Source organism: Mycobacterium sp., from assembly GCF_035640695.1.
Classification (GTDB): domain Bacteria; phylum Actinomycetota; class Actinomycetes; order Mycobacteriales; family Mycobacteriaceae; genus Mycobacterium.
In genome coordinates, this window is record NZ_DASQVQ010000192.1 from 1 (window position 1) to 56719 (window position 56719).

At 68.1% G+C, this 56719-nt stretch carries 57 protein-coding genes, 1 tRNA gene and 1 pseudogene (1 of these 59 cut by a window edge); 42 read left to right on the forward strand and 17 right to left on the reverse strand.

From position 1 onward, the window contains the following. Positions 1–710, reverse strand: a 710-nt coding sequence (locus tag VE759_RS22380) for an exonuclease domain-containing protein (protein ID WP_324936547.1), incomplete at its 3' end; no start/stop codon positions are given. Positions 711–780: 70 nt separating this feature from the next. Between VE759_RS22380 and VE759_RS22385 the strand changes: the two genes are divergently transcribed. From VE759_RS22385 to VE759_RS22400, 4 genes are all read left to right on the forward strand, one after another. After that, the gene (locus tag VE759_RS22385) at positions 781–987 is read left to right on the forward strand and encodes a hypothetical protein (RefSeq protein ID WP_324936692.1); all 207 of its coding nucleotides are present in this window, start codon (positions 781–783) and stop codon (positions 985–987) included. A 141-nt stretch (positions 988–1128) separates the two neighbouring features. Further along, complete coding sequence (ripC, locus tag VE759_RS22390) at positions 1129–2325, forward strand: peptidoglycan hydrolase RipC (RefSeq protein ID WP_324936549.1); 1197 nt, start codon at positions 1129–1131, stop codon at positions 2323–2325. A gap of 67 nt (positions 2326–2392) precedes the next feature. Continuing rightward, the gene (locus VE759_RS22395; protein ID WP_324936551.1) at positions 2393–3178 is read left to right on the forward strand and encodes a hypothetical protein; all 786 of its coding nucleotides are present in this window, start codon (positions 2393–2395) and stop codon (positions 3176–3178) included. Beyond that, positions 3175–4308 carry a glycosyltransferase family 4 protein gene (locus tag VE759_RS22400; protein WP_324936553.1) on the forward strand — a complete coding sequence of 378 codons (1134 nt, stop codon included), beginning with the start codon at positions 3175–3177 and terminating at the stop codon, positions 4306–4308. The genes VE759_RS22395 and VE759_RS22400 overlap by 4 nt, the downstream gene beginning before the upstream one ends. Here the strand turns inward: VE759_RS22400 and VE759_RS22405 are convergent. Continuing rightward, a complete protein-coding gene (locus VE759_RS22405) occupies positions 4297–6105 on the reverse strand; it encodes a long-chain fatty acid--CoA ligase (protein ID WP_324936556.1) in 1809 nt (602 codons plus the stop codon). The genes VE759_RS22400 and VE759_RS22405 overlap by 12 nt on opposite strands. 92 nt (positions 6106–6197) lie before the next feature. Between VE759_RS22405 and VE759_RS22410 the strand changes: the two genes are divergently transcribed. The 5 genes from VE759_RS22410 (at position 6198) to VE759_RS22430 (ending at position 9513) form a co-directional block, all read left to right on the forward strand. Beyond that, complete coding sequence (locus VE759_RS22410; RefSeq protein ID WP_324936557.1) at positions 6198–6587, forward strand: polyketide cyclase / dehydrase and lipid transport; 390 nt, start codon at positions 6198–6200, stop codon at positions 6585–6587. A gap of 41 nt (positions 6588–6628) precedes the next feature. Beyond that, entirely contained in the window at positions 6629–7066 is a 438-nt protein-coding gene (locus VE759_RS22415; protein ID WP_324936559.1) for an SRPBCC family protein, read from the forward strand. Further along, positions 7059–8321: an ArsA family ATPase gene (locus VE759_RS22420; RefSeq protein WP_324936693.1), complete on the forward strand. Its 1263-nt coding sequence runs from the start codon at positions 7059–7061 to the stop codon at positions 8319–8321. The genes VE759_RS22415 and VE759_RS22420 overlap by 8 nt, the downstream gene beginning before the upstream one ends. Continuing rightward, positions 8318–8683, forward strand: coding sequence for a hypothetical protein (locus VE759_RS22425; protein ID WP_324936561.1), 366 nt, complete (start codon positions 8318–8320; stop codon positions 8681–8683). Before VE759_RS22420 ends, VE759_RS22425 begins: the two co-directional genes overlap by 4 nt. 104 nt (positions 8684–8787) lie before the next feature. Further along, a complete protein-coding gene (locus VE759_RS22430; RefSeq protein ID WP_324936563.1) occupies positions 8788–9513 on the forward strand; it encodes a lysophospholipid acyltransferase family protein in 726 nt (241 codons plus the stop codon). Here the strand turns inward: VE759_RS22430 and VE759_RS22435 are convergent. Next, positions 9510–10829: a glycosyltransferase 87 family protein gene (locus tag VE759_RS22435; protein WP_324936565.1), complete on the reverse strand. Its 1320-nt coding sequence runs from the start codon at positions 10827–10829 to the stop codon at positions 9510–9512. The genes VE759_RS22430 and VE759_RS22435 overlap by 4 nt on opposite strands. A gap of 85 nt (positions 10830–10914) precedes the next feature. Here VE759_RS22435 and VE759_RS22440 point away from each other — a divergent pair, with 85 nt between their 5' ends. Genes VE759_RS22440 through VE759_RS22450 form a run of 3 tightly spaced genes read left to right on the forward strand, consistent with a single transcriptional unit; the run spans position 10915 to position 13768 of the window. Then, entirely contained in the window at positions 10915–11799 is an 885-nt protein-coding gene (locus VE759_RS22440; protein WP_324936567.1) for a hypothetical protein, read from the forward strand. Positions 11800–11813: 14 nt separating this feature from the next. Then, on the forward strand, positions 11814–12320 hold the full coding sequence (locus VE759_RS22445; RefSeq protein ID WP_324936569.1) for a polyadenylate-specific 3'-exoribonuclease AS: 507 nt from the start codon (positions 11814–11816) through the stop codon (positions 12318–12320). A gap of 59 nt (positions 12321–12379) precedes the next feature. Beyond that, the gene (locus VE759_RS22450) at positions 12380–13768 is read left to right on the forward strand and encodes a class II 3-deoxy-7-phosphoheptulonate synthase (protein WP_324936571.1); all 1389 of its coding nucleotides are present in this window, start codon (positions 12380–12382) and stop codon (positions 13766–13768) included. On the opposite strand, the gene VE759_RS22455 is transcribed toward VE759_RS22450, so the two are convergent. Both VE759_RS22455 and VE759_RS22460 read right to left on the reverse strand, forming a co-directional pair. Beyond that, positions 13684–15447 carry an FAD-dependent monooxygenase gene (locus VE759_RS22455; protein ID WP_324936573.1) on the reverse strand — a complete coding sequence of 588 codons (1764 nt, stop codon included), beginning with the start codon at positions 15445–15447 and terminating at the stop codon, positions 13684–13686. The two genes, VE759_RS22450 and VE759_RS22455, sit on opposite strands and share 85 nt — an antisense overlap. 117 nt (positions 15448–15564) lie before the next feature. After that, positions 15565–16761, reverse strand: coding sequence for a protein kinase domain-containing protein (locus VE759_RS22460; protein WP_324936575.1), 1197 nt, complete (start codon positions 16759–16761; stop codon positions 15565–15567). A gap of 36 nt (positions 16762–16797) precedes the next feature. Between VE759_RS22460 and VE759_RS22465 the strand changes: the two genes are divergently transcribed. The 3 genes from VE759_RS22465 (at position 16798) to VE759_RS22475 (ending at position 18619) form a co-directional block, all read left to right on the forward strand. Next, entirely contained in the window at positions 16798–17199 is a 402-nt protein-coding gene (locus tag VE759_RS22465) for an Rv2175c family DNA-binding protein (RefSeq protein ID WP_324936577.1), read from the forward strand. Between the two features lie 79 nt (positions 17200–17278). Beyond that, positions 17279–18106 (forward strand): TetR/AcrR family transcriptional regulator, encoded by an 828-nt coding sequence (locus VE759_RS22470; protein WP_324936579.1) that lies wholly within the window; start codon positions 17279–17281, stop codon positions 18104–18106. Between the two features lie 6 nt (positions 18107–18112). After that, positions 18113–18619, forward strand: a complete 507-nt coding sequence (locus VE759_RS22475) for an isoprenylcysteine carboxylmethyltransferase family protein (protein ID WP_324936581.1) — start codon at positions 18113–18115, stop codon at positions 18617–18619. On the opposite strand, the gene VE759_RS22480 is transcribed toward VE759_RS22475, so the two are convergent. Next, a complete protein-coding gene (locus tag VE759_RS22480; protein ID WP_324936583.1) occupies positions 18606–20153 on the reverse strand; it encodes an alpha-(1->6)-mannopyranosyltransferase A in 1548 nt (515 codons plus the stop codon). The genes VE759_RS22475 and VE759_RS22480 overlap by 14 nt on opposite strands. 5 nt (positions 20154–20158) lie before the next feature. Continuing rightward, positions 20159–21220 (reverse strand): bifunctional (2E,6E)-farnesyl/geranyl diphosphate synthase, encoded by a 1062-nt coding sequence (idsA2, locus tag VE759_RS22485; protein WP_324936585.1) that lies wholly within the window; start codon positions 21218–21220, stop codon positions 20159–20161. Between the two features lie 247 nt (positions 21221–21467). Between idsA2 and metF the strand changes: the two genes are divergently transcribed. Beyond that, entirely contained in the window at positions 21468–22373 is a 906-nt protein-coding gene (metF, locus tag VE759_RS22490) for a methylenetetrahydrofolate reductase [NAD(P)H] (RefSeq protein ID WP_324936695.1), read from the forward strand. Here the strand turns inward: metF and VE759_RS22495 are convergent. Continuing rightward, a complete protein-coding gene (locus VE759_RS22495; protein ID WP_414687979.1) occupies positions 22370–23050 on the reverse strand; it encodes an LppM family (lipo)protein in 681 nt (226 codons plus the stop codon). The two genes, metF and VE759_RS22495, sit on opposite strands and share 4 nt — an antisense overlap. A 4-nt stretch (positions 23051–23054) precedes the next feature. Beyond that, positions 23055–23693, reverse strand: coding sequence for a GNAT family N-acetyltransferase (locus tag VE759_RS22500; protein ID WP_324936586.1), 639 nt, complete (start codon positions 23691–23693; stop codon positions 23055–23057). 221 nt (positions 23694–23914) lie between these two features. Between VE759_RS22500 and VE759_RS22505 the strand changes: the two genes are divergently transcribed. The 20 genes from VE759_RS22505 (at position 23915) to VE759_RS22600 (ending at position 45398) form a co-directional block, all read left to right on the forward strand. Beyond that, positions 23915–24319, forward strand: a complete 405-nt coding sequence (locus tag VE759_RS22505; protein ID WP_324936587.1) for a DUF3040 domain-containing protein — start codon at positions 23915–23917, stop codon at positions 24317–24319. Positions 24320–24578: 259 nt separating this feature from the next. Then, positions 24579–25010: a division/cell wall cluster transcriptional repressor MraZ gene (gene mraZ / locus VE759_RS22510; RefSeq protein ID WP_324936588.1), complete on the forward strand. Its 432-nt coding sequence runs from the start codon at positions 24579–24581 to the stop codon at positions 25008–25010. Then, positions 24985–26154, forward strand: coding sequence for a 16S rRNA (cytosine(1402)-N(4))-methyltransferase RsmH (gene rsmH, locus VE759_RS22515; RefSeq protein WP_324936589.1), 1170 nt, complete (start codon positions 24985–24987; stop codon positions 26152–26154). The genes mraZ and rsmH overlap by 26 nt, the downstream gene beginning before the upstream one ends. Beyond that, positions 26154–27134: a hypothetical protein gene (locus VE759_RS22520; protein ID WP_324936591.1), complete on the forward strand. Its 981-nt coding sequence runs from the start codon at positions 26154–26156 to the stop codon at positions 27132–27134. Before rsmH ends, VE759_RS22520 begins: the two co-directional genes overlap by 1 nt. Further along, a complete protein-coding gene (locus tag VE759_RS22525) occupies positions 27131–29059 on the forward strand; it encodes a peptidoglycan D,D-transpeptidase FtsI family protein (protein WP_414687980.1) in 1929 nt (642 codons plus the stop codon). Before VE759_RS22520 ends, VE759_RS22525 begins: the two co-directional genes overlap by 4 nt. Before the next feature lie 172 nt (positions 29060–29231). Continuing rightward, the gene (locus VE759_RS22530; protein ID WP_414687981.1) at positions 29232–30728 is read left to right on the forward strand and encodes a UDP-N-acetylmuramoyl-L-alanyl-D-glutamate--2,6-diaminopimelate ligase; all 1497 of its coding nucleotides are present in this window, start codon (positions 29232–29234) and stop codon (positions 30726–30728) included. Continuing rightward, positions 30725–32239: a UDP-N-acetylmuramoyl-tripeptide--D-alanyl-D-alanine ligase gene (locus VE759_RS22535; RefSeq protein WP_324936592.1), complete on the forward strand. Its 1515-nt coding sequence runs from the start codon at positions 30725–30727 to the stop codon at positions 32237–32239. Before VE759_RS22530 ends, VE759_RS22535 begins: the two co-directional genes overlap by 4 nt. Continuing rightward, the gene (gene mraY, locus VE759_RS22540; protein WP_324936593.1) at positions 32236–33315 is read left to right on the forward strand and encodes a phospho-N-acetylmuramoyl-pentapeptide-transferase; all 1080 of its coding nucleotides are present in this window, start codon (positions 32236–32238) and stop codon (positions 33313–33315) included. The genes VE759_RS22535 and mraY overlap by 4 nt, the downstream gene beginning before the upstream one ends. Before the next feature lies 1 nt (position 33316). Then, the gene (gene murD, locus VE759_RS22545) at positions 33317–34801 is read left to right on the forward strand and encodes a UDP-N-acetylmuramoyl-L-alanine--D-glutamate ligase (RefSeq protein WP_324936595.1); all 1485 of its coding nucleotides are present in this window, start codon (positions 33317–33319) and stop codon (positions 34799–34801) included. A gap of 8 nt (positions 34802–34809) precedes the next feature. Next, entirely contained in the window at positions 34810–36510 is a 1701-nt protein-coding gene (gene ftsW, locus VE759_RS22550; protein ID WP_324936596.1) for a putative lipid II flippase FtsW, read from the forward strand. 8 nt (positions 36511–36518) lie between these two features. Beyond that, positions 36519–37616, forward strand: a complete 1098-nt coding sequence (gene murG / locus VE759_RS22555; protein ID WP_414687983.1) for an undecaprenyldiphospho-muramoylpentapeptide beta-N-acetylglucosaminyltransferase — start codon at positions 36519–36521, stop codon at positions 37614–37616. Beyond that, positions 37613–39151: a UDP-N-acetylmuramate--L-alanine ligase gene (gene murC / locus VE759_RS22560; RefSeq protein WP_324936598.1), complete on the forward strand. Its 1539-nt coding sequence runs from the start codon at positions 37613–37615 to the stop codon at positions 39149–39151. The genes murG and murC overlap by 4 nt, the downstream gene beginning before the upstream one ends. After that, a complete protein-coding gene (locus VE759_RS22565; RefSeq protein ID WP_324936600.1) occupies positions 39148–40050 on the forward strand; it encodes a cell division protein FtsQ/DivIB in 903 nt (300 codons plus the stop codon). The genes murC and VE759_RS22565 overlap by 4 nt, the downstream gene beginning before the upstream one ends. A 187-nt stretch (positions 40051–40237) precedes the next feature. Further along, complete coding sequence (ftsZ, locus tag VE759_RS22570) at positions 40238–41365, forward strand: cell division protein FtsZ (RefSeq protein WP_324936602.1); 1128 nt, start codon at positions 40238–40240, stop codon at positions 41363–41365. A gap of 39 nt (positions 41366–41404) precedes the next feature. Beyond that, positions 41405–42112 (forward strand): peptidoglycan editing factor PgeF, encoded by a 708-nt coding sequence (gene pgeF, locus VE759_RS22575; RefSeq protein ID WP_324936603.1) that lies wholly within the window; start codon positions 41405–41407, stop codon positions 42110–42112. Beyond that, a complete protein-coding gene (locus VE759_RS22580; protein WP_324936604.1) occupies positions 42100–42846 on the forward strand; it encodes a YggS family pyridoxal phosphate-dependent enzyme in 747 nt (248 codons plus the stop codon). The genes pgeF and VE759_RS22580 overlap by 13 nt, the downstream gene beginning before the upstream one ends. A 55-nt stretch (positions 42847–42901) precedes the next feature. Further along, entirely contained in the window at positions 42902–43540 is a 639-nt protein-coding gene (locus VE759_RS22585; RefSeq protein ID WP_324936606.1) for a cell division protein SepF, read from the forward strand. Between the two features lie 144 nt (positions 43541–43684). Then, entirely contained in the window at positions 43685–43975 is a 291-nt protein-coding gene (locus VE759_RS22590; RefSeq protein WP_324936608.1) for a YggT family protein, read from the forward strand. A 225-nt stretch (positions 43976–44200) separates the two neighbouring features. Continuing rightward, positions 44201–45004 (forward strand): DivIVA domain-containing protein, encoded by an 804-nt coding sequence (locus VE759_RS22595; protein ID WP_324936610.1) that lies wholly within the window; start codon positions 44201–44203, stop codon positions 45002–45004. Positions 45005–45050: 46 nt separating this feature from the next. Next, positions 45051–45398 (forward strand): DUF308 domain-containing protein, encoded by a 348-nt coding sequence (locus VE759_RS22600; RefSeq protein ID WP_324936611.1) that lies wholly within the window; start codon positions 45051–45053, stop codon positions 45396–45398. Between the two features lie 8 nt (positions 45399–45406). Here VE759_RS22600 and VE759_RS22605 read toward each other — a convergent pair whose 3' ends face one another. Both VE759_RS22605 and VE759_RS22610 read right to left on the reverse strand, forming a co-directional pair. Further along, positions 45407–46096, reverse strand: a complete 690-nt coding sequence (locus VE759_RS22605) for a phosphoribosyltransferase (RefSeq protein ID WP_324936613.1) — start codon at positions 46094–46096, stop codon at positions 45407–45409. An 84-nt stretch (positions 46097–46180) separates the two neighbouring features. Beyond that, positions 46181–47407 carry a serine hydrolase domain-containing protein gene (locus tag VE759_RS22610; protein ID WP_324936615.1) on the reverse strand — a complete coding sequence of 409 codons (1227 nt, stop codon included), beginning with the start codon at positions 47405–47407 and terminating at the stop codon, positions 46181–46183. Positions 47408–47422: 15 nt separating this feature from the next. Here VE759_RS22610 and VE759_RS22615 point away from each other — a divergent pair, with 15 nt between their 5' ends. From VE759_RS22615 to VE759_RS22625, 4 genes and pseudogenes are all read left to right on the forward strand, one after another. Beyond that, positions 47423–47812 (forward strand): DUF2784 domain-containing protein, encoded by a 390-nt coding sequence (locus VE759_RS22615; RefSeq protein ID WP_324936616.1) that lies wholly within the window; start codon positions 47423–47425, stop codon positions 47810–47812. A gap of 39 nt (positions 47813–47851) precedes the next feature. Then, a pseudogene (locus tag VE759_RS22975) lies at positions 47852–48013 on the forward strand (hypothetical protein); the annotation flags it as partial. Between the two features lie 73 nt (positions 48014–48086). After that, a complete protein-coding gene (locus VE759_RS22620) occupies positions 48087–49586 on the forward strand; it encodes an amino acid permease (protein ID WP_324936617.1) in 1500 nt (499 codons plus the stop codon). An 11-nt stretch (positions 49587–49597) separates the two neighbouring features. Continuing rightward, complete coding sequence (locus VE759_RS22625) at positions 49598–49780, forward strand: hypothetical protein (RefSeq protein WP_324936618.1); 183 nt, start codon at positions 49598–49600, stop codon at positions 49778–49780. A gap of 66 nt (positions 49781–49846) precedes the next feature. On the opposite strand, the gene nagA is transcribed toward VE759_RS22625, so the two are convergent. The 5 genes from nagA to VE759_RS22650 form a co-directional block, all read right to left on the reverse strand. Continuing rightward, positions 49847–50998, reverse strand: a complete 1152-nt coding sequence (gene nagA / locus VE759_RS22630; protein WP_324936620.1) for an N-acetylglucosamine-6-phosphate deacetylase — start codon at positions 50996–50998, stop codon at positions 49847–49849. Then, complete coding sequence (locus VE759_RS22635) at positions 50995–52014, reverse strand: SIS domain-containing protein (RefSeq protein WP_324936706.1); 1020 nt, start codon at positions 52012–52014, stop codon at positions 50995–50997. The genes nagA and VE759_RS22635 overlap by 4 nt, the downstream gene beginning before the upstream one ends. Before the next feature lie 35 nt (positions 52015–52049). Then, positions 52050–52958 (reverse strand): N-acetylglucosamine kinase, encoded by a 909-nt coding sequence (locus VE759_RS22640; protein WP_324936622.1) that lies wholly within the window; start codon positions 52956–52958, stop codon positions 52050–52052. Next, positions 52955–54358 carry a sugar porter family MFS transporter gene (locus VE759_RS22645; RefSeq protein ID WP_324936624.1) on the reverse strand — a complete coding sequence of 468 codons (1404 nt, stop codon included), beginning with the start codon at positions 54356–54358 and terminating at the stop codon, positions 52955–52957. The genes VE759_RS22640 and VE759_RS22645 overlap by 4 nt, the downstream gene beginning before the upstream one ends. Before the next feature lie 189 nt (positions 54359–54547). Next, positions 54548–54633, reverse strand: a tRNA-Leu gene (locus VE759_RS22650). A gap of 77 nt (positions 54634–54710) precedes the next feature. On the opposite strand from VE759_RS22650, the gene VE759_RS22655 reads away from it, so the two are divergent. Together VE759_RS22655 and VE759_RS22660 are read left to right on the forward strand one after the other, a co-directional pair. Next, positions 54711–56054 carry a M20/M25/M40 family metallo-hydrolase gene (locus VE759_RS22655; RefSeq protein ID WP_324936626.1) on the forward strand — a complete coding sequence of 448 codons (1344 nt, stop codon included), beginning with the start codon at positions 54711–54713 and terminating at the stop codon, positions 56052–56054. 19 nt (positions 56055–56073) lie between these two features. Next, complete coding sequence (locus VE759_RS22660; RefSeq protein WP_324936628.1) at positions 56074–56610, forward strand: YbhB/YbcL family Raf kinase inhibitor-like protein; 537 nt, start codon at positions 56074–56076, stop codon at positions 56608–56610. Positions 56611–56619: 9 nt separating this feature from the next. Here the strand turns inward: VE759_RS22660 and VE759_RS22665 are convergent, their stop codons facing one another. Next, a protein-coding gene (locus VE759_RS22665; RefSeq protein ID WP_324936630.1) for an SDR family oxidoreductase crosses the window boundary here: on the reverse strand, positions 56620–56719 show its 3' portion. Its footprint extends 740 nt past the window's final position; only the last 100 of its 840 coding nucleotides appear in the window; its start codon lies off the right edge, out of view; its stop codon occupies positions 56620–56622.

Here is a 56719-nt window from a genome sequence, read left to right on the forward strand (position 1 = left end):
GTCGGCCCGCGAAACAGGTACACGCCGGGGCGGTGCGGCAGATGTTCGGCCAGCACGCGCTTGCTCCGCTGCGCCGCAGTCACATTGGGCAGATAGGCGCGAAGGTCTGCGTAGGTGTGCACACCCTGGTTGCCGACCCGCTCGATCAGCGCATGCAGCACGTCGACGGTGGCCCGCGCGTCGTCGAGCGCGCGGTGCGTGGGCTCGCTGGCCGCCCGGAACAACCGCGCCAGCGCCGCCAGCCGCACGCTGGGCGCCTCCTCCCGGGTGAGCACGCGGCGCGCCAGCCGCACCGTGCACAGCACCGGCGGGCGCGGCCAGACGATGTCGCAGTGCCGCGCGGCGGCCTTGAGGAATCCGATGTCGAATCCGGCGTTGTGGGCGACCAGCACCGCGCCGCGGGAAAACTCGAAGAACATCGGCAGCACCGCGTCGATCGTGGGAGCGTCGCACACCATCGCCGAGGTGATGCCGGTGAGCGAGACGATCTGCGGCGGAATGTCGCGGCCGGGGTCGACCAGCGTGGCCAGTTCACCCAGCACCGCGCCGCCGCGCACCTTGACGGCGCCGATCTCGGTGATCGCGTCGCGGTCTGAGCCCTCGCCGTTGGCGCGTCCGCCGGTGGTCTCCAGGTCGACCACCACGAATGTGGTCTCTCGGAGCGTCAGATCGGCCGACGGGTCGGCGTCGGCGAAGCTGAGCTGCTCCATGGCCCATGACGGTAAGGAGCCGTACCGACAGAAGGCGCACTTGTCGGTGCGTGTCGCTAACGTGCCCAGCATGATCATCGATTGCGACGACTGCGCGGTGCGCGGTGCGGCGTGCAAGGACTGTGTCGTCAGCGTTCTGTTGGGCGTACCGAAAACACTTCAGGACGACGAGCGGGCGGCATTGGAAGCACTCGCCGAAGCGGGGTTGGCACCGCGGCTGCGGCTGGTGCCGATCCATCGGAGTGACGACCGGAGTGACGACACGGGAGTCGCCTAAAATTCAAGGTTCTCTGAGAGTTCCGGGATTATTGATAAATTTACGGCTCCTGATGGACAAGGCCGATGCCGTTTCGTAACCTGTCTGAGACCTTACGCAGATCGACGGCCTCGTCCCACTGCACCCGAAGGGTATTTCATCTTGATGCTGAGTCGCGCCCACGGGATCGGCAACGCAATTCGGCGACCCCTGATCGGTGTGGCAGCGGCAGTATCGGTGTTCGGGTCTACGGTGGCCGCAAACGTGTCCGCCGACCCCGCCGACGACGCTCTTGCGAAGCTAACTGAGCTGTCCCGCCAGGCCGAGCAGACCACTGAGCAAATGCACTCGGCACAATTGACGCTCAACGACAAGCTCGCCGCGCAGAGGGCCGCCGAGGACAAGCACAATGCCGACCAGGCCGCGGTGGACGCGGCGAATGGCCAGCTGATGACCTACCAAGGCGCGGTCGACAAGTTCGCCGCCGCGATGTACATGGGCGGCCGCACCGACGGGCTGAGCGCGATCATGACCGCCGACTCGCCGCAGCACCTGATCGACCAGCTCTCGGTGCAGCGGGTGATGGCCACCGAGATGGCGACCCAGATGCAAAGCTTCCAGGCAACCCGCGACGAGGCCGCCAAGGCCGCGACCGCGTCGGCGAAGTCGGCGGCCGATGCCCGCACCGCCGCCGAGCAGGCCGCCGCCGTGCGCGCGGACCTGCAGGCCAAGCAGAGCAAGCTGCAACTGCAGATCGCGGTGGTGAAGTCGCAATACAGCGGGCTGACGCCCGCTCAGCGCACCGCCCTGGCCGCGCCCGCCGCGGTGCCCGCCGCGCTACCCGTGCAGGCGCCCGGCGCGCTGCCCGGGCCGGCGCCGGACGCGCTGCCGACGATCGACGGCGTTCAGGCCGTCCCGCCCATGCCCGGCGGCCTGATGATGCCGGACGGCACGATGCCCGAGGGCGCGCCGCCGGCGGAAGCCGCGCTGCCCGGAATGTCGCCCGGCGGCGAAAACAAGGCGACCGTGGTGCAGGCCGCGCTGAGCCGGGTCGGCTCGCCGTACTCGTGGGGCGCCGCCGGTCCGAGCGCGTTCGACTGCTCGGGCCTGGTGATGTGGGCGTTCCAACAGGCCGGCGTCTCGCTGCCGCACTCCAGCCAGGCGTTGGCCACCGGCGGGCAGCCGGTGTCGCTGTCGGATCTGCAGCCCGGCGACGTGGTGACCTACTACTCCGACGCATCCCACACTGGCGTCTACGTCGGCGACGGCATGGTGGTGCACTCGTCGACGTATGGCCAGCCGGTGCGGGTGGTCCCGGTAGCCGCGGCAGGCCCGGTCCACAACGCCCGCCGCTACTGAGCGCCCGCGGCGGCGCCGGCAATTTCTGCTCGGCCTGGCACTGGCCGCTGAGCTGGTCGCGAGTGTCATGCTGCTGCGGCAACCCGGCGAAGCCGCCGCGCCCACCTTCCCGCCGGCCGCGGGCGCGCCCGGCTCCGTCGTTGTCGACGGTCGCACGGTGCGACTGATTGGCCTCGGTGGCCAGCTCACCGACCCGCTGCTGCGTCGCGTCGCGGCAGAAAGCGGCGACGCCGTCGACGCCGTCGACGGATTCTGGGGCGAGGACTGGCAGCGTGACATCGTGATCGTCGCGACCGCGACCGAGACGGAATTCGCCGAACAAGCCGGGAAGGGCGGGCAGTGGAACGATGTGGCGGCCGTCGCCGTGGCCGGGCGCGTCGACCTGAGCCGGCGCATTGCGATGGGTCAGCGCATCGTGTTCGCGCCCGGCGCCGCGGCGATGAGCGACTCGGCGCTGCGACTTGTGTTGCGCCACGAGCTGTTTCACTACGCGTCGCGCACCGATACCGCGCCGGACGCGCCGCGGTGGCTGACCGAAGGGGTCGCCGACTACGTCGGGCGCACCGACACACCGGCGCCGGGACCGGACGCGCTACCCGCGCGGCTGCCGTCCGACACCGAACTGGAAACCGCCGGTCAGGAGCGGTCACTGGGATACGACCGGGCGTGGTGGTTCGCCCGCTTCGTCGCAGAGGTCTACGGTCCGCCGGCGTTGCGACGGCTGTACGTGCGGGCCTGCGGGCCTGGCCATCCCGACCCGGCTACGGCGGTCTCGCAAACCCTCGGCGCCGGCCTGCCGGAGGTGCTCGACCGGTGGCAAGCGTGGCTGAGCGGCTACATTAATCGACGGTGACGCGAATCCTGTTGGTGACCAACGACTTCCCTCCGCGGCCGGGAGGCATCCAGGCGTACCTGGAGGAGCTGGTGGGACGACTGGCCCGCAGTGATTCGCACAGCGTGACGGTGTACGCGCCGCGCTGGAAGGGCTCCGACCGTTATGACGCCGCCGCCGGCTACCAGGTGGTGCGGCATCGGGGCACGCTGATGCTGCCCGCCCCGCCGGTGGACGCCCGGATGCGCGAGCTCGTCGCCGAGGGCGATATCGAGACCGTCTGGTTCGGCGCGGCGGCCCCGCTGGCGCTGATGGCCGACCGGGCGCGGCGCGCCGGCGCCGCCCGGGTGCTGGCCAGTACGCACGGCCACGAGGTCGGCTGGTCGATGCTGCCGGTGGCGCGCTCGGCGTTGCGGCGCATCGGCGACGACACCGATGTCGTCACCTACGTCAGCCGCTACACCCGCGAAAGGTTCGCGTCCGCCTTCGGTCGCAATGCCGCGCTCGAGCACCTGCCGCCGGGCGTGGACACCGATCGGTTTCGGCCCGACGCGGCCGCCCGCTGCGAGCTGAGAGCACGCTACGGCCTGGGTGAACGACCCACGATCGTGTGCGTGTCGCGGCTGGTGCCACGCAAGGGGCAGGACATGCTGATCCGTGCGCTGCCCGACATCCGGCGACGCGTCGACGGCGCCGCCCTGATGATCGTCGGCGGCGGGCCCTATGCACCGGTGCTTCGCAAGCTCGCCTCCGACGCCGGCGTCGCCGACGACGTGATCTTCACCGGCGGAGTGCCCGCTGCCGAATTGCCCGCACACCATGCGGTGGCCGACGTATTCGCGATGCCGTGCCGCACCCGTGGCGCCGGGCTCGACGTGGAAGGCCTTGGCATCGTTTTCCTGGAGGCTTCCGCGACCGGGGTGCCGGTGGTGGCGGGCCGCTCCGGCGGCGCCCCGGAGGCGGTGCGGGACGGACGCACCGGCCGGGTCGTCGACGGCCGGTCGGTCAGCCAGATCGCCGACACGGTCAGCGAAATCCTGGCCGACCCCGATCGCGCGGCGCGGATGGGATCGGCTGGGCGGCAATGGGTTACCGAGAAGTGGCGCTGGGACACCCACGCCGCCCGGCTGAGCGGGCTGTTAAGCGGCTGAGTCCTTGTAGAGCGCCTCGATGTCGCTGGCGAACTTCTGCGCGACGACCTTGCGCTTGACCTTCATCGTCGGCGTCAGCTCGCCGGTTTCCTCGGTGAAGTCGACGGGCAGGATCCGGAACTTGCGGATCGCCTCGGCCCTGGAGACGGCCTGGTTGGCCTCGTTGACCGCGCGGTCGACCTCGGCGACAAGATCGGGATCGGTGGCCAAATCGCCCACCGTCGCGACGGAATCCTTGCCGTTGCGTTCTTTCCACCCTTCGAACGCTTCCGGGTCGATCGTGATCAGCGCCGCGACGAACGGCTTGGCGTCACCGACGCACATCGCCTGACTGATCAGCGCATGCGCACGCAGCTGGTCCTCCAGAATCGCGGGCGCGACGTTCTTGCCGCCCGCGGTCACGATGATCTCCTTCTTGCGGCCGATAATGGTCAGGAAGCCGTCGTCGTCGATTGCGCCCAGGTCGCCGGTGTGGAACCAGCCGTCCTCGATGACCGCCTTCGTCTCTTCCTCGTTGTGCCAGTAGCCGCTGAACACCACGCCGCCCCTTACCAGCAGCTCGTCGTCGTCGTTGATGCGCATGCTGTTGCCGGCCAACAACTTTCCGACCGTGCCGACCTTCAGGTCATCGACGCGGTTCACCGTGATCGCCGCGCTGGTCTCGGTCAGGCCATAGCCCTCATAGATGGTCAGCCCGACGCCGCGGTAGAAGTGGCCCAGCCGCGCGCCGAGCGGCGCACCGCCGGAAATGGCGGCGCGGCAATTGCCGCCAAGCGCCGCGCGCAACTTGCCGTAGACGAGCCGGTCGAACAGCGCGTGCTTGGCCTTCAACACCAGGCCGGCACCACCGGTGTCCTTGGCCTGACTCCACTCGATCGCGGTGTTCGCGGCGGTTTCGAAGACGCGGCCCTTGCCATCGTTGCGGGCGTTCTGCTCGGCGGTGTTGTACACCTTCTCGAACACCCGCGGCACCGACACCACCAGCGTCGGCTTGAACACCCCGAATACCGACACCAGGTCCTTGATGTCGCTGGTGAAGCCCAGCGTGACGTTGTTCGCGAACGCCGCCATCGTGATCGCGCGGGCCAGCACGTGGGCCAGCGGCAGGAAGACCAGCAATCGTTCGCCCTTGTCCAGCAGCGTCGGGAGAGCGGACTTTGCGCCGCGGATCTCGTAAACGAGGTTGGCGTGGGTCAGCTGGCAGCCCTTCGGCCGGCCGGTGGTACCCGAGGTGTAGATAAGCGTCGCCGGGTCGGCCGAACGGATCCCGCGTAGCCGCACGTCCAGCTCGCTTTCGTCCGCCGACTCGCCTGCCTCGGCCAGCTCGTCCAGCGCCGGGGTCCCTGAGCCGTCGATCCGGAACACTTTGCGCAGGTCGGGCAGGTCGGCCTCGAGCTGTTCGACCGTGTCCGCGTGCGCGTCGGTCTCGGCGAACGCCAGCACCGCGCCGGAATCGGAGAGCACGAAGCGCACCTGCTCGGCCGACGACGTCTCGTAGATCGGCACCGTGACCGCACCGACGGACAGGATCGCGAAGTCGAGGATCGCCCACTCGTAGCGCGTCGCCGAAAGGATCGCGACGCGATCACCGGCGTTGATGCCTTCGGCGATCAATCCCAAAGCGGCCGAACGGATTTGCTCGGCGGCTTGGGAATTCGTCACATCGGTCCATGCGCCGTCGACGAGGCGCTGGAAAATCGGGTAGTCGGGGTCCTCGCGCTGGTGTGAATAGACGGCGCTGACAAAGTTGTCGCGCTCGCCGACAGGAAATGACGCCGGAACACTGAATTCACGCACGAGTCGGTTCCCTCCCGCCGCTGGTACCTTCGCGTTCCAGCCTAGTCGGCCACCGATCGAGCCCGGGGAACCCGTGTGTGAAGCTGCTATCCATGAACACCATTCAGATCGCCGACGAAACCTTCGTGGCGGCCGACCCCGCCGACATCGGCCGGGCGGTGTCGGACCCGTCGAGCTGGCGGCGCTGGTGGCCCGACCTGCGGCTCGACGTCAGGGAGAACCGCGGTGACAAGGGCATCCGGTGGACCGTGACCGGCGCGCTGACCGGCACGATGGAAATCTGGCTGGAGCCGATGCTGGACGGGACGCTGCTGCACTACTTTCTGCACGCCGAACCGGCGGGCGCGGCGGCCTGGCAATTAGCGCGGATGAACCTGGCCAAGATGAACCACCGCCGCCGGGTGGCCGGCAAGAACATGGCCTTCGAGCTGAAGGCGAGGCTTGAGCGCTCGCGGCCGGTGGGAGTGTCGCCGCTGGCCTGATACTTCGCCGACGGTCCTGGGCGCAAGGTAGGTTTTTCTGCGTGGCGGACAACACGGCGCAAACCATCTACATCGATGCGGACCCCGGCACGGTGATGGACGTGATCGCCGACATCGGCTCGTACCCGGAATGGGTGTCCGAGTACAAGGAAACCGAGGTGCTGGAGGCAGACGACCAGGGCTATCCGAAGGTCGCGCGGCTGGTGCTCGACGCGGCGGTGCTGAAGGACACCATGGTGCTGGCCTACGAGTGGCCGCCCGACCACAAGTCGGTGCGCTGGAGCCTGGTGTCGAGTTCGCTGCTGCGTGCGCTGGAGGGTGCATATCACTTGTCGCCCAAGGGATCTGGGACCGATGTCACATATGAGCTGTCGGTCGATCTGATGATCCCGATGATAGGATTGCTCAAACGGAAGGCCGAGCGCAGGCTCACCGACACCGCGTTGAAAGACCTCAAGAAACGAGTAGAGGCTGAGTGAATTCCCGGCCCCCGCCGGCGCCCGGATCAGTCTCTTCGTCGGCAAGGGCGGGGTAGGCAAGTCGACACTGGCCGCGGCCACCGCGGTCGTCGACGCGCGCGCCGGTCAGCGGGTGCTGGTCGTCTCGACCGACCAGGCGCATTCGCTGGGCGACGTGCTGGGTGTGCAGGTCGCGCCGACCGGTGCGCGCACGTGCACCCGCGTGTTCGCCGACGACATGGACGCAGGCGGCGGCTTCCTCGATGCGATGGCACTGGACACGCTGGCGCTGGTGGAGGCGCGATGGCGCGACATCGCGGGCACGCTGGCCCGGCCGTTCCCGGACAGCGAACTGGGAGACGTTGCACCGGAAGAGCTCTCGGCGCTGCCTGGCATCCAGGAGGTGCTCGGGCTGCATGAGGTCGGAGAGCTCGCCGTGGCCGGCCGGTGGGACCACGTCGTCGTCGACTGCGCCTCCACCGCCGACGCGCTGCGGATGCTGACGCTGCCGGCCACCTTAGGGATGTATTTGGAGCGGGCCTGGCCGCGTCACCGTCGGTTGTCCTCGAGCGCCGACGACAGCCGCTCGGCCGCGCTGGTCGGCCTGCTCGAGCAGATGACTACCGCGATGGAGCGGTTGTCTGAGTTGCTCACCGACGGCTCGCGGGTGAGTGCGCACCTGGTGCTCACCGCGGAACGGGTGGTGGCGGCCGAGGCGGCGCGCACCCTGGGTTCGTTGTCATTGATGGGCGTGCGCGTCGCCGAGCTGCTGGTCAATCAGGTTCTGGTGCAAGACGATTCGTACGAATACCGCAACCTTCCCGACCATCCGGCATTCGACTGGTACGCCGAGCGCATCTCCGAACAACAGGCGGTGCTCGACGAGCTGTCGTCGACCATCGGCGAGGTAGAGCTGGTGCTTGCGCCGCATCTGGCGACCGAACCGATCGGCCCCAAGGCGCTGACCGAATTGCTCGCCACCGTGCGGCGCCGCGACGGATCGCCGCCGCCGGGGCCGCTGCGGCCGCTCGTCGACCGAGAATCCGGCTCTGGGCTCGAAGCCATCTACCGTCTGAGGCTAGAGTTACCGCAGGTCGATTCCGGCGCGTTGATGTTGGGTCGGGTCGACGACGAGCTCATCATCGGCGTCTCAGGAGTGCGGCGCCGGGTTCGGCTGGCATCCGTCCTGCGCCGCTGCATCGTGATGGACGCCCAGCTGCGGGGGAGTGAATTGACCGTGCGGTTTCGACCGAATCCGGAGGTGTGGCCGGCGTGAAAGGCGCTCACCCCGACATTGGTCCGGAACTGCGGCAGTTGGCCCAGGTGATCCTGGACCGGCTCGACCCGGCCGTGCGCGCGGCCGCCGCGGCCGCGGCGGGAGGCGACGCACCCGGCAAGTGCCAGCAGGTGTGGTGCCCGGTGTGTGCGCTGGCGGCGCTGGCGACCGGAGAGCAGCATCCGATGCTGACCCTGATCGCCGAACACAGCGTCGCGCTGATGACCGTGATCCGGGCGATGGTGGAGAACATCGAACGGAGCGACCAGCCGCCGCCCGAGGGGGGAGGCGCCGGCCCTGAAGGCGGCGCGCGGGAGGCACCGGGCAGATATCAGCAGATCCCGGTCACCGTCGAGGAATGAATTTTGACGGTTTCGTAACTGTGGTCGCATCACGACCACATGGGTAGAGTTGGCGCAAACGTCGGCGCAAACAATCAGTCGGTTGCCCCAACGCGGGAGGGTGCATGTGGTATTGGCTGTTCAAGTACATCTTCATGGGCCCCTTACTCTCGCTGCTCGGACGGCCGAAAACCGAAGGCCTTCACCACATCCCAGATACCGGTCCGGCCATCCTGGCGAGTAACCACCTAGCCGTCGCGGACAGCTTTTATTTGCCCCTGGTGGTGCGCCGGCGCATCACGTTCCTGGCGAAACAGGAATACTTCACCGGCACCGGCCTGAAAGGGTGGTTCACCCGCTGGTTCTACACCGTCGCGGGTCAGGTGCCGATCGACCGCACGTCGGCCGACACCGCGCAGGACGCGCTCGACACCGCCAAGCGGCTGCTCAAGCACGGCAAGTTGATGGGGATGTACCCCGAGGGCACGCGCTCGCCCGACGGCCGGCTGTACAAGGGGAAGACCGGCCTTGCCAGGTTGGCGTTGGAGACCGGTGTGCCGGTCATCCCGGTGGCAATGATCGGCACCAACGTGGTCAACCCGCCGGGCAGCAAGGTGTGGCGGTTCGGCTCGGTGACGGTGCGGGTTGGCAGGCCGATGGACTTCAGCAGATTCGAGGGGCTGGCCGGCAACCGGTTCATCGAGCGGGCGGTCACCGACGAAGTGATGTACGAGCTGATGCAGCTGTCCGGACAGGAGTACGTCGACCTGTACGCCGCGGACGTCAAGGAAGGCAAGACGCCCGCGTCAGGTCACCCGCCCGCCCGCATGCTCGAGACCGCCGCGGGCTAGCCGACCGCGGGCACCGCCGCCCCGTCGAGCGAGGGCTGGCGTTTTTCGGCGGCCCGACCGGCCAGCACGCTGCCCGCCACCACGATCGCAGCCAGCGCCCACCACACGTACGATGCGCCGACGAGCTGGCGCCACCACGACGCGGTGGCCTCCTGATGCTTGGGCATCAGGTCGATCGGCGTCCAGATCATCAGTGCCACCCCGGCGGCGGTCACCCCGGCCAGTGCGATGTTGCGGCGCCGATACGCCAGCACGGCAGTCACCAGCACCCCGGGCAACACCCACACCCAGTGGTGTGACCACGACACCGGCGAAACGACGAGGCCGAACAGCGCTATTAAGGTCAGCGCCAGTACCGGCTCGCCGGCGCGCAGCACGCGCTGCGCGGCCCACACCGTGACGCCGAGCACCGCGAGGCAGGCCACCGTCCACAGCGCGAACTGCTCGGCGTGCGTCAGCTGCAGCCGCGCCAGCGCACCGGCGATGTTCTGGTTCGTGTTCAGTGATGCGCTGCCGATTCGTTCGGTGTTGCGAACCGTGGCCGTCCAGTACTCGAGCGAGTCCCGCCAGGCCAGCACGAAACCCGCCAGCGTCGCCGCCACGAACGAAAGTGCCGCGGTCAGCACCGCGCGACCGTCCTTGCGCAGTGCGAAGTAGAGAAGGAAAACCGCGGGCGTCAGCTTGAGTGCGATCGCCAGGCCCAGCAGCAGTCCGCGCGGCCAGCGGGTGCGCCGGGGCAAGCAGTCGGCAACTACCAGCGTCATCAGGATGACGTTGATCTGGCCGAACGCGAAGTTCGACTGGATCGGCTCCAGATAGATGACCGCGGCCGCGACGATCGCGACGGCGAGCCAGCACCGGCGCGCCCACGCGGGTTCGTTCCCCATGCTCCCGGTCGACCACACATCGAGGCGCGTCAGCACGATCACGGTCGAGACCAGCAGCAGCACCAGCGTGATCAGCGTCATCACCACGCTGCCTACTGGGAACGACAACCAGGCGAGCGGGCAGAAGGCGATCGCGGCAAGCGGGGGATAGGTGAACGGCAGACCCAAACCGATTTGGGTGTGGAACATCGCGCCGTCGGCATACAGCGGCCGCCCGTCAAGCCACGCCTGCGCGCCCATCCGATACACCTCGACGTCGATGCGGTACGGGATGTGCCCGAACACGCGCCAGGCCGCCAGCCCGAATGCGGCGAGCGTGAAAACCTGAAACAGCCGCCACCCGATGCGCCGCCAGCGCTCGGCACGGCCCGCCGGCAAGGCGCGCCCGCGCCAACTGCCCGCGTCGGGCGACGACTGCCAGTTACTCATGTCGGGTCCAGACTATCGGGGCGCCGCGGCGCGTCGGATTGGTATGCCGAGCAAAACCCGACGAGGTCGGCGTAAGTTCTCGCACGTGGGTTCGTTGTGGCAGTCGCTTTGGCATGACATCGTCGACCGTGGCCGACTGCCATTGCTGTGCTGCCTCGTCGCATTCATCCTGACGTTCTTCGTGACCCGAACCATCGTGCGCTACATCCGCCGCCAGGCGAACAACGACGCGCCGCCGAAATGGTGGCAACCTCGCAACATCGGCCACGGCTCCTTGCATATCCACCACGTGGTGATCGGAGTCGTGCTGGTAATGATTTCCGGCGTGACAATGGTCACTCTCGCGGTCGACGGCGGCGTCGCGGAATTCACCGTCGCCGCGATCTCCTTTGGGGTTGGTGCCGCGCTGGTGCTCGACGAGTTCGCGCTGATCCTGCACCTGTCCGACGTGTACTGGTCGGAGGATGGGCGCACATCGGTCGACGCGGTGTTCGCCGCGGCCGCGGTGGCCGGCCTGCTAATCCTGGGCCTAAACCCGTTGTCGTTTTTCGACGTTGGCGTGTGGCGTAACGACAGCACGCTCGAGTCGCGGGTCGGCGTGGTGGCAATGGCCCTGCTAACCCTGGCGCTCGCGGTGGTGGTGCTGCTGAAGGGCAAGGTGTGGACGGGGCTAGTCGGAATGTTCATCACCCCACTGCTGGTGATCGGTGCAATCCGGTTGTCGCGCCCGCACGCCCCATGGGCGCGCTGGCGCTACAGCAAGCGGCCGCGGAAGATGCATCGCGCGCTGGAGCGCGAGCGCTGGCTGCGCCGGCCTGTGGTGCAGGCGAAATTGTGGGTGCAAGACGCGGTCTCGGGCATGCCGCGATTCCCCGACGATCGCTTGGTCGACGAGCAGTTGGACCGCGAGATCCACGCGGCGCCGCCGCCGCCGGAACGCCAGCCCGTCAAGCCCGGCGTCGCAGCATAAGGGGGGTCGGCGCGTTGCGTTATTTCTATGACACCGAGTTCATCGACAACGGTCGCACCATCGAGCTGATCTCAATCGGGGTCGCCGCCGAAGACGGCCGCGAGTATTACGCCGTGTCAACCGAGTTCAACCCCGATCGGGCCGGGCGCTGGGTGCGCACGCACGTGCTGCCCAAGCTGCCGCCGCCGTCGTCGCCGACCTGGCGGTCGCGGGCGCAAATCCGCACGGATCTGGAGGATTTCTTCGGCGTCGACGGTCCGGAACCAGTCAAGGAGCCGATCGAGTTGTGGGCCTGGATCGGCGCCTATGACCACGTCGCGCTGTGCCAGTTGTGGGGGCCGATGACCGGGCTGCCACCGGCCATGCCGCGGTTCACCCGCGAGTTGCGCCAGCTCTGGGAGGACCGGGGCAGCCCGCAGATGCCGCCGCGGCCCGCCGATGCCCACGACGCGCTCGTCGACGCTCGGTTCAACCGTGAGCGGTTCGACATCATCTGTTCGGGTCAGCCGGTGCAGGCGTAGTCGCCGCGCTGTCCGTGCTGTCTTTAGAACTGGTCGTTTCTCCTAGTTACGATGGATGGGTGAACTGGACCGTTGACATCCCGATCGACCAGCTGCCGCCGCTGCCGCCGCTTCCGGCGGACCTGCGGGCGCGGCTGGATGCGGCGCTGGCCAAACCGGCAGCCCAGCAGCCGAGCTGGTCGGAGGAGCAGGCCAAGCCGATGCGCACCGTCTTGGAAAGCGTCCCTCCCGTCACCGTGCCGTCCGAGATCCAGCGGCTGCAGGAGCTATTCGCCCAGGTTGCCCGCGGTGAGGCGTTCTTGCTGCAGGGCGGTGACTGCGCGGAGACGTTCGTGGACAACACGGAGCCGCACATCCGCGGCAACATCCGCACGCTCCTGCAGATGGCGGTGGTGTTGACGTACGGCGCCAGCATGCCGGTCGTCAAGGTGGGCCGGATCGCCGGACAGTACGCCAAACCACGCTCATCCGACATCGACGCGCTGGGCCTGAAGTCCTACCGCGGCGACATGATCAACGGCTTTGCGCCCGACGCCGCGGCCCGCGAGCACGACCCGTCGCGGCTGGTGCGCGCCTACGCGAACGCCAGCGCCGCGATGAATCTCGTGCGCGCGCTGACTTCGTCCGGCCTGGCGTCGCTGCATCTCGTGCACGACTGGAACCGCGAGTTCGTCCGTACTTCGCCGGCCGGTGCGCGGTATGAGGCGATGGCCAGTGAGATCGATCGCGGCCTGCTGTTCATGAGCGCGTGCGGGGTCAACGACCGCAATCTGCAGACCGCCGAAATCTACGCCAGCCATGAGGCTTTGGTCCTGGACTACGAGCGGGCGATGCTGCGGCTCTCGGACAACCCCGACGGCAAGCCCGCGCTCTACGACCAGTCGGCACACTACGTGTGGGTGGGGGATCGCACCCGCCAGCTCGACGGCGCGCACGTCGCATTCGCCGAGGTGATCGAGAATCCGATCGGTGTGAAGATGGGCCCGACGATGACGCCCGAGCTCGCAGTCGAGTACGTCGAGCGCCTCGATCCGCATAACAAGGCGGGCCGGATGACGCTGGTGAGCCGGCTCGGCAACAACAAGGTGCGCGACCTGTTGCCGCCGATCATCGAGAAGGTGCAGGCCACCGGCCACCAGGTGATCTGGCAGTGCGACCCGATGCACGGGAACACCCACGAGTCGTCGACCGGCTACAAGACCCGCCACTTCGACCGCATCGTCGACGAGGTGCAGGGCTTCTTCGAGGTGCACCGGGCGCTGGGCACCCACCCCGGCGGCATTCACGTGGAGATCACCGGCGAGAACGTGACCGAATGCCTCGGCGGTGCGCAGGACATCTCGGACTCGGACCTGGCCGGGCGCTACGAAACGGCGTGCGACCCCCGCCTGAACACCCAGCAGTCGCTGGAGCTGGCGTTCCTGGTCGCCGAGATGCTGCGCGATTGACCGGTCGCTGCCCGGCTCGGCGGGGTCGGCGATGCGCCTGGTAGTCGGGCCGCCAAGTGAGCCGTTAGCCGATCGAAGTCGGCTGGGTGGCCGCGATATCCGACATATGCGTCCGGCCGGACGACATATGCACTCGCCGACCTGATCCCGTACTGACGATGTGCGGAGCCGTGCGGATCCGCGACCGCGGCCGGGTGGTCGGCGGAGGGCTCCGCGTTGATCACCCGCGCCCGGACGAGCCCCGGGTACGACCGCTCGACTTGCTCGGCGATCCGGCAGAGCTCCACGGCCGGTCGCGACCGCTCGCCGAGTCCGGTGAACAGCAACACTGTGTGGTGGGTGCCGCGCAACACGTCGTACAGGCGCCCTTGCTCACCGTCGATAAGTACGCCGGCGTCCCGGGCTCGGTCGCCCGGTGCCGCGGCATTCCCCCACCCCGATCCGTCCTCGGCGTTCAGCGGGCTCTCCGGGTAATGCACCCGTAATTGGGATATGGTCCCGACGAACCAGCGGCGGACAGGCAGGCGGGTCAGCACTCGGGAAGCGACCAAGGGGGCCAGCCGGCCACGGGCGATCCTCGACAGTGCGTTGTGCCCGGCGATGGCAGAGAACAACCGGTCGGCCGTTCGAAGCAACTGGACACCCACCGGGTGCCGCTCGGCCTGGTAGCTCTCCAGCAGCGACTCGCCGGCAATGCCGCGTTCGGCCAGGGCAAGCTTCCACGCCAGGTTGTAGGCGTCCTGGATACCGGTATTCATGCCTTGGGCCCCGGCTGGGCTGTGCACGTGTGCGGCGTCGCCGGCCAGGAAGACGCGCCCATCGCGGTAGCGGGGCACGCTGCGACTGTGCACCCGGTAGCGGGTGACCCAATACTCCTTGACGATCTTCGCCGGGAACGGAAGTCGCTCGTCGAGCATTGCCTGAAACTCTTCGTGGGTCGGCTCGCTGTACTCGGGGCCGGAGCCCTCGTGGCTTGGTGCTACGTTGCCGAAAATCCGGTAGCGGTTCTCACCCGGCATCGAGAATGCCGCGAAAACCCCGGCGGCACTGGGAAATCCGTACAGTTCGCCGTGGGGGAGCTGCCAGTCGAGCTCGGCGTCGGCCATGATGAACTCGTCGCGGTACGTTGACCCTGCGAACGGGATGCCGGCCGCCTTTCGTACCGCGCTGTGCGCGCCGTCGCAGCCGATGACCCAGCGGCAGCGCAGGGTCTCGGTCGATCCACCGGCGCCGCGCAGCGACACCACCACGGCCTCGTCGTCTTGCCGCAGATCGGTCAGCGCCCATCCGCGCTCAATCTTGATGCCTTGCTTGGTCAACAACTTGGTGAGTATCCGCTCGGTGTCGTGCTGCGAGAGGGTTCGCAGCGCCGGATAGGCGGTGTAGTCCTGTGGCTCCGTCAACAAACCCGCGATGTCGAACCGCACTCTTTTCTTCTTGAACGTGATGGTCAGCGCGGTTGCCGGAGCACCCGCCGCGGTCACGTCGTCGATCACGCCCATGTCGTCGAAGACCTCCAACGTTCGGGGCTGAACAACCAGCGCGCGAGAGGTGATCGACGGAGCTGGTTCGCGGTCGATGATCCGCGGTTCGACGCCGTGGCGGGCCAACTCGTTCGCCATCGTCAAGCCCGTCGGTCCGGCCCCTACCACCAGCACCGGAATCGGTCGCTCGGTCATCTCCACCAGCCCCTGACAAAATTTCTACACTAGTTGAAATACTACTCCGATGGTAGTACGGCGGCCGACGCGAATCAATCTCTGAAAGCGGTAACCGGTTACGGCGGCCTAGAGCACCTAGATCAGCCCGCCGATGTTGCTGCCGACGGTCCACGCCGCGGCGGCGGCCAGCCCGGTGATGATCAGCACCACCGCGATCCAGAGCAGCAGCACGCGCTTGCCGCGTTGACGGGCATCGTGAAACTCCGACAGGTCGATGCCGGCGAATTGTCCTGGGACACCGTAGTTGTCCGCGGGCGCCCAGTCGTCGGGGCCGCGGGTCAGGTGCAGGGTCGGGTGGCGTTGCGGCGGCTGCGGTGGTGGATTGGCGGGCAACCGGGTCTGACTGCGGGACATCGCCGCCGACAGGTGCTCGGCCGAATTGCGTGGCGCCGGAACCCGGAACGGTGGCAGCGCCAGCTCTTCGGTGACCACTTCGAGGTCCGCGGCCATGTCGTCGGCGTCGGTGTACCGCCCGGCCGGATCGCGTGTTGTGGCACAGCGCACCAGTTCGTCGAATTGTGGTGGTACGCCACCGATCACGCTGCTCGGTGGACGGACATCGTTTTCGATCCGCTGGTATGCCACCGCCAGCGCGCTGTCCCCGGAAAAAGGCGTGACGCCGGTCAGCAGCTCGAAAGTCAGGATGCCCGCGGCATACACGTCGCTGCGTGGATCGGCATCGCCGGTGCTGACCTGCTCGGGTGACAGATAGGCGGCCGTGCCCAAAATCACGCTGTCGGAGGTGATCTTGGCCTCGGCCACTGCCCGTACCAAGCCAAAGTCAACGATCTTGACCTCGCCGGTATCGGAGATCAGCACATTCTCGGGTTTGATGTCGCGGTGCACCAGACCGTTACGGTGTGCGACCGCGAGGCCGCCCAGCACCGGGCGCAGCACGGCCGCGACGGCGTGGGGCGGCATCGGTCCGCGCTCACGCAGCAGCTCCCGCAGGGTGCCGCCCTCGACGAGTTCCATCACCAGAAACGCGTGCCGGCCGTCTGACCCCTGGTCGTAAACGGCGACCAGACCAGGGTGTTTCAGCCGCGCGACCGCGCGGGCCTCGCGCTGGAATCGGGTCAGGAACTGCTGATCGGCGGCGTAGCGCGCGTCCATGACCTTGATCGCGACGGGTCGATCCAGCCGGACGTCGAGGCCGCGGTACACCGCCGACATGCCACCGGTGGCAATGAGGCCGTCCACCCGATAACGGCCGTCCAACACGGCGCCGACCAACGGGTCGGCAATCGTCGGGTGGGTCTCCATCGGCTTCATGGTAAATCGGCAGTGCGTCGTCTTAGACTCGACGCGGTGAGCAGTATTCCGGCCGTTGACGACGTTTTGGACCCAGACGAGCCGGTCTACGATCTGCCCGGCGTCGCCGAACTGCTCGGCGTGCCGGTGACCAAGGTGCATCAACAGCTCCGCGAGGGCCACCTCGTCGCGGTGCGACGTGGCGGTGTGGTCGCGATACCGCAAATCTTCTTCGACCAAGGCCATGTGGTGAAGAGCCTTCCGGGCCTGCTCGCAGTGATGCACGACGGCGGCTATCGCGACATCGAGATCCTGCGCTGGCTGTTCACCGCCGACCCGTCGCTGAGCATCACCCGGGATAGCGCGCGCGAGCCGGTACCCAACGCCCGGCCGGTGGATGCACTGCACTCGCATCAGGCTCGCGAGGTTGTGCGCCGGGCGCAGGCACTGGCGTACTGACCCGGCCCGTGCCGTCGAACAGCTTTTCGGCCCGTTCGGCGCCTGGTTTGACACCGCCATCCATGGTAACTTGAGGATTGTGTCAACGACCGATGAATTCGTTGTCCCGCAGGCCTTGGTGGCGGCGGCGATCGGGGCGGCCGAGCAGTGCGGCAGGGACGTCGCGGATGTGCCCGTGGCGGCGATCGCGCGGGCGGCGGGGTTGTCGCGCAGTACGTTGCTGCGACGGCTGGGGGGGTCCAGGCGCGCCCTGGACGACGCGGTCCGCGCCGCGGGCGTCGAGCCGGGCGGCCGGCGCCCGGTGCGGGAGCGGGCGGTCGAGGCCGGGGCCACGTTGATCAGCGAACGCGGTCCGGTGACGGTGACGCTGGAGGCAGTCGCGCAGGCCGCGGACTGTTCGGTCGACAGTCTCTACGCGGTGTTCGGCACCCGCGACGAGCTGTTCGCCGCAATCTACGAGCAGTACAGCCCGTTTCACGACCTGGTGCACTTGTGCGCCGACCCGGCCTCGGATCTAAAGCCGACGGTGGCCGGCATCTATCACGCGATGGCCACCACCCTGACCCGCAGCCCGCGGGTCGCGCCGGCGATGTTCGCAGACCTGCTCGGAAACCCGAACGGCCCGATCGCGCCCGTCTTCGCGCGCTACTTCCCGAAGGCGATGTCGGCTATGCGGGAATGGCTTTCCGCGCAGGTGCACGCCGGTCGTATCCGCGACATTGCGGTACCGCTGCTGGTGCAGATGCTGATCGGCCCGCTGTGGGCGCATCTTCTGTTCCGTCAGGTCATGCCCGCCGAAAGCGCTTGGCGCACAGTGTCTCTCGAGCAGGCCTGCTCGGAGTTTACCGACGGATTCCTGCGAGCCGTCGCCGTACCCCAGAATCGGCGCAACGATGCGAAAGGGTGAGTAGAAATGAGAATGTCAACGGCCGCCATCGGCACGGCAGCGTTCTTCGCCATAGGTCCGGGCACGGTTGTCGGCGTCATACCGTGGCTCATCACCCGATGGCAGCTGCCGGATTCCGCGGCGTGGCGAGCGGCCCAGGTCATCGGGGTGCTTCTGATCGTGGCGGGGCTCGTCCCGCTGGTGCATGCGTTCACGCAATTCGCCAGGGCGGGCGGCACCCCGGTGCCGCTGGCGCCGACCCAACGCCTGGTCGTCACCGGCTTTCATCGATTCGTGCGCAACCCGATGTATGTGGGATTGATTCTCATCATTCTCGGTCAGGCGTTGCTTTTCGGCAGCCTTGGACTGGTGGTATATGCCGCCGTCGTGTGGATCGTGACCGCGTCGTTCGTGCGCTGGTACGAAGAACCCAGCCTCACCCGGCAATACGGAAGCGAATACGAGGGATACCGGCGCAACGTGCCCGCGTGGGTGCCGCGTCTGCGACCCTGGCGCCCGGTCAGGACGAACTGACCGGCTCGGCGGCGTCGTTGGGCGCGGCGGTGCGAGGCGGTGCTGGAGTGCGGTAGAGCGTGTACCACGCCGCGACGGCGCATGCGGTCGCGATGAGCGCATGCAACCACGAGTACATCCCGTGCGAGCCATCGGGTTTGAAGATCACCATGATCCAGGTGGAGAACGCCGCGATCGCCGCGACCGCGTTGCGTGACTGCGCGAACGCCGACAGCACCGCCAGCGGCCAGGCGTAGTACCACGGCAAGGCGGCGGGCACGAATAGCACGACGACGACCATGACCGCGGCGATGCCGATGAGCGCCTCTCGGTCGTTGTGGCGGAACCGCCACCACAGCGCAGGCAGCGCGATTGCGATGAGCACGATGCCGACAATGCGGGTGACCTCGAGCACCGCATAGAAGTTGACCGGGAAGAACACACCACCGACGGCGTTCACCAGGTTGGCCGTGGCGGTCGGAATGGTCAGCCAGTTAATGATTTTCACCGAGCCGGCCAGTGCCGTCAGCCAGCCCAGCCCGACACCGGCCAGCCCCGACAGCACGGCAAACACCGCGACGAAGATCAGCAGCAATCCCGCGGCGACCGTCATGAACGCGCGAACCGGGCGCATCGCGCGCTGCTGCAGCTGACGCAGCCATACCCAACCAAGGAATGGCAGCGCGAGTCCGGCGGTCGCCTTGACCGCAATGCCGACCACCACAACGCTAACGCCCGCGACCGGGTGCCGCTCGAGCGTCAGCGCGATGCCGGCCATCATCAGCCCGACCATCAGCATCTCGTTGTGCACGCCACCCATCAGGTGGATGATCACCAACGGATTCAGTACGCAGATCCACAGCGCCGCAGCGCCGTTGGCGCCTATGTGGCGGGCTATCCGCGGCGCCGCCCAGATCAGCAGCACCAGCCCGGGCAGCATGCACAGCCGGAACAGCATCGTGCCGGCGATCACGTCGTCGCCGACCAGTTGCGTGATGAACTTGGCGACCAGCATGAACGCCGGGCCGTACGGCGCGGTCGTGATGGTCCAGATCGGACTGACGTTCTCCAGCAACGCATTCGGATTCTCCACCGGACCGACCGCGTACGGATCGAGGCCGTCGCGCAGCAGAGCGCCCTGCGCCAGATAGGAATACGCGTCGCGGCTGAACACCGGCACCGACGTCAGCAGCGGCGCCAGCCAGAACCCGGTGCTGGCGATCATCCCGTATTCGGTGGCATTGCCGCCAATAACAAAGCGGCCCAACCAGATCCACGCAGCCAGCATCAACGCTACGCCGACCCACAGCGTCACCGAAGAGAAGACCAGCCCGTGGCCGAACCGCAGCCAGGACAAGTGAATCGACTCGAGCAACGGGTCGTTCAGGCGGGTGCTGCCTGCGCCGAGGCCCCCCGCGGTGATCAGCAGCGCACCGAGACAGCCGAGTAACGCGGGCCTGCCATCCGGCGAGCGGACGAATGCGCGCAACCGTGCGACGTGCTGGGCCATGCCGGTGGGCGGGCCGGCGGTCGGCGTGGACGTTGGTGTGGACATGCCCGTCACGCCGACCGGTTGGAAACCAATTGGGCCAGCTCGGACAGCCCCGCCTTGGCCTGCGCCGCGATCGGTGCGGTGGTGAGGACGTCGAGAGCGCGTCGGGTCAGGGTCTCGATGCGGCTCTCGACCGCGTCGAGCGCGCCGACCGCCTTGATCACGTCACACAGTTCGAGCACCCGCTCGTCGGAAAGCTTGGTGCCGATGGATGCGCGCAACAGCTCGGCGGCGGCCGGATCGGTGTGGTCGGCGCGCTCGACGGCCTCGGCCAGCAGCACGGTGCGCTTGCCGGACCGAAGATCGTCGCCGGCCGGCTTGCCGGTGACCGCGGGGTTGCCGAAGACACCGAGCACGTCGTCGCGCAGCTGGAATGCCACGCCCAAATCGGTGCCGAACTCGTGGAACACCGAGCCCACGTCGGGACGGTCGGCGGCGGCAGCCACCCCGAGCTGCAGCGGCCGCGACACCGTGTATGAGGCGGTCTTGAAGGTGTTGACGAGCATCGCCGACGCGATCGAGTCGGCGCCGCTTGCCTCGGCAACGATGTCGAGGTACTGGCCGCCGAGCACCTCGGTGCGGATATCCGCCCACACCCGTTGCACCCGCCGGTGCGCGTCGGCGGGCAGGTCGACGGTCGCGACGATGTCGTCGGCCCATACCAATGCCAGGTCGCCGAGAAGGATGGCCGCCGATGCGCCGAACTGATCGGCGGAGCCGCGCCAGCCGCTTGCCCGGTGCACGCCGGCGAACCTCACGTGCACGGTCGGCATTCCGCGCCGAGTGGCGGAGTCGTCGATGACGTCGTCGTGCACGAGCGCACACGCGTGCAGCATCTCCAGCGCCGCGAACAACCGCAGCACGTCGGGCTTGTCGGCGTCGCGATGGTCGGTGACCGCACGCCAACCCCAGTAGGCGAACGCGGGCCGCAGTCTCTTGCCGCCGCCCAGCACGAACTCCTCGAGGGCTGCGGTCAACGCGCTGTACTCGGGGCCGATGTAGGCGGCCGCACGGCGTCGCTCCTGCAGATACCCGCGAAGCTGGTCGGTGATGGCGCCGGCCAGCTGCATGGCCGACGGCGCGGCTGCTTCGACCCTCAGTGCGGCGCCCCTTTCCGTGCGGCAGTCTGATACGCGGTCCGAATCCATTCAGGGTAAAGCGCGATGGCAAATCAGCGCCCGGCGGGCGCGGCCCGACCAGGCCCGACCAGATGCTTCGGCAGGCTTAGTATTGCGCACCTATGCTGGCCGGGTGACGGAAGCAGGTCCGCGGGGCAGCAGCGCAGCGACCGGGAAAACAGCCAGCCGGACGCCGTCGGTGGTGGACCGGATTCGCGGGGTCGGCAACAACCGCGTGCCGTTTTCGGTCGAGTTCTATCCGCCGCGTGACCAGGCCGCCGAGGACCGGTTGTGGCGGGCGGCGCGCATCTTCGAGCAGCTGGGTCCGGCGTTCGTGTCGTGCACCTATGGCGCCGGCGGCTCCACCCGCGACCGCACGGTGCGGGTGGTGCGTGAGTTGGCGCAGCAGACCACGTTATTGCCGGTCGCGCACATCACCGCGGTCGGCCACAGCGTCGCCGAACTTCGGGCGCTGGTCGGCGCGTTTGCCGACTGCGGCATCACGAACATGCTTGCGTTGCGCGGCGACCCGCCGGGCGGGGTGCACAACGAGTGGGTCAAGCACCCCCACGGCTTGGCGTACGCGGCCGAACTGGTCGAGCTGATCGGTAGTCTCGGAGACTTCCACATCGGGGTGGCATCGTTCCCCGAGGGCCATCCCCGGGCGATCGACCTCGAGCAGGACACCGCTAACCTGGTCGCGAAACTGCGCGCGGGCGCGGAGTATTCGATCACTCAGATGTTCTTCGACGTCGACGACTATCTTCGGCTGCGAGACCGGGTTGCGGCCGCCGACGGCGAGCAGGCGGCCAAGCCGCTCATCCCGGGCATCATGCCGATCACGTCGTTGCGTGTGGTGCGCAAGCAGGTTGAACTGTCCGGGTCCCAGATTCCGTCGTGGCTGTTGGAGCGGTTGACGAAGGCCGCGGGCGACGGTCGGGAGGAAAACCGCGACGAGGTTCGCAAGGTCGGCATCGAGTTGGCCACCCAAATGAGCCGGCGCCTGCTCGCCGAGGGTGTCCCGTCGCTGCACTTTCTGACGATGAACTTCGCGAAGGCGACCAGTGAGGTGTTGGGCAACCTCGGGGCGACGGTCGCGGCCTAGTGGTCGTGAATGTGCGGCTCGGCGGGACGGGGCGAGCGGTCCCGGCTGAGATAGGCCAGCAGCCCGATCACCGCGGCCACCAGGAATGAGACGCCCGCGAGCCACGTCGCGGCGCTGGTGAACGAGCGCGCGCTGGGGTCGGTGTAGCGGGCCTGGGCCGACATCGTGCTGACCACTCCGGGGCGGAGGTGCCATTCGACGGTCTGGGTGTCGACCTGCCTGCCGTTGGTCGCGGTGACCTCACCGGGGAATGCGATGCTCAGCGACACGTCGGCGTCGGGGGCGTTGAGTGAGGTCAGGTCGGCGCGGCCGTCGAGGATCACCTGGTCGCCGGCGCGGCGCAACGACAGGTCAACCCCGGCCGCGTCGGCGTTCATGTTGGCCAGCTGGGGCAGCTCGGCGAAGCTGAGGTCGGAGAACACCGCCGAGGAGCCGACGTAGCCGTCCTTTTTGTATTCGGAGATCGCCACCTTCTGAGCGAATGGCAGCGCGCCGTTGAACTGCGGGCCGGTGTCCTGGTCGTTGCGCGGTTTCGACGCGGCGATGATCTGGCCGGACACCGTGTCATCGGGGGAGATCGTGAGGTTGGCCTTGACCCGCACGCAGCCGACGACCGCGAAGGCGATGAGGATCAACAGCAGCAGTGTCAACCGGCGCCGGCTTCGGGGTGCGCGCACCAGGTCATCGTGCCAGACCGCCCACGTCGCCGCGGGCCAGTGCCGAGTCCTCCAGCGGCAGCGCGCGGCCCAGGATCGCGAATGCACGCGGGTCACCGGCGAAATGGTGGCCCCGGATGATGTCGGCGAAGCCCAGCCGCCGGTACAGCCGCCAGGCCCGGTTGTCCTCGCCGCTGATCTCGGGAGTGGAAAGCAGCACGTGGCTCTCGCTGCGGCCGGAGAGCAGACGGCGGGCCAGCGCCTCGCCGAGACCGTGGCCCTGAGCGCTGGGGTGGATGTGCAATTCGGTTAGTTCGAAGTAGCTGTTCATCAGGTTGCCGATTTCGGCCTGCGCCAGGCCGGCGCGCCGCAGTCCCTGCAGCACTTGCTGCTGCCACCACTGATCGGGGGCGCCGCAGTAGCCGTAGGCGATGCCGATCATCGGCGCGCGACTCAGCGCCTCGGGCCGCGGCGTACGTCCGGCGGGAAGCTCCACCGCCGCCACGGCCTGCCAGCCATGGCGTCGGCTGTGCTCCATCCACATCGACGCCCGCTGGTCCTCGGTGCCGCGCGGGTAACGCATCGCGTCGACGTAGATCGCGAGCGCGTCACCGAGGCGGCGCTGCATATCGCGCGGCGACAGATCGATCAGAAATGTCGCCAATTGGACGTCCTCCGTGATGTGGTCTGTGCCCGCTGCGTGTCTCCTACGCCATTATCGGTTGGGGCGGCCTGTGTCGAGCGGCAGGGCGACGCGGATACAATCGGCGAGCGAACTAGGTGGTACGGGCGGGATTGTCCTCGTATCATGACGGTTAGGTGCCCGTGCAATTCGGGCACGACGCTTACTGGAATCGTCGGCCCTTGGCGGGCAAGGAGGGACGAATGCCACTCTCCGATCATGAGCAGCGCATGCTGGAACAGATCGAAAGCGCGCTCTATGCCGAGGATCCGAAGTTCGCCTCAAGCGTGCGCGGCGGGGGCCTGCGCGCGCCGACGACGCGGCGGCGTATCCAGGGCGTGGCGTTGTTCGTGATCGGTCTGGCGATGTTGGTATCGGGTGTGGCCTTCAAGGCCACGATGATAGGAAGCTTCCCGATCTTGTCGGTATTCGGCTTTCTGGTGATGTTCGGCGGCGTGGTGTTCGCGATCACCGGCCCTCGGATCGGCGGCATCGCCGATCGCTCCGGAGCGGCTCCCGGTGCGCCGCGGCAGCGGCGCGGCAAGGGCGCCGGCGGCTCGTTCACCAGTCGCATGGAAGACCGCTTCCGCCGCCGCTTCGACGACTAGGCCAAGTCCTGAGCTGACGGGGTAGCCCACGGGCTACCCCGTTTTTGGTGCCGGGAGCCGACTGTGCCCCACACTGCCCCACTATGCGTCGACCTGCGCTTTCGTGTAAGCGTCGGTGGGCCCACGTGGGCTTCTGGGGAGCTCGGTGGTGGACACGACCTATCTGGTGCTAGGATTTGGGGAGTAGTGGGGGATTGTGGGGTAAAGTGGCGGACATCGGGGCGCTGGGCGCTCCGACGCGTGGCAGGAGGTCGCGGACATGTTCCTCGGCACCTACACGCCCAAGCTCGACGACAAGGGGCGGCTGACGTTGCCGGCCAAGTTCCGCGACGCGCTGGCAGGAGGGTTAATGGTCACCAAGAGCCAAGATCACAGCCTGGCCGTCTATCCGCGCGCCGAGTTCGAGAAGATGGCGCGCCGCGTCGCCGACGCGTCCCGCAGCAATCCCGAGGCCCGGGCGTTCCTGCGCAACCTCGCGGCCGCCACCGACGAACAACACCCCGACACCCAAGGCCGGATCACGTTGTCGGCCGACCACCGCCGCTACGCAAACCTGGCGAAGGACTGCGTCGTGATCGGATCCGTTGACTACCTCGAGATCTGGGACGCGCAGGCCTGGCAGAGCTACCAGCAGACCCACGAAGAGAACTTCTCTGCGGCCAGCGATGAAACTCTGCGCGGGATCTTCTGACCGGCATGCCCGTGCATCGTGGCCTCTGCCCGATCCGACCCTGGCGTACTTCCCCAACGCCAGGTTCGCGACATCGGACAGGGACCTCGGTGCAGGGGCACCACTCACCGGCTCCCGTGGGCTGGATCGAAGCGACCCCGGGAGCAACGGAGGTGTCGTGGTGTCCGAGGATTACGGCCACATCCCGGTCCTGCTCGATCGCTGCGTCGACCTGCTGACGCCGGCGCTCACCCGGCGCAGCGCCGACGGAACCGGCGCGGTGCTTGTCGACGCCACGCTTGGCGCCGGCGGGCACGCGCAGCGGTTCCTGGCCCAGTTGCCCGGGTTGCGACTGATCGGACTGGACCGCGATCCCGACGCGTTGTGGATCGCGGGCGAACGGTTGGCGCCGTTCGCAGACCGCGTCACTGTGGTGCGGACCCGCTACGATGGTATCGCCGGGGCGCTGGTCCAATGCGGTTATGACGCAAGGGAATCCGTTGACGCTGTGCTTTTCGACCTCGGTGTGTCGTCGATGCAGCTGGACCGCCCCGAACGCGGGTTCTCCTATGCCGCCGACGCCCCGCTGGACATGCGGATGGACCCCGACGCGACGCTGACGGCCGCCGACATCGTCAACACCTACGACGAGCGGGCGCTCACCGACATCCTGCAGCGGTTCGGTGAGGAGCGCTTCGCCCGCCGCATCGCCGGCCAGATCGTCAAGCGCCGGGCACGCAGGCCGTTCGCCCGCACCGGCGAACTCGTCGAACTGCTCTACGAGGCAATACCGGCGCCGGCCAGGCGCACCGGCGGCCACCCGGCCAAGCGCACGTTCCAGGCGCTGCGCATCGCGGTCAACGGTGAGCTCGACTCGCTGCGCGCGGCGCTGCCGGTGGCGCTGGATGCGCTGACCCCGGGCGGGCGGATCGCGGTGATGGCGTACCAGTCGCTGGAAGACAGGATCGTGAAAAATGTTTTCATCTCGGCTGTTTCGTCGCGCACACCACGCGATCTGCCGGTCGAGCTGCCCGGTCACGAGGCGCACTTTGTGGCGCTGACCCGGGGGGCCGAGCGGGCCGGCGCCGCCGAGATCGAGCACAACCCGAGAAGCGCCGCCGTTCGGCTGCGGGCATTGGAAAAGGTTGCCAGGGAGGGTGACTGATGAAGGTCAAGCGGGAAGCAGCCGCGCCGGCTCGACGCGGATCCGCCCGGCAAGCTCGCCCTGAGGGCTCGGACCGGGCGAGGCGACGCCGTCGCGAGGATGCGCCGCCGCGGAGGCGTGGGCAGCCGCGGGTCGACGGGCCGCCGCGTGAAAAGCGGCCGGCGCGGTCGGCGCCGCAGACCACACCGATGGCGCGGCCGACGCGGCCGAAGAGCACGAGCCAGGCCAAGGCGCGAGCTAAGGCCCGAAAGGCAAAGGCGCCGAAAATTGTTCACCCGCCGCTGCGTGAGCGGTTGATCGCGCGACTGTCGCAAATCGACCTGAATCCCCGCACGCTGGCCGCGAAGGTGCCGTTTGTCGTGCTCGTGATCGGTTCGCTCGGCGTCGGCCTCGGGCTGACATTGTGGCTGTCCACCGACTCCGCCGAGCGTTCATACGAGCTCGGTAATGCCCGGGAAACCAACCGGGTGCTGACACAGCAGAAGGAGGCGCTGGAGCGCGATGTGCTCGAAGCGCAGGCCGCCCCCGCGCTCGCCGAAGCCGCACGCAACCTCGGCATGATCCCGTCGAGGGACACCGCGCACCTGGTGCAGGATCCCGCGGGCAACTGGGTCGTCGTCGGTAAGCCCAAGCCCGCCGAGGGAGCGCCACCGCCGCCCCTGAACACACCACTGCCCGAACAGAAACCCGTCCGCCCACCGGTTCCGGTGGATCCGCGGGAGTTGTCGGTTCGCGTCACGCCAACGCCAACGCCAACGGCGACCCCGGGCGCGGCGGCGCCGTTGGCTGCCGAGGCACCCGCACCAGCGGCCGGCCCCGAACTGTTCGTCCGCACGCCCGGACCGATACCCGCGGAAGCGGCTCAGGGCCAACCAGTTGCACCCGCCGACGCGCCGCCGCCGGCAAATCCGGCGCCGGCACAGGTAGACGGTGAACAATTGCCCAACGTGTCACCGCAGATAACCGGCCCGCCGGCGTGAGTAGACGTTCGCGCGATCCGCAGCGTCGACCGGCGCGACCGAAACCCACCGCGACGACGGATCATTCGACCGCCAGGTCGGCTCGTGCGCGCCGCACCAGACCACTGGTCGAGGCGGGCGCGCAGGGCGCGTCGTTCGTTGCCCGCCACCGCGCCGGCAACGTGGTGATCGTTCTGGTTCTGATCGTCGCGGCCGCGCAACTGTTCAACCTGCAGGTATCGGGGGCCGCGGGGTTGCGCGCGGAGGCCGCCGGGCAGTTGAAGGTGACCGATATCGAAAAGGCGGTGCGCGGCAGCATCGTTGACCGCAATCAGGACAAGCTTGCCTTCACAATCCAGGCACGGGCGCTGACGTTCCAGCCGGTCAAGATTCGAAAGCAGCTGACCGAGGCGCGGCAGAAGAAGCCCGAGTCGCCCGATCCGCAGCGGCGGCTGCGCGACATCGCCGCCGGGGTAGCCGAGCGGCTGAACAACCGACCCGACGCCGCCACAGTGCTCAAGAAACTGCAGAGCGACGAGACGTTCGTCTACCTGGCGCGCGCCGTCGACCCCGCGATCGCAACCGAGATCACCAAGAAATTCCCCGAGGTGGGCGCCGAACGCCAAGACATTCGCCAATATCCGGGCGGATCGTTGGCCGCAAACGTCGTCGGCGGCATCGACTGGGACGGCCACGGCCTGCTCGGCCTCGAGGACGCGATGGACGGCGTGCTGGCGGGTACCGACGGCTCGATCACCTACGACCGCGGCTCCGACGGCGTCGTGATCCCCGGCAGCTACCGCAACCGCCACGAAGCGGTCAACGGCTCGACCGTCCAGCTGACCATCGACGACGACATCCAGTTCTACGTCCAACAGCAGGTGCAGCAGGCCAAGAACGCCTCCGGCGCCAAGAACGTCTCCGCGGTGGTTTTGGACGCCAAAACCAGTGAGGTGCTGGCGATGTCGAACGACAACACCTTCGACCCGTCGCAGGACATCGGCAGGCAGGACGACCGCCAGCTCGGCAACCCGGTGGTGTCGTCGCCGTTCGAGCCGGGCTCGGTGAACAAGGTGGTGACGGCGTCGTCGGTCATCGAGTTCGGGCTGACCAACCCCGACGAGGTGCTCTCGGTGCCGGGGTCGATCAACATGGGCGGGGTCAACGTGCACGACGCCTGGAACCACGGCGTGATGCCGTACACCACGACCGGAGTGTTCGGGAAGTCGTCCAACGTCGGGACGTTGATGCTCGCGCAGCGGGTCGGCCCCGAGCGCTACGCCGACATGCTGACCAAATTCGGGCTCGGGCAGCGCACCGGCATCGGCTTGCCGGGCGAGAGCGCGGGGCTGGTACCGCCGATCCATCAATGGTCGGGCAGTACCTTCTCGAACTTGCCCATCGGCCAAGGCCTTTCGATGACGCTGCTGCAGATGACCGACATGTACCAGACCATCGCCAACGATGGGCTGCGGATACCGCCGCGGATCGTCAAGTCGATCACGACTCCGGGCGGCAAACGCACCGAAGAGCCACGGCCGGAAGGCATTCAGGTGGTTTCGCCGCAGACCGCGCAGACCGTTCGCAACATGCTGCGCGCGGTCGTCCAGCGTGATCCGATGGGTTATCAGCAGGGCACCGGCCCGGCCGCCGCGGTGGAGGGCTACCAGATCGCCGGTAAGACCGGCACCGGACAGCAGATCAACCCGGGATGCGGCTGCTATTACGACGACGTCTACTGGATCACGTTCGCGGGCATGATCACCGCCGACAACCCGCGTTATGTAGTCGGCATCATGATGGACAACCCGCATCGAGCCGCCGACGGCGGCCCGGGTACGTCGGCCGCGCCGCTGTTCCACAACATCGCCGCCTGGCTGCTGCAGCGCGAGAACGTGCCGCTGTCACCAGACCCCGGGCCCAGGTTGACGCTGCAGGCAACCTAGCCGGCCGAAGCGAGGACATCTGTATTGCCCGCCTCCCCGCGACAGCGCGCCGGCCGATGACCGGCAGCCAGCGGGGCCGGTGGGCGCCTCGCAGTTGGAGATCGGTTGTTGGGCGCGGGCGCGATGCGAGGCAGCGCGGAGCGACCGTGACCAGCGCCGGTAGGGTGTCCGCGTGTCCCTGCCGTTGTCGGAGCTGGCGGCGCGGATCGGCCTCACCGCCTTCGGCGCGTCCGACGTCGTCGTCACCGGCGTGACCCTACGCGGCCAGGACGCTCGACCTGGGGATGTGTTCGCCGCGCTGGCCGGCTCCACGGTCCATGGCATCCGATATTTACCGGACGCGATCGAGCGGGGCGCGGTAGCGGTCGTCACCGACCCGGCGGCCGCCGCGGGGCTGCCGCCGGGGGTGGGCGTGCCGGTGCTGGTGCATGCCGAGCCGCGGTCGGTGCTCGGCGGGATGGCCGCCCAGGTCTACGGCGACCCGTCGCAGAAGCTGCGGGTCGTCGGGGTCACCGGAACGTCCGGCAAGACCACCACCACTTACCTGGTCGAGGCGGCCCTGCGGGAGGCCGGGCGCAGACCCGGGTTGATCGGCACGGTCGGGATCCGGATCGACGGTCTCGACCAGCCCAGCGCACTGACGACGCCGGAGGCTCCCGCGCTGCAAGCGCTGCTGGCCGAGATGCTCGTCGGCGGCGTCGATACCGTCGTGATGGAGGTGTCCAGCCACGCCCTTGCGCTGGGCCGCGTCGACGGCGTGACGTTCGCGGTCGGCGCGTTCACCAATCTGTCGCGCGATCACCTCGACTTCCACCCGACGATGCAGGACTACTTTGACACCAAGGCGCGGCTGTTCGATGCGGACTCGCCGCTGCGGGCGGCCACCGCGGTGGTGTGCATTGACGACGACGCCGGACGAGCGATGGCCCAACGGGCCGTCGACCCGATCACCGTCAGCGCGGCGGGAGCCGACGCGCATTGGCGGGCAACCGACCTCGTTGCCCCGGCTCCCGGCATGCAGCGGTTCGCCGCGATCGATCCCCGCGGCGCCCGCCATGACGTCGAGCTGAGGCTACCTGGCCGCTTCAATATTGCGAATTGCCTTGTTTCACTGGCCATTCTGGACGCATTGGGTGTCACAGCCGAGCAGGCAGCCCCGGGGCTGCGGGACGCGCGCGTGCCGGGGCGGTTGGAACGCGTCGACCGGGGGCAGGGTTTCCTCGCTCTGGTCGACTACGCACACAAGCCGGGCGCGTTGCAGGCCGTGCTCGAAACCCTGCGCGAGCAGACGACCGGGCGGCTGGCGGTGGTCTTCGGCGCCGGCGGCAACCGCGATCCCGGCAAGCGCGCGCCGATGGGGCGCGTCGCCGCAGAGCTTGCCGACCTGGTCGTCGTCACCGACGACAACCCGCGCGACGAGGATCCGCGCGCCATCCGCGCCGCGATCCTGGCCGGCGCGAAGGAGGCCGGCAGCGCGGCGCACATCACCGAGATCGGCGACCGCCGCCAGGCGATCGACTACGCCGTGGGGTGGGCGCGACCCGGCGACGCGGTGCTGGTTGCGGGTAAGGGCCACGAGAAGGGCCAGACCCGCGCGGGCACGACCCGGCCATTTGATGATCGCGACGAGCTGGCCGCCGCCCTCTCGGCCGTGGGGTTGGGCACGTGATCGCGCTGACCGTCGCCCAGATCGCCGAGATTGTCGGCGGCCGGCTGGCCGACGTCACACCCTCGGAGGCGGCCCGCCTGCAGGTCACCGGCACCGTAGAATTCGACTCGCGCAAGGTCACTTCCGGCGGGCTCTTTCTCGCGCTGCCCGGTGCGCGCACCGACGGTCACGACCACGCCGCCGAGGCCGTCGACTTGGGCGCCGTCGCGGTGCTGGCCGCCCGCCCGGTCGGCGTGCCCGCAATCGTCGTGGCGCCGACCGGCAATGCGCGGCCGGAAGTCAGCGCTCTCGAGCATGACAACGACGGCTCCGGTGCGGCGGTGCTGGCCGCGCTGGGCAAGCTCGCCCGCGCCGTGGCCGCCGAGCTGGTCGCCGGCGGGCTCACGATCATCGGAATCACCGGATCGTCGGGCAAGACTTCCACGAAGGACCTCATCGCGGCGGTGCTGGAGCCGCTCGGCGAGGTGGTCGCGCCGCCGGGCTCGTTCAACAACGAGCTCGGCCATCCGTGGACGGTGCTGCGGGCGACGCCCGACACCGACTTCCTGGTGCTGGAGATGTCGGCCCGCAGGCCCGGCAACATCGCCGAGCTCGCCGCGATCGCGCAGCCGTCGATCGCAGTGGTGCTCAACGTCGGAACCGCGCATTTCGGGGAGTTCGGATCTAGGGACGCCATCGCTGCGACGAAAGCCGAACTGCCGCAGGCTGTTCCAGCCTCCGGCGTGGTGATCCTCAATGTCGACGACGCCGCGGTGGCCGCGATGGCGGAGAAGACGGCGGCCCGCGTCGTTCGGGTCAGCCGCACCCAGCCCGCCGACGTGTGGGCCAGCCGGGTCCGCCTCGATGAGCTCGCCAGGCCTAGCTTCACACTGCACGCTCCCGACGTCGAGGTGCCGGTGCGGCTGGCCGTGCACGGTGACCATCAGGTCGGCAACGCGCTGTGCACGGCGGCAGTCGCGCTCGAGTGTGGCGCGACCGGTGCGCAGGTGAGCGAGGCGCTGGCGACGGCCGGTCCGGTGTCGCGGCACCGCATGCAGGTGTTCACCCGCGGCGACGGCGTCACAGTGATCAACGACGCCTACAACGCCAACCCCGAATCGATGCGGGCCGGTCTGCAGGCGCTGGCGTGGATGGCTCATCAAGCTGCTGAGCCGCGCCGCAGCTGGGCGGTGCTCGGCGAGATGGCCGAGCTCGGCGAGCACGCGATTTCCGAGCATGATCACATTGGCCGACTGGCGGTGCGATTAGATGTGTCTCGACTCGTTGTCGTGGGAACCGGGAGGTCTATGCGCGCCATGCACCACGGAGCGGTCATGGAGGGGTCGTGGGGTGCCGAGGCGGCCCTGGTCGAGGACGCCGACGCGGCGCTGGCGCTGTTGCGCGCCGAGGTGCGGCCCGGTGACGTGGTGCTGGTCAAGGCGTCCAATGCGGCGGGCCTGGGAGCATTGGCCGACGCGCTGGCACAGGTTGGCGATGAGCCGGCGCGAAGAGCAGACGGCAAGGCCCGATGAGGCAGATTCTCATCGCCGTCGGCATCTCGCTGACGGTCTCGATTCTGCTGACACCGCTGCTGATCAAACTGTTCACCACGCAGGGCCTGGGCCACGAGATCCGGGCCGACGGGCCGCCCAGCCACAAGACGAAGCGCGGCACACCGTCGATGGGTGGCGTCGCGATCGTCGCAGGCATCTGGGCCGGCTATCTGGGGACCCACCTAGTCGGCATCACATTGGACGGCGTCGGGCCGTCGGCCTCCGGCCTACTGGTGTTGGGTCTGGCAAGCGCGCTCGCACTCGTCGGGTTCGTCGACGACATCATCAAGGTGCGCAAGGCCCGCAACCTCGGCCTGAACAAGACCGCCAAGGCCGTCGGACAGGTACTGGTCGCGGTCATCTTCGGTGTGCTGCTGCTTCAGTTCCGCAGCCCCGAGGGGCTGACGCCGGGCAGCCCGCAGCTCTCCTATGTGCGCGAAATCGCCACCGTCACACTGGCACCCGCACTGTTCGTGCTCTTCGTCGTGGTACTGGTCAGCGCATGGTCCAACGCGGTGAACTTCACCGACGGGCTTGACGGGCTGGCTGCCGGAGCGATGGCGATGGTGACGGCGGCCTATGTGATCATCACGTTCTGGCAGTACCGCAACGCGTGTGCGACGGCGCCGGGGCTGGGCTGCTACAACGTGCGCGACCCGCTGGACCTGTCGCTAATCGCCGCCGCCACCGCGGGTGCGTGCATCGGATTCCTTTGGTGGAACGCTGCGCCCGCGAAGATCTTCATGGGCGACACCGGGTCGCTGGCGCTGGGCGGCATCGTCGCCGGGCTGTCGATGACCAGCCGCACCGAGATCGTCGCGGTGGTGCTCGGTGCGCTGTTCGTTGCCGAGATCACCTCCGTGGTGGTGCAGATCCTGGCGTTTCGCACCACCGGCCGCCGGGTGTTCCGGATGGCGCCGTTCCACCACCATTTCGAGCTCGTCGGCTGGGCGGAAACGACGGTGATCATCCGGTTCTGGTTGCTCACCGCGATCGCATGCGGGCTCGGCGTCGCGCTTTTCTATGGGGAATGGCTCGCGGCCATCGGTGCCTGAGATGGTACGGCCGGCGGGAGCGCAGCGACCCGGGGATCTACCGGTGCCGGCACCCGGCACCAGGCTGCTGGTGGCCGGTGCCCGGGTTACCGGCCGCGCGGTGCTCGCGGCGGTCGCGCCGTTCGACGTCCGTGTCGCGATATGTGACGACAACCCAACTACACTCACGCAATTCGCCGATACCGTCGAGGCAATGACGACCGCCGAGGCCGCGGGCCGCATCGGCGACTTCGACCTGGTGGTCACCAGCCCCGGCTTCGCGCCGACCGCGCCGGTGTTGATCGCCGCGGCCGCAGCGGGAGTGCCGATCTGGGGCGACGTGGAGCTGGCGTGGCGGCTGGATGCCAACGGTCGGTATGGGCCGCCGCGACGCTGGCTGGTGGTAACCGGCACGAACGGCAAGACGACGACCACGTCGATGCTGCACGCGATGCTGGTCGCCGACGGTCGGCGAAGCGTGCTGTGCGGCAACATCGGCAGCCCCGTGCTCGACCTTCTAGCGCAACCGGCCGAGGTGCTGGCCGTCGAGCTGTCCAGCTTCCAGCTGCACTGGGCGCCGTCGCTGCGGCCCGCGGCCGGTGCCGTGCTCAACGTCGCCGAAGACCACCTGGACTGGCACGGCTCGTTCGCCGACTACGCGCGGGCCAAGGCGCGCGTGCTGGACGGCCGGGTCGCAATCGTCGGGCTCGACGATCCGGTTGCTGCCGGGCTGCTCGACGTTGCCGCCGCACCGGTGCGGGTTGGATTCCGGCTGGGTGAGCCGGCGGCCGGTGAGCTCGGCGTGCGCGCGGGCAAGCTCGTCGATCGGGCGTTCGCCGACGATCTGGAGTTGGCCGAGACGGCGTCGATTCCGGTGGCCGGCCCGGTCGGGGTGCTCGACGCGCTGGCCGCGGCGGCGCTGGCCCGCACCGAGGACGTCCCGCCGGGGGCCATTGCCGAGGCGCTGGCGTCGTTTCGGGTCGGGGCGCACCGCGCCGAAGTTGTCGGCGTCCTCGACGGGGTCAGCTACGTCGACGACTCCAAGGCGACCAACCCGCATGCCGCGCAGGCGTCGATATCGGCTTACCCGCGGGTGGTGTGGGTGGCCGGTGGCCTGCTGAAGGGCGCGTCGGTGGACGAGACGGTGGCGCGGATCGCAAATAGGCTGGTCGGCGCGGTGCTGATGGGCCGGGATCGGGCCGTCGTAGCCGCCGCGTTAGCACGACACGCGCCGGATGTCCCCGTGGTCGCCGTTGTGACAGGCGAGGATGATGGGGTGGAAGGGGCGAATGAGGCTTACGTGACAACTGTGTCTCGTGTGGTTGTGGCATCGGGGGAAGACGTCGGCGAGCGGCTGATGGCCGAGGTCGTCGCTGCCGCGCGCGGTCTGGCTCGGCCGGGCGACACGGTGCTGCTTGCGCCGGCCGGGGCATCCTTTGACCAGTTCAGCGGCTACGCACACCGCGGTGACGCATTCGCCGCGGCGGTGCGCGGCGGGGCGCGGTAAGGCCGGCGATGGCCAACAGGCTGACCCGGCGGCTGCGCCGGGACAAGACGGACCGCGATGTGCCCGAGGAGCACAGCGCCGAGCCGGCTGCCGCAACCGAGGCTGATTCAAAAGCGCCCGCCGGTGAGGTGAGGGCGCCCGCCGGCGAGGTGAAGGCGCCTGCCGGCGAGGTGAAGGCGCCCGAGGCTGAGGTAACGGCGCCCGAGGCTGAGGTGACGGCCGCAGCCGCCGAGGCGAAGGCGCCCGCGCCGGTTCGCCGCGGCCCGCACGTGCGGGTTGCCGCGTGGCTGGGCCGGCCGATGACCTCGTTCCACCTCGTCATCGCGGTCGCCGCGTTGCTGACCTCGCTGGGGCTGATCATGGTGCTGTCGGCTTCGGGGGTGCGGTCGTACGACGACGACGGCTCACCATGGCTGATCTTCGGCCGCCAGGTGCTGTGGACGGTGATCGGTTTGGCCGGGTTCTATGCGGCGCTGCGGGTGCCGGTGCGGCTGCTTCGGCGGTTGGCGTTCAGCGGGTTCGCGCTCACCGTTGTGATGCTTGTCCTCGTGCTGGTTCCGGGAATCGGTAAGGAGGCCCACGGGTCTCGCGGCTGGTTCGTCGTCGCCGGCTTTTCGATGCAACCGTCGGAGCTGGCCAAGATCGCGTTTGCGATCTGGGGGGCACACCTGCTCGCCGCCCGGCGGATGGAACGGGCTTCACTGCGGGAAATGCTCGTACCGTTGGTGCCGGCGGCCGTGATCACGCTGGCCTTGATCGTCGCTCAGCCCGACCTCGGGCAGACGGTTTCGCTGGGCATCATCCTGCTGGCCCAGCTGTGGTATGCCGGCCTGCCGCTGCGCGTGTTCTTGAGCTCGCTGCTCGCGGCCCTCGCGTCCGCGGCCGTGCTGGCCGTGTCGGAGGGCTACCGCTCCGACCGGGTGCGGTCCTGGCTGAACCCGGGGGCCGACCCGCAGGACACCGGCTACCAGGCTCGGCAGGCCAAGTTCGCGCTGGCCAATGGCGGGGTCTTCGGCGATGGCCTCGGCCAGGGCACCGCGAAATGGAACTACCTGCCCAACGCACACAACGACTTCATCTTCGCGGTCATCGGCGAGGAGCTTGGGTTCGTCGGGGCGTTCGGGCTGCTGTGCCTGTTTGGGGTGTTCGCCTACACCGGCATGCGCATCGCCCGCCGGTCGGCCGACCCCTTTCTGCGACTGCTGACCGCGACCACGACCATGTGGGTGCTCGGCCAGGCGTTCATCAACGTTGGGTATGTCATCGGCCTGCTTCCGGTCACCGGGCTGCAGCTGCCGCTGATCTCAGCAGGCGGAACCGCGACGGCGACAACGCTTTTGATGGTTGGCGTGATCGCCAACGCGGCGCGCCACGAACCGGAAGCCGTGGCCGCGCTGCGGGCGGGCCGCTCCGACCGGATGAACCGGCTGCTGCGGCTGCGGCTGCCGGAACCGTATTCACCCACGCGGGCCGAGGCGCTGCGCGACCGGCTGCGGTCGCGGTCCGCGCCGACGAAGCAGCCCAAGCAATCCAAGCAGCCCAGGCCGCAGGCGAAACAGCAGCGCAAAAAGCGGGTAAACGCACAGGTGGGCGCGAGAGCGGTGAGGCACTCAGGGCATCATGGAACCGCACAGCGTCGCGGCGCGCAGCGTCGCAGCCGGACGCCGGGAGGGCGGGCACGGGGTCTGGAAGGTCAGCGTTACGGGTGAATGACTGTATTTCCGTGGTTCTCGCCGGGGGCGGGACGGCGGGCCACGTCGAGCCCGCGATGGCCGTCGCTGACGCGCTGAAGACCATCGACCCCGCGGTGCGGATCACCGCGCTGGGCACCCAGCGGGGACTCGAGACATCACTGGTGCCGCAACGGGGATATCACCTCGAACTGATCACGCCGGTGCCGCTGCCGCGCAAGGCGAGCCGCGATCTGGTGCGGCTGCCGGCCCGGGTACGGCAGGCCGTCAAGCAGACCAGGGTGGTGCTCGACGACGTGAGCGCCGACGTCGTCGTCGGGTTCGGCGGCTATGTCGCGCTGCCGGCCTACCTCGCCGCGCGCCGCCGGGTGCCGGTGGTGATCCACGAGGCCAACGCCAGCGCGGGGCTGGCCAACCGGGTCGGCGTGCGCTGGGCGCAACGGGTGCTCACTGCGGTGCCCGACTGCGGGCTGCGACACGACGATGTCGTGGGCGTGCCGCTGCGCACGGCGATCGCCGGGCTGGACCGGATGTCACTACGCGCCGAGGCCCGGGCCCATTTCGGGTTCGATGACAACGCGTTGGTGCTGTTGGTGTTCGGCGGTTCACAGGGCGCCCAGTCCATCAATCGGGCGGTGGCGGCGGCCGCGAAAGACCTTGCCGCCGCTGGTATTTCGGTGTTGCATGCGCACGGACCGAAGAACACGCTGGAGCTGCCAGAGCCCGCCGACGGTGACCCCCCGTACGTCGCGGTGCCCTATCTGACCCGGATGGATCTGGCATATGCCGCCGCGGATCTTGCGATCTGCCGGTCCGGAGCGATGACGGTGGCCGAGGTGTCGGCGGTCGGGCTGCCCGCGGTGTACGTGCCGCTGCCGATCGGCAACGGCGAACAACGGCTCAATGCGCTGCCGGTGGTCAACGCCGGCGGCGGGCTGCTGGCCTCCGACGCCGACCTGACGCCGGGCTACATCGCCGAGACCGTCGTGGGCCTGCTCACCGACGCACCCCGGCTGACCGCGATGACGACCGCCGCCGCGCTCGTCGGCCACCGCGACGCCGCCCAGCGGGTTGCCCAGGTCGCGCTCGACATCGCCCACGCCGGGCGGGATGGTCGAGCATGACCGCCCAGAACCTGCCCGACGAGCTGAGCCGGGTGCACATGGTCGGCATCGGCGGCGCCGGCATGTCGGGGATCGCCCGCATCCTGCTTGATCGCGGCGCTCTGGTGTCCGGGTCGGACGCCAAGGAGTCGCGAGGCGTGCTGGCGTTGCGCGCCAGAGGGGCGGTGATCCGCATCGGCCACGACCCATCGTCGCTGGACTTGCTGCCGGGCGGGCCGACGACGGTGATCTCCACCCAGGCCGCTATCCCGCGGACCAACCCGGAACTGGTGGAGGCCCGCCGGCGCGGCATTCCCGTCGTGCTGCGGCCGGTGGTGCTGGCCAAGTTGATGTCGGGCTACCACACGGTGATGGTGACCGGCACGCACGGCAAGACCACGACGACGTCGATGCTGATTGTCGCGCTGCAACACTGCGGGCTTGACCCGTCGTTCGCGGTCGGCGGCGAGCTGGGGGAGGCGGGCACCAACGCTCATCACGGCAGCGGCGACTATTTCGTCGCCGAGGCCGACGAAAGCGACGGATCGCTGTTGGAGTATTCGCCCAACGTCGTGGTGGTCACCAACATTGAGGTCGACCACCTCGATTTCTTCGGCAGCCCGCAGGCCTACACCGCGCTGTTCGACGACTTCACCGCGCGGCTGGCGCCCGATGGCGCACTGGTCGTCTGCACCGACGACGCGGGCGGCGCGGCGTTCGCGGCCCGTGCCGAACACCGCGGTGCGCGGGTGCTGCGGTACGGCAGCAGCCCGGCCGCGGGCAGCGGCGACGCGACCCGGGAAACAACGGCGGACGCTATGGCCGCGGTGCTGCTGACGTGGGAGCAGCAGGGCACCGGCGCGGTCGCGCACGTGCAGTTGGCCGGCGAGTCGCTGCCCCGGGTGATGCGGCTGTCGGTGCCCGGCCGGCACATGGCGCTCAACGCGCTCGGCGCGCTGGTGGCGGCGGTGCAGGCGGGGGCAGAGCCGGAATGCGTGCTCGACGGACTGGCCGGATTCGAAGGGGTGCGGCGGCGCTTCGAGTTGGTGGGCAGCGCCGACTCGGTGCGGGTGTTCGACGACTATGCACACCATCCGACCGAGGTGCGGGCGGTTCTGGCCGCGGTGAAAACCATGCTCGATCAGGCTCGGGGGGAGGAGCGGGGCGACCCCGGGAACGGCACCGAGCGCGGCCGTGCGATCGTGGTGTTTCAACCCCACTTGTATTCGCGCACTGAGGCTTTCGCGGACGAGTTCGGTCGGGCGCTCGACGGTGCCGACGAGGTTTTCGTGCTAGACGTCTATGCGGCCCGCGAGCAGCCGCTGGCCGGGGTCAGCGGCGCGACGGTGGCCGAACACGTCAGCGTCCCGGTGCACTACGTGCCCGACTTCTCCGCGGTGGCCGGCAAGGTCGCCGACGCCGCCCGGCCTGGCGACGTCGTGATCACGATGGGCGCCGGCGACGTCACGATGCTTGGCAACGAGATCCTGATTGCGCTGCGGGTCAAGGCCAACCGCAGCTCACCTGGTGGTCGGCCGGGGGCGGTGTGGCGATGACCGATCCCGACCTCGCCGGCGAAGCGCCGCCCGAGACAACCGCTGGGCGGCCGCGGGCGCCCACCGGACAGCAGGCCGAAGACTTCGAGGGCCCGCGGCGGCGTGCCCGACGCGAGCGCGCGCAACGTCGCGAGGCCGAGGCCCGCGCGAGGGCGATCGAGGAGGCCCGTCGCGAGGCCAAGCGCCGGGCATTCCGGTTGCCGGGCAGCGAGACCAAACCCGTCGCGCGGGGCACCGTTCGGGGACTGAAGGTGTTGACGTGGGCGGTGCTGCTGACGGTGGTGGCGGTCGGGCTGGGCCTGCTGCTCTATTTCACGCCGGTGATGGCGGCCCGCAACGTCGTGGTCGAGGGCATCGCGGCAGTGCCGCGCGACGAAGTCGTGCAGGCGGCCGCCGTGCGGCCGGGCACGCCGCTGCTGCAGATCGACACCGACGTGGTGGCCGACCGCGTCGCCACCATCCGGCGCGTGGCAAGCGTACGAGTGCAGCGCGAATACCCGTCGTCGCTGAGGGTCACCATCGTCGAGCGAAACGCGGTGACGGTCAAGGATTTTCCCGACGGCCCGCATCTTTACGACCGCGACGGCGTGGATTTCGCGACCGCACCGCCGCCGCCCGGCCTGCCGTACCTCGACGTCGACGCGCCCGGGCCCAGCGATCCGGCGACCAAGGCGGCGCTGCAAGTGCTTACCTCGCTGCGGCCCGAGGTCGCCGGGCAGGTCGGCCGCATCGCCGCGCCGTCGGTCGCGTCGATAACGCTGACGCTGGCCGACGGGCGTGAGGTGATCTGGGGCACCACCGACCGCACCGACGAAAAGGCCGAGAAGCTGGCCGCGCTGCTCACGCAGGTGGGCCACACCTATGACGTGTCCAGCCCGGATTTGCCAACCGTCAAGTAGCGATCGGTGACCGGGAACCGGCCGAAAAATGTGTCGGCGACACGGCGCGCCTGCATGGATACCACCCGGGGCGGCCATACCGTTCTGTTTGCGCGGACCAACTTGACATAACTCTAAGCCTCTGGTTGAGGTTGAGGGTTTGCCAGGTTGACCGCCACCCGACGTCCAACTGGGAGGAAAGCGATCGATGACCCCCCCGCACAATTACCTCGCCGTCATCAAGGTCGTCGGCATCGGCGGCGGTGGCGTGAACGCCGTCAACCGAATGATCGAACACGGCCTCAAGGGCGTGGAGTTCATCGCGATCAACACTGACGCGCAGGCCCTGCTGATGAGCGATGCTGACGTCAAACTCGACGTCGGGCGCGACTCCACCCGTGGACTGGGCGCCGGCGCAGACCCCGATGTCGGGCGCAAGGCCGCCGAGGACGCCAAGGACGAGATCGAGGAGCTGCTGCGCGGCGCTGACATGGTATTCGTTACCGCCGGCGAGGGCGGCGGCACCGGCACCGGCGGCGCGCCGGTGGTGGCCAGCATCGCCCGCAAGCTGGGGGCGCTGACCGTCGGCGTGGTGACGCGGCCGTTCTCGTTCGAGGGCAAGCGCCGCAGCACGCAGGCCGAGGCCGGCATCGCCGCGCTGCGGGAAAGCTGCGACACGCTGATCGTGATTCCCAACGACCGGCTGCTGCAGATGGGCGACGCCGCCGTGTCGTTGATGGACGCGTTCCGCAGCGCCGACGAGGTGCTGCTCAACGGGGTCCAGGGCATCACCGACCTGATCACGACGCCGGGCCTGATCAACGTGGACTTCGCCGACGTCAAGGGCATCATGTCCGGGGCGGGCACCGCGCTGATGGGCATCGGCTCGGCCCGCGGCGACGGCCGCTCGCTCAAGGCCGCCGAGATCGCCATCAACTCGCCACTGCTGGAGGCGTCGATGGAAGGCGCGCAGGGCGTGCTGATGTCCGTCGCGGGCGGCAGCGACCTGGGCCTTTTCGAGATCAATGAGGCCGCCTCCTTGGTGCAGGAGGCGGCCCATCCCGAAGCCAACATCATCTTCGGCACAGTCATCGACGACTCGCTGGGCGACGAGGTGCGGGTGACGGTCATCGCGGCCGGGTTCGACGCAGGCATCCCGAGCCGCAAGCCGGTGGTGGGGGCGGGTATCGCGGCCGGGCGGGCCGGCGCGGTCGCCTCCACCGTGTTCGAGCCCGCCGACGCGGCGAGCGTGCCGGGCCACACCAACGGCGCGACGGTGCGGGTCGGCGGCGACGACGACGACGACGTCGACGTGCCGCCGTTCATGCGCAAGTGATCGGCGGCGGCCCGCCGGCGCACCGCAATACTTGAGACCGTGACCGTTCGTGTGCGGCGGGTGACCACCACCCGCGCCGGCGGCGTTTCCGCGCCGCCGTTCGACTCCTTCAACCTCGGCGACCACGTCGGCGACGATCCGGCCGCGGTGGCAGCCAACCGGAAACGCCTAGCGAGCGCAATCGGGCTGGACGATGAGCGCATCATCTGGATGAACCAGGTGCACGGTGACCACGTCGTGACGGTCGGCGGCCCGCGGGATGGCGCCGTCAACGACACCGATGCGCTGGTGACCGCCACACCGCGGCTGGCGCTGGCGGTGGTGACCGCCGACTGCGTGCCGGTATTGATGGCGGACGCCCGCGCGGGCGTCGTCGCGGCGGCGCACGCCGGCCGGGTCGGCGCCCAAAAGGGTGTGGTGGTGCGCGCCGTGGAGGCGATGCGGGCAGCCGGCGCGCACGCCGAGGACATCTCGGTGCTACTCGGCCCGGCGGTCAGCGGCCGTAATTATGAGGTGCCCGAGGAAATGGCCGCGGAAGTCGAGGCCGCGCTGCCGGGCAGCCGCACGACAAGCGCCAACGGCACCGCGGCCTTGGACCTTCGCGCCGGAATCGCCCGCCAATTAACAGGTTTGGGCATCGAGGCCATCGACGCCGACCCGCGGTGCACTGTCGCCGACCGCAGCCTGTTCAGCCATCGTCGGGACAATCCGACCGGTCGCCTTGCCTCGCTGATATGGATGGAATGACGGCCGCCAGACAAGCGCAATTAGCGGATGCGTTGGCGTCCGTTCGAACGCGACTGAAAGACGCCGCAACGGCTGTCGGTCGCAATGCCAGCGAAATCGAATTGCTGCCAATCACGAAATTCTTCCCGGCTACCGATGTGGCGATTCTTTCGCAATTGGGTTGCGAATCTTTTGGCGAATCCCGCGAACAAGAAGCCGCCGCGAAGGCGGCCGAGGTTGCGACGCTGGTGCGAGCCCCGGTGCGTTGGCACATGGTTGGGGTCATTCAGCGCAACAAAGCCCGCTCAATCGCCGAGTGGGCCTACGCCGCGCACTCGGTGAGCACTGCGCGGGTCGTCACTGCGCTGCAGCGCCACGTCGCGCGGGCGCTGGAGGACGGCAGGCGCAGCGAGGCGCTGCGGGTCTACGTGCAGATCAGCCTCGACGGTGACGTGTCGCGTGGCGGGGTCGACATCTCCAAGCCCGACCTCGTCGATGAGATCTGCGCCCAGGTGGCCGCCGGCGATGGCCTTGAACTGGTCGGGCTAATGGGCATTCCGCCGATGGATTCCGACCCCGACGAGGAGTTCGCAAAGCTGGCCGCCGAGCACCGCCGGGTGCTGCGTGCACACCCTGAGGCGGTGCAATTGTCGGCCGGCATGTCTGCGGACCTGGAAATTGCCGTGACACACGGTTCGACCTGTGTGCGTGTCGGTACCGCGCTACTGGGGCAACGACCGCTAACGTCACCATGAGTAGTCACTCCTGTCACACGTTCATCACGACACCAGCCGCCGGAAGGGTAACGCGATGAGTACGCTGCACAAGGTCAAGGCCTACTTCGGCATGGCGCCGATGGAGGACTACGACGATGAGTACTACGACGACGACGACCGCAGTCCAGCGCGTGGTTACCCGCGACGTACCCGCGACGACCGGTTCGATGACGACGGGTACGGCCGCCGCTACGACGACCGTCCGGCTGGCCGGGACTACGACGGCGACGACGACTATCCGGGCGGCTACCGCAGCGGATACCGCGACGAGCCGCGCTTCCGTCCACGCGAATTCGAGCGGCCACCGCGCTTCGGCGCGCTGCGCGGCTCCACCCGTGGCGCCCTGGCGATGGACCCGCGCCGGATGGCGATGCTGTTCGACGAGGGTAGCCCGCTTTCCAAGATCACCACGCTGCGCCCGAAGGACTACAGCGAGGCGCGCACCATCGGCGAGCGGTTCCGCGACGGCACGCCGGTGATCATCGACCTGGTTTCGCTGGACAACGCCGACGCCAAGCGGCTAGTCGACTTCGCGGCGGGGCTGGCATTCGGGCTGCGGGGCTCGTTCGACAAGGTCGCCACCAAGGTGTTCCTGCTGTCGCCCGCCGACATCGACGTCACCGCCGAGGAACGCAGGCGCATCGCCGAGGCCGGCTTTTACGCCTACCAATAGCGGCGTCGAAAGGGTGGGGCACCTGCCGCTCGCGGGGAGAGCGAAGCGGGCCGGGATTCGACGCCGGTAGGCTGGCGAGGGCCGTCTGATGCGTGCCGCAGGCGGTGTCGTCAAAGTCACATTTGGTAGTGAGGTCAGGGCCAGTTGCGGCTGTTTTTCGAGATCTTGGGTTTTGCCCTGTTTGTTTTCTGGCTGCTGCTGATCGCTCGGGTCGTGGTGGAGTTCATCCGCTCGTTTTCCCGCGACTGGCATCCGCGCGGATTCACCGTGGTGATCCTCGAGATCATCATGACCGTCACCGATCCACCGGTGAAGTTGCTGCGGCGCATCATTCCGCAGCTCACTGTCGGTGCGATCCGCTTCGACCTGTCGATCATGGTGCTGCTGCTGGTCGCGTTCATCGGCATGCAGCTGGCCTTCGGCGCGGCCGCTTGAACCCGGGGCCGGAACCTGGGCGCGGCAATGCCTCGGCCGGCTCGGGCAACGATTTCGAGCGATCTGAATTGACGCGGCAAGATTGAAATTACTTCTTAATTATCGTCCTCGCCTGCAACCGGCGGGTCTGATGTGACAGGATGGACGCCAGTTACAGTCCGGCTATCACATCGGTCTACACTTCGAGATCAGGCTCGACCGGTCCAGACCTTGAGGGGGCAGCCAATGCCGCTAACACCCGCCGACGTTCACAATGTCGCTTTCAGCAAGCCGCCCATCGGCAAGCGGGGTTACAACGAGGACGAGGTCGACGCGTTTCTCGATCTTGTGGAGAACGAGCTTACTCGACTGATCGAGGAAAACTCGGATCTTCGGCAGCGCGTCGCCGAGCTCGATCAGGAGCTGGGCACGGCACAGTCGGGTGCGGGTGCCGGTGCGACGCAAGCGATTCCGCTGTATGAGCAGCAGCCCGAACCGCAGCCCGTCTACGAGCCGCCGCCGCACCAGCCCGCGCCCGGACTGGCCGACGAAGACCAGAACCTGAAGGCGGCGCGAGTGCTAAGCCTCGCGCAAGACACAGCCGACCGGCTCACCGGCACAGCGAGGGCGGAGGCCGACAAACTGCTGTCCGACGCTCGGGCGAACGCGGATCAGATCCTCAACGAGGCGCGACACACCGCCGAGACCACGGTCGCCGAGGCCCGTCAACGCGCCGACGCGATGCTGGCTGACGCGCAGAGCCGCTCGGACACCCAGTTGCGGCAGGCGCAGGAAAAGGCCGACGCGCTGCAGGCCGATGCCGAGCGCAAGCACTCCGAGATCATGGGCACCATCAACCAGCAACGCACGGTGCTGGAGGGTCGCCTCGAGCAACTGCGAACCTTCGAACGCGAATATCGCACCCGATTGAAGACCTATCTGGAGTCACAGCTCGAGGAGCTCGGTCAGCGCGGCTCGGCCGCTCCCGTCGATTCCAGTGCGAACGCCGACAGCGGCGCCTTTAATCAATTCAACCGGGGCAACAACTAGCCGCTGCGGTGGAAAGCGCCCGTCCCTTCGGTGGAGGGAGTGATCGATGCTGATCGTCGCGCTGGTGATGGCCGTCATCGGGCTTGCCGCGCTCGTTACCGCCGTCGTCACCAGCAATGAAGTCATCGCGTGGGTCTGCATCGGCGCCAGCGTGATCGGTGTGGTGCTGTTGATCGTGGACGCACTGCGTGAGCGTCAGCGCCGCGACGCCCAGACCGCCGGCACCGACGAGGACACCGCGGCGCAGGAAACCCAGCCGGATCAACCGACCGAAACCTTCGACGCCGAATACCCCGACGAGTCGACGGCCGCGGAGCCCGAACACGACGCCGTCGCGGAGACCGCGACGAACGAGGACTCCGGCGAGAGCAACAGCCGGTCCGGCTCAGGTTAGGGCTGGCCTTATTCGGTCGCCTCGATGGTCGGGGTGTGGAGCAGTTCGCGCACTTCGTCGTCGCTGGTCTGGCGGAAGTCGTCGTAGTACTCGCCGACCGCCATGAACGACGAGGGCATCGCGGCCATGACAACGTCGTCGGCGAGCTGGACCAGCTGCTGCTGTGCGGACGGCGGTGCGACCGGCACCGCGACGACGATCTGCGCGGGTCCCGCCGCCCGGATGGCCCGCACCGCGGCGGTCATGCTTGCGCCGGTCGCGATCCCGTCGTCAACGAGAATGACGATCTTGTCGGCGAGCTCCAGCGCTGGCCGCCCGCCTCGGTACGCGCGCTCGCGGCGCTCAAGTTCCTCGGTCTCGCGGTCGATGACCGTCTGCAGTTGCTCGTCGCTGATCCGCAGGCTGCGCACCACCTCGTCGTTGCGCACCACGCCGCCGCCGCTGGCCAGGGCCCCCAAGGCAAGTTCGGGCCACCGAGGCGCACCGAGCTTTCTGACCACGAAGACATCCAGTGGCGCGCGCAGACCGGCGGCGACCTCCCACGCGACTGGAACGCCGCCGCGGGGCAGGCCGAGGACGAGGAGATCCTTCTTGCCGCGGTAGATCTGCAGAGCCTCGGCGAGAACCTGACCGGCCTCGCGGCGGTCCCGATATGTGCGTCCCGGAGCGTGTCGCGGGAAGCCACCCAACCTGCCCATGCACTCGCTCTTTCAGTGTTCGTGACACCACCAGAGTACGACGCGACGACCGCGCGACCTCGGGTTTCGGCGCCGTCGCGGCGATTATCTGGCCGGCGGTGACGGTGGCGCGTCGCCCGGGGCGACCTCCGCGGCAATGCGCCTGAAGGCGGTGTCCGCCGAGTTGGCGTAGTTGCCCTGGTCGTCGAACGCGGCCGGGTCGTAGGTGGCCGCGACCGCGATCGCGATCTTCTGCGACGGCAGGTAGGCCTCGACCGCGGAATACCCGGCGAACAGCGGGTTCTGCAGCAACCAGTTACCGGAAATCACGATGCCCAGCCCATACGTATAGCCGTCGTTCATTTCCGCGCACGTGGGGCACCCCGGCTGCACGTGGGTCTTGCCGCGAAGATCGGCGGAAACCATTTTCTTGTACGACTCCGGGGAGAGCAGCTTGCCCGAGCCAACGCCGACCGCGGTGGCCTCCAGGTCGTAGATGTTGGTGGTCTGAATGGCGCCGTGGGTGATCGTCCAGGACGGGTTCCAGTACGTTGACTCCTCGTAAAATGGTGTACCGCTTGGGATCTTGAGAAAAGCGCGCCGCTCCGACGTGAACGCGTGCAGCGCAGGGTAAGGGATCGCCGGGGTATCGGAGTCGGCGGTGCTCTTCAAGCCCAGCGGGGCAAGCACCTTGTCCAGCAATAACGTTCGCATGTCCTGGCCGGTGGCCTTCTCGAGTGCCAGACCCAGCAGTATGTAGTTGGTGTGCGCGTAGTTCCAGTTCGTGCCCGGCTCGTACAGCAGCGGACGCGACGAGATCTGGCCGAGTATGTCCTGAGTGCTCCACTGGCGGAACGGGTTTGCGTAAAGCTCGGCGGTGAACGCGTCGTTTCCCAGCACGTAGTCGGGGTATCCGGACGTCATCTGGGCCAGCTGACCCAGCGTCACCAGGTCCGCGTGTGGGAAATCGGGAAGCCACTTCGACAGCTTGTCGTCGAGGCTCAGCTTCTTCTCGTCAACGAGCCGCAGCAGCAGCGTGGACACATACGAGATCGCCACCGCGCCGTTGCGGAACTGCATGTCGGCGGTTGCGGGCACGCCGCTCATCGAGTCGCCGACGGCCCGGGTGACGATCTCCTTGCCGTTTGCGGTAACGCGCACGATCACCGCCTTCAGGTGCGCCTGCGCCATCGTGTCGCGGACGATGGTCATCACCGCGTCGGCCTTGGCCGGGTCGGCGGACGGGGTGGGCGGCGGCTCATTCGGCGATCCGCAGCCGACCAGAACGGCGAGAACACAAACCAGCGATCCCAACCACCGTGCGACGGTCATACTTGAGCTTGGCAGATGAAGGACTTTTACGTCATCGCGGTTGCCCTCACTGTGGCGCTGCATTTCGCCTTCCTCGCCTATCTGGTGGTGGGCGGTTTCCTTGCGCTGCGCTGGCGCTGGACCATTTGGCTGCACGTGCCAGTCGTGGTCTGGGGAGTGGGCATCGTCATGCTGCGATTCGATTGCCCGCTGACCTGGCTGGAACAGCGCGCACGCCGCGGGGCCGGCATGCGGCCGCTGGCACCGGAAGGTTTCATCGACCACTACATCACCGGTGTGCTGTATCCGGCGAACTACGTCGGCGTCGTGCAAGTCGTCGTCTTCGCGATTGTCGTCGCCTCGTGGCTTGGGTTCGGGGCGGCCATCGCGTGGAGGTTGGCGTGGTGGAAGTCGACGGCGGAGTAGTTGACGGCACGCTGACCGGGGGCGGAGGTTGACGCCGCCGACGCATCGTATCGCGTCGTTTTCGATGCGGCACGTGTGGCCGACGGTCCGGTGTGCAGATTGCCTTTGCCGGAACGGATTTGCAGCGCAATGCACTCGATGTGGGCGGCGGGTTCGGCGTGCCACACTCATCCACTATCTGTCAGACAGCCTGGCAGCTAGTCGGCCTAAGCCCGGTTAGTCTCGGATCGGGGGCGAACAACAATTCAGGCGAACAACGACTCATAGGAATTCGATGGCCACACTGCCCAGCACCCCCGGTTCTGCCACATCGCAGCCAACCGCCGAACACCTTCACCGCGAGGACGAGGGTTATCACAAGGGCCTGCGCCCCCGCCAATTGCAGATGATTGCGATCGGCGGGGCGATCGGCACGGGTCTGTTCCTCGGCGCGGGCGGGCGGCTCCACACGGCGGGGCCGGGGTTGTTCCTGGTGTATGCGGTGTGCGGCGTGTTCGTTTTCTTGATTCTGCGGGCGCTGGGCGAGCTCGTGCTGCACCGTCCATCGTCGGGTTCGTTCGTCTCGTACGCGCGTGAATTCTTCGGCGAGAAGGCCGCTTACGTGGTCGGCTGGATGTACTTCCTCAACTGGGCCATGACCGCCATCGTCGACACCACCGCGATCGCAACGTATTTCCATTACTGGCACCTATTCGGCGTGGTCCCGCAATGGACTCTTGCGCTGATCGCACTCGTGGCCGTTTTGTCGGTCAACATGATCTCGGTGAGATGGTTCGGCGAGATGGAGTTTTGGGCGGCCCTGATCAAGGTGCTGGCGCTGATGACGTTCCTCGTCGTCGGAACCATCTTTTTGGCCGGCCGCTATCAGGTCGACGGCCGAAGCACGGGGTTGAGCCTGTGGACCGGACACGGCGGGCTGGTCCCGACCGGGATTCTGCCGCTGCTGATCGTGACGTCGGGTGTCGTGTTCGCCTACGCCGCAGTCGAATTGGTCGGCACCGCGGCCGGCGAGACGGCCGAACCCGAGAAGATCATGCCCCGCGCGATCAACTCCGTGATCGCACGTATCGCGATCTTTTACGTCGGCTCGGTCGCCCTGCTGGCACTGCTGCTGCCCTACACCACCTACAAGGCCGGCGAGAGCCCGTTTGTCACGTTCTTTTCGAAGATCGGATTCGGCGGCGCAGGCGATCTGATGAACATCGTCGTGCTCACCGCCGCGTTCTCGAGCCTGAACGCCGGGCTGTATTCGACCGGGCGCATTCTGCGCTCGATGGCGATGAACGGCAGCGCCCCAAGGTTCACTTCGAGAATGTCGAAGCGGGGCGTGCCGTACGGCGGCATCGTGCTGACCAGTTTGATCTGCCTGTTCGGTGTCGTGCTCAACGCGTTCAACCCGGGCCAGGCGTTCGAGATTGTGCTCAACATGTCGGCGCTGGGCATCATCGCATCGTGGGCCACTATCGTGCTGTGTCAGCTGCGGCTCCACCGGTTGAGCAACGCCGGGCAGATGCGGCGGCCCCGATTCCGGATGCCCTTCGCCCCATACACCGGCTATCTGACCCTGGTGTTCCTGGCCGCGGTGCTGGTGCTGATGGCCTTCGACAAGCCGATCGGCACCTGGACGGTCGCGACGATCATCGTGCTCATCCCGATGTTGATCGGCGGCTGGTATCTGGTGCGCAACCGGGTGACGGCGGTGGCCCGCGAGAGAATCGGCTACACCGGCGAATTCCCGGTGGTGGCCAACCCACCCGCGGACCCGAACGACTAAGGGGTGAATCGATGACCCGCAACCGATACGCGGCCAGGCCGCCGCTGTACGGAATGCTGATGGTGTTTCTCGCCATGGCGATCGTCGCCGTCACCGCGTACGCGCACGCCGGTTGGTGGTCGATCCTCGGCTACGCCGTCGCCGCGGCCATTGCGGTCGGCGGTTTCGCGCTCGCGTTCCGCGACTTGTCCTGACTCGTGACCATCAGCGTGTTACAAGGAGACCGCCACCGGCGGGCCGGCCGTCAACGTGTCGATGAACTATGACGGCTGCTGACCCTGCCAGTCACCCTTGGCCATGACGGCGGCCACGCGCAGGTCTGGGTCGAGTACGACCAGGTCGGCGTCCACGCCGGCGCGCAGCCTTCCGACGTGGTCGAGCCCGACCGCCGTCGCCGGAGTTGCCGACGTCATGTGCACCGCCGCGAGCAATGCTCGGTCGTCAACGGAGCCGAATTGTTCGAGCGCGGTGCGGAACAGCCGATCCATGGTCGCGGTGCTGCCGGCGATCGTCGACGTCCCGCGCACCCGGGCCACGTGGTCGACGACCTCGACCTCCACTGCCCCCAGCCGGAATGCGCCGTCGGCCAATCCTGCCGCCGCCATGGCGTCGGTGATCAGCGCGACCCGGTCCGATCCCGCGGTTTCGATGACCTGCCGCACCAGCGCGGGGTGGAGGTGAACGCCGTCGGCGATGAGCTCGCACGTCACCCGGGGATCCTCGAGCAGTGCCAACGCCGGTCCGGGCTCGCGGTGGTGTAGCGGCCGCATCGCGTTGAACACGTGGGTTCCGACGGTCACGCCCGCGCTGATTGCCTGCCTGGCCTCTTCGTAGGTGGCGTCGGTGTGCCCAATCGCGACCACGACGCCGGCCTCGACAAATCGTTTGATCGCCGCGCGGCTTCCGGGAAGCTCGGGAGCCAGCGTGACCATCCGGATCGCGCCGTCGCCGGCGGCGAGCAGGGCATCGATTTCTGCGAGACCCGGTGGCCGCAACAGGTTTCTATCGTGGGCGCCGCATCGTGCCGAGCTCAGCCACGGTCCTTCGAGATGGATGCCGGCGACAGCGCCCTGCCGGGTCATATCGGCTAGCACCCGGACGGCGTGCAGCAGCGCATCGGGGGCGGCGGTGACCAGGCTGGCCAGCGTGGTCGTCGTGCCGTGACCGCGGTGGAAGGTAACCGCCCTGGCGATGTCCGCCCGTCGCCCGTCGGTGTACGACGCTCCGCCGCCGCCGTGCACATGCATGTCGACGAAGCCGGGCACCACGACGGCATCGGGAAGATCGACGTCGGCATCGCGGGGCGGTGCGCCGGCCCCGCAGGCGGTGACCCGCGGACCAACTATGTCCAGCCATCCCGGTCGGCAGATCTGCCCGTCGAGGACGACAGTGCCAGCGCCGATCAGGGTCACAACGTCTCCGTCACCTTGCGCAGCCCGCGCGGCTTGTCGGGATCACCGCCGCGGGCGATCGCCAAATGCAGCGACAATTGTTGCAGCGGAAGGATTTCCAGCATCGGAGACAGCTCCTCGGGCACGCCGCCGGGCAGCGTGATCCCACCCGTCAACCGCTCCAGCGCCGGTGCTGCGCCAACGCCGAAAACGTCGGCGTTGCGCTCGGCCAGCCGCGACAACACCGGCAGCATCGCCTCGCCGCCGGCGCCTTCCGGGACGACGGCCAGCACCGGCACCTGCGGATCCACGGTGGCCAGCGGCCCGTGCAACAGGTCCGCGCCGGAAAATGCCTGGGCGGACAGGTAAGACGTCTCCATCAGTTTCAGGGCCGCCTCCCGCGCGGTGGCGTAGGAGTAGCCGCGGGCGGTAGCAATCAGCCGCTGCGCGAAGCGGTAGCGCTGGGCGACGATGCGAACGAGCTCCTGGAAACTCAGCACCTGCGCGCCGAGGTCGGGCAGTTGCGCGGCATGGCGACCGTCGCCGCCGCGCCCAAAGTCCAGCAACAGATACAGCGCGAGAAGTTCGGCGGTGTACGACTTGGTTGCCGCGACCGAGCGTTCCGGCCCCGCCAGCACATCGATGTGAATCTCGGCCGTCTCGGCCAGCGGGGAGCTCGAGTTGTTGGTCACCGCGACCGTCAGCGCCTGCTGCCGACGGGCGACCTCGACCGATTGCACCAGGTCGGGGGAGCCGCCGGACTGACTCACGGCGATGTAGAGCACGTCGCGCAGGTCCGGGCGCGCCCCGTAGACGGTCATCGTTGACGGCGAGACAAGACCGGCCGGAAGTGCGTGCGTGATCTCAACGAGATACTTCGCGTACAGCGCCGCATGGTCGCTGGTGCCGCGGGCAACGAACAACACGAATCGTGGTGCCCGTCGGGCGATTTGGGCGGCCGCGGCGCGGATCGCCTCGGTACCGTCGCCGAGCAAACGACGCCACACCTGCGGTTGTTCGGCGATCTCCGCGGCCATCAGCGTGCCAGGTGTGTCGAGGTCGGCGGTCGAGGTCACGGTTGCTCCCTGGGGTCGTGGTGTTCAAGCAGTCGCCGCGCTAGTTCGACGGCGCCGCAGACCGGGTCGACCGCCAGCACTCGAACGTCGGTGAGATGGCGCTGGGCAAGTCGTCGGCGCACGATTTCCTGAAGGGTGGGCTGGTGCACGGCGAGCCCGCCGGCAAGCACGACGGGACCGGGCAACCCCAGCCGGCCGGCGACAGCAATCGCGAGATCGGCAAGCGCCCCCGCGGCCTCTTCGACGATCCGGGTGCTCGTCGGATCGCCGTCCCGCGCCAGCGCGAAAACCACCTGGGAACGACCGGCCCAGTACCGGCGATCCGGCTGAGCGTAGAAGTGGTCGAGGAGTTGGCCGGCAGATTGCAGCCCGCAATCGGCCACCAGTCGCTGAGCGAGGCGGTCGGCCGGTTCACCGCGGTCGAGTCGCGCGAGGCTGCGTCGCAAGGCTTCGCGAGCCACCCAGTACCCGCTGCCTTCGTCGCCGAGCAGGTAGCCCCATCCGCCTGCACGGGCGCATCGCGCGCCGCTTCGCCCCCAGGCGACCGAGCCGGTGCCGGAAATCAACGCGATGCCGTCGACGACGCCGGCCGCGGCCAGGATCAGCTGCGTGTCGTGCACCACCCGGATCTGTGCGGTGGGCAGACGTTCGATCAGCAGACCCCGCAGCATCGCCTCGGTCGTCGTCGTGTCCACGCCGGCCGCGCCCGCGCAAACCGCTTGAATATCGTTGGCGCCCAATCGCTTCAGGATGACGTCGAGTTGACGCCCCGCCTCGGCGGGGCCCACGGACGCGACGTTGGCGCTGCCGGCCAGCGCCTCGCCGACGGTGCCGCCGTCCTCGGCCCGCAGCCCGTGCGTCTTGGAGCCGCCGATGTCGAGTCCGAGGACGGCGCCGGGTGTCACGGCCGTTCGCTCACGGTGGTCTGTTCGGCGGGCCACTTGCCGGCGTTTTCCCAGAAATGCCGGATGTCTTCTAGTTGCCTGCCCTTGGTCTCGGGCGCAAACCGGTACACGAATGCGAACGCCGCCACCGCAAGCGCGCCGAACACAGCGAAAGTGCCTGCGCCGCCAAGCGCGTTCAACGTGGACAGGAAGACGCCGGCGACGATCGCATTGCCCACCAGATCCGACGTGAGCATCGCGCTCGATCCCATGGACCGTAGCCGAGACGGAAAACTCTCGCCCGCGTAAACCCACACCAGCGCGCCGAAGCCGAACGTGAACCCGACCGTGAAGAGCAGCACGCCGAAGAACCCGACGGCCGTGAGCGCGCCGCCGAAGTTTGAGCCGTACAGGAAAACCCCGATCAGCACAGCGTTTGCCAGGATCATCATTCCGATGCCCGACAACAGAATCGGTCGGCGGCCCACTCTATCGACCAGAAGCAGCGAGACGAAAACCGCGGCCAGCGCGGCGACTTGGACCAGTGCGGGCAACACCAGCAGGGCGAAGTTGCCCTGGAAGCCCATCGCCTCGAAAAGCCGCGGGCTGTAGTAGACGATCGCGTTGATGCCGGTGATCTGGATGAAAAAGCCGAGCGCGACAACGAAGATGGTTGCCCGCAGGTATGGCGGGCGCAGCATCTCCACGAGCACGCCGCCGCTTTCCTCCTGCAGCGCGCGCTGAATCTCGGCGAGTTCTCGGTCGACGTCGGTGTCCGGATCCACACGTTGCAGCGTTTGGCGTGCCTGTTCGACCCGGCCCTTGAGCATGTACCAGCGGGCGGTGTCGGGCATGCGAAGCAGCAGCAGCATGACCAACAAGGCGGGTATCGCGGCCAAGCCGAGCATCCAGCGCCAGCTGTGCGAGCCGGCGAGCAGGTAGGCGGCCAGGTAGCCGGTGATGATGCCGACCACGGTGGCCACCTGATAGGCCACCAGCAGCGAACCGCGCACCCTTGCCGGCGCCGACTCGGCCACGAAAACCGGAACGACCACGACCGACACCCCGATCGTGACGCCGAGCAGGAACCGCGCCACCAGAAGCATCGGCACCGACACCGCCAACGCGCTGAGCAACGCGAACGCCGCATAGGTCGCCGCGACCAGCACCATCGACTTCTTTCGCCCGATCGCGTTGGCCAGCACGCCGGCACCGATCGCTCCGGCGATCTGGCCGATCACCACCGCGGTCGTCACCAGCTCCTGCTGCCGGGTGGTCAGGTCGAACTGGTCGGTGATGAACAACAGCGCGCCCGCGATGTTCGACAGGTCATAGCCATAGATGACGCCGACGCTTGCCGCGGTGACGCCCACCACCAGCGCCAGCCGAGACGACGCTCGGCTCTCCTCGGTGTTGCCCACGTTGATCCTCTCGGTTCCAGATAACCCTCACCGGCACCGAACCAAGCACATCCGCCGCGCTACTTCCAGGTCAAGGTGGCGCTGCAGGAACTCGTCACGTGTCGGAACCTTGTCGCTGGACCGATCGGCGCGGACGAAGCAGGCCAAACCACCAACGGACCCACGCTGCCGGACCCGCGAGAAGAATTGTGTCCGAGGGGGGACTTGAACCCCCACGCCCGTTAATAGGGCACTAGCACCTCAAGCTAGCGCGTCTGCCATTCCGCCACTCGGACCTGTACCAACCATGCGGGTTGGGCAGCTAAGGCTATCGGATCCAGGTACCCGGACCCAAACCCTCCGCTCACCTCCAATGGTAGGAAGAAACACTGTGACCCGTCCCGTCGACGAGGTGGTCGGCCTCGTCAGCGCGCTGATCCGGTTCGACACCACCAACACCGGCGAGCCGGAGACCACCAAGGGTGAGCGGGAGTGCGCGCACTGGGTGGCCGAACGCCTGGCCGAGGTCGGCTATGAGACCGAATATGTTGAGGCGGGGCGCGCGGGGCGGGGCAACGTGTTCGCGCGGCTGCCCGGCGCCGACTCCAGCCGCGGGGCGCTGATGGTGCACGGACACCTCGACGTGGTGCCCGCCGAGCCCGCCGACTGGACCGTGCATCCGTTCTCCGGTGCGGTCGAGGATGGCTACGTGTGGGGCCGCGGGGCCGTCGACATGAAGGACATGGTCGGGATGACGCTCGCCGTGGCCCGGCACTTCAAACGCAATGACATCGTCCCGCCGCGTGATTTGGTATTCGCGTTCGTCTCTGACGAGGAGGCCGGCGGAAAGTATGGCTGTCAGTGGCTCGTCGACAACCGGGCGGACCTGTTCGACGGCGTCACCGAGGCGATCGGGGAGGTCGGCGGCTTCTCGCTGACGATTCCGACCCGCGACGGTGGCGAACGCAGACTGTATCTGATCGAAACCGCCGAGAAATCGATGATGTGGATGCGGCTCTTCGCCCGCAGCCGCGCCGGGCACGGCTCGATGCTGCACGACGAGAACGCCGTCACCGCGGTCGCCGAGGCGGTCGCACGGCTTGGCCGCCATCGCTTCCCGCTGGTGATGACCGACGCCGTCACGCAGTTTCTGGACGCGATCACCGAGGAGACCGGGTACACCTTCGACGTGGAGTCCCCCGACCTGGATGGAGCAATCGAAAAGCTGGGACCAATCGCACGCGTCGTCGGCGCCACACTGCGCGACACCGCCAACCCGACGATGCTGAAGGCCGGCTACAAGGCCAATGTCATACCCGCCACGGCGGAGGGGGTCGTCGACTGCCGAATCTTGCCGGGGCGGCAGGCCGCGTTCGAGCGGGAAGTCGACGAGTTGATCGGCCCAAGCGTCACTCGCGAGTGGATCACCGAACTGCCCTCCTATGAGACCACCTTCGACGGCGAGCTGGTGGATGCAATGAACGCCGCGATCCTGGCCGTCGATCCCGACGCGCGCACCGTGCCCTACATGCTCTCGGGTGGTACCGACGCAAAGGCGTTCGCCCGCTTGGGAATTCGTTGCTTCGGATTCGCTCCGCTGCGGCTTCCACCCGAGTTGGATTTCACGGCTCTGTTCCACGGCGTCGATGAGCGGGTACCCGTTGATGCGCTTCAATTCGGCACCAAGGTGCTGGAACACTTTCTGACCCACTGCTGACCAAGGAGGAACGCCTGCCATGCCTTTTCCATACAACCCGTATGACTTCCTGCCGAAGCTGCCGACCTTCACGCTGACCTCGGACTCGGTCACCGACGGCCGGCCGCTGGCGATGCCACAAGTGAGCGGCATCATGGGAGCCGGCGGCGAGGACGAGTCCCCGCAACTGAGCTGGTCGGGTTTCCCGGAGGAGACCCGCAGCTTCGCGGTCACGGTCTACGACCCGGACGCCCCGACGGCCTCGGGCTTCTGGCACTGGGCGGTCGCCAATCTCCCGGCGACAGTGACCGATCTGCCGGCCGGTGTCGGGGAGGGCAGCGAATTGCCCGGCAAGGCACTGACTTTGGTTAACGATGCCGGCATGCGCCGCTACGTCGGCGCGGCGCCGCCGCCGGGACACGGGACCCACCGGTATTTCATTGCCGTGCACGCGGTCAAGGTGGAGAAGCTCGAACTGGCCGAGGACGCCAGCCCGGCATATCTGGGATTCAATCTGTTCATGAATGCGATCGCGCGGGCCCTCATCCACGGCACGTATGAGCTGGAGAATCAGTAGCGCAAGTGATTACAGAATGGGTCTGCCGCCGGTGACGGCCACTCGTGCTCCGGAGACGTAACTGGCCTCGTCCGAGGCGAGCAGCACATATATGGCTGCGAGTTCGGCG

Bases quoted from the DNA above. Each gene is read 5' to 3' on its own strand.
- idsA2 (WP_324936585.1), bottom strand. From the start codon at position 21,220: ATGCAGCTGGCCGGCGCCATCACCGACCAGCTTCGCGGGTATCTGCAG.
- VE759_RS22385 (WP_324936692.1), top strand. From the start codon at position 781: ATGATCATCGATTGCGACGACTGCGCGGTGCGCGGTGCGGCGTGCAAG.
- VE759_RS22430 (WP_324936563.1), top strand. From the start codon at position 8,788: ATGTGGTATTGGCTGTTCAAGTACATCTTCATGGGCCCCTTACTCTCG.
- VE759_RS22635 (WP_324936706.1), bottom strand. From the start codon at position 52,014: ATGGCCGCGGAGATCGCCGAACAACCGCAGGTGTGGCGTCGTTTGCTC.
- VE759_RS22585 (WP_324936606.1), top strand. From the start codon at position 42,902: ATGAGTACGCTGCACAAGGTCAAGGCCTACTTCGGCATGGCGCCGATG.
- ftsZ (WP_324936602.1), top strand. From the start codon at position 40,238: ATGACCCCCCCGCACAATTACCTCGCCGTCATCAAGGTCGTCGGCATC.
- VE759_RS22505 (WP_324936587.1), top strand. From the start codon at position 23,915: ATGCCACTCTCCGATCATGAGCAGCGCATGCTGGAACAGATCGAAAGC.
- VE759_RS22480 (WP_324936583.1), bottom strand. From the start codon at position 20,153: ATGTCCACACCAACGTCCACGCCGACCGCCGGCCCGCCCACCGGCATG.
- VE759_RS22625 (WP_324936618.1), top strand. From the start codon at position 49,598: ATGACCCGCAACCGATACGCGGCCAGGCCGCCGCTGTACGGAATGCTG.
- VE759_RS22475 (WP_324936581.1), top strand. From the start codon at position 18,113: ATGAGAATGTCAACGGCCGCCATCGGCACGGCAGCGTTCTTCGCCATA.
- VE759_RS22395 (WP_324936551.1), top strand. From the start codon at position 2,393: ATGCTGCTGCGGCAACCCGGCGAAGCCGCCGCGCCCACCTTCCCGCCG.
- VE759_RS22605 (WP_324936613.1), bottom strand. From the start codon at position 46,096: ATGGGCAGGTTGGGTGGCTTCCCGCGACACGCTCCGGGACGCACATAT.
- VE759_RS22595 (WP_324936610.1), top strand. From the start codon at position 44,201: ATGCCGCTAACACCCGCCGACGTTCACAATGTCGCTTTCAGCAAGCCG.
- VE759_RS22620 (WP_324936617.1), top strand. From the start codon at position 48,087: ATGGCCACACTGCCCAGCACCCCCGGTTCTGCCACATCGCAGCCAACC.
- VE759_RS22520 (WP_324936591.1), top strand. From the start codon at position 26,154: ATGAAGGTCAAGCGGGAAGCAGCCGCGCCGGCTCGACGCGGATCCGCC.
- mraY (WP_324936593.1), top strand. From the start codon at position 32,236: ATGAGGCAGATTCTCATCGCCGTCGGCATCTCGCTGACGGTCTCGATT.
- ftsW (WP_324936596.1), top strand. From the start codon at position 34,810: ATGGCCAACAGGCTGACCCGGCGGCTGCGCCGGGACAAGACGGACCGC.
- murC (WP_324936598.1), top strand. From the start codon at position 37,613: ATGACCGCCCAGAACCTGCCCGACGAGCTGAGCCGGGTGCACATGGTC.
- VE759_RS22655 (WP_324936626.1), top strand. From the start codon at position 54,711: ATGGTAGGAAGAAACACTGTGACCCGTCCCGTCGACGAGGTGGTCGGC.
- VE759_RS22435 (WP_324936565.1), bottom strand. From the start codon at position 10,829: ATGAGTAACTGGCAGTCGTCGCCCGACGCGGGCAGTTGGCGCGGGCGC.
- VE759_RS22660 (WP_324936628.1), top strand. From the start codon at position 56,074: ATGCCTTTTCCATACAACCCGTATGACTTCCTGCCGAAGCTGCCGACC.
- VE759_RS22410 (WP_324936557.1), top strand. From the start codon at position 6,198: ATGAACACCATTCAGATCGCCGACGAAACCTTCGTGGCGGCCGACCCC.
- mraZ (WP_324936588.1), top strand. From the start codon at position 24,579: ATGTTCCTCGGCACCTACACGCCCAAGCTCGACGACAAGGGGCGGCTG.
- VE759_RS22580 (WP_324936604.1), top strand. From the start codon at position 42,100: ATGGATGGAATGACGGCCGCCAGACAAGCGCAATTAGCGGATGCGTTG.
- murD (WP_324936595.1), top strand. From the start codon at position 33,317: ATGGTACGGCCGGCGGGAGCGCAGCGACCCGGGGATCTACCGGTGCCG.
- VE759_RS22565 (WP_324936600.1), top strand. From the start codon at position 39,148: ATGACCGATCCCGACCTCGCCGGCGAAGCGCCGCCCGAGACAACCGCT.
- VE759_RS22615 (WP_324936616.1), top strand. From the start codon at position 47,423: ATGAAGGACTTTTACGTCATCGCGGTTGCCCTCACTGTGGCGCTGCAT.
- VE759_RS22455 (WP_324936573.1), bottom strand. From the start codon at position 15,447: ATGACCGAGCGACCGATTCCGGTGCTGGTGGTAGGGGCCGGACCGACG.
- VE759_RS22460 (WP_324936575.1), bottom strand. From the start codon at position 16,761: ATGAAGCCGATGGAGACCCACCCGACGATTGCCGACCCGTTGGTCGGC.
- VE759_RS22610 (WP_324936615.1), bottom strand. From the start codon at position 47,407: ATGACCGTCGCACGGTGGTTGGGATCGCTGGTTTGTGTTCTCGCCGTT.
- rsmH (WP_324936589.1), top strand. From the start codon at position 24,985: ATGAAACTCTGCGCGGGATCTTCTGACCGGCATGCCCGTGCATCGTGG.
- VE759_RS22600 (WP_324936611.1), top strand. From the start codon at position 45,051: ATGCTGATCGTCGCGCTGGTGATGGCCGTCATCGGGCTTGCCGCGCTC.